The organism is Cupriavidus sp. GW822-FHT02D05, assembly GCF_058802485.1.
The window spans coordinates 404,856-460,480 of sequence record NZ_JBXAOE010000001.1 but is presented as its reverse complement, the minus strand read 5'-3'; the positions used below and the strand labels follow the sequence as shown (position 1 = coordinate 460,480).

Here is a 55,625-nt window from a genome sequence, read left to right as displayed (position 1 = left end):
GTGCGCATCGGCAATGAGATCCTGGTCGGCCATGATGTAGGCGCGCTGCACAAAGTTGCGCAGCTCGCGCACATTGCCGGGCCATGCATGCAGCAGCAAGCTATCGAGCAGCGCCGGGGCAAAGCGGCGTTGCGTGCCATGCTCGCCGTTCATCTGCTCCAGCAGCGTGTTGGCGATCTGCACCACGTCGTCGGCGCGCGCGCGCAGCGGCGGCAGCTCGATCGGGAACACGTTGAGCCGGTGATAGAGGTCGGCACGCAGCTTGCCCTCGGCTACCGCCTCTTCCGGATTGCGGTTGGTGGCGGCCACCACACGCACATCGGCATGCAGCTCGCGGTTGGTGCCAACGCGCATGAAGGCGCCGGACTCCAGCACGCGCAGCAGCTTGACCTGCAGCTCGACCGGCATCTCGGTGATTTCGTCGAGAAAGAGCGTGCCGCCATCAGCGCGCTCGAAGTAGCCTTTGTGCTGGCGCTCCGCACCCGTAAAGCTGCCGCGCTCGTGGCCGAACATCTCGGACTCGATCAGCGTGGAGGAAATCGCGCCGCAGTTCACGGCCAGGAAGGGCTGGCGCCGGCGCGCCGAGAGTTCGTGCAAGGTCTGCGCGGCCAGCTCCTTGCCGGTCCCGCTCTCGCCCACCAGCAGCACCGTGGCCTCGGTGGGCGCGACCTTGCCGAGCTGGTCGTAGACCACCTGCATCGCTTCGGAGCTGCCAAGCAGGCGGCCAAAGCGGCCATAGCGGCGCAGTTCGTCGCGCAGGGAATGGATTTCCGCCTTGAGGTCGCCGGTGGTGGCAATGCGCTTCAGGACGGTGCGCAGGCGTGTCACGTTGATCGGCTTGACCAGGTAATCGGTGGCGCCCCGGCGCAGGGCGTCCACGGCGGATTCCACGCTGGCGTAGCCGGTCATCAGGATCACTTCGACGCCGGCGGTGCCGACCTCGTTGAACAGGTCCATGCCGCTGCCGTCGGGCAGCTTCAGGTCGGCCAGCACAACGTCCGGCACCTGCCAGCCGATCTGCAGGCAGGCTTCGCGCAAGTCGCCTGCGGTGGCGGACGTGAAGCCCTCGGCCGCCACGATCTCGGACAGTGCGGCACAAGTATTTTCATCGTCGTCGACGATCAGGATGTGGGGCATCGTTCTCCGTATCGGCACCGTATCACCCGGCTGCCACGGCAAGCACGGTCCTGGCCTTATGTCAGAACATAGGGCGGTAGTGCGTCCTGGCGCCAAGGTTAATCCGGGGATACAACCAATTTTATGCGGGCGCCAGCCGCAGCGGTACCAGTGTCTGTCTGACAACGCCACGCGCCGGCACGCATTGGCGCAGGAACCGTTCAAAACAGTGGCCTCAAGCCAAAGCACGCGCTAGGATTAGCTCAACTGCCCCCAGATTGCCCCACCGCCGACGCACCTCCCGCCGACCCGGCCATAGGCGATCACGCCCCCATGCCGCACTCGATGACAAGCCTCAACCCGCCCGCCGCCTCCCTTCCCGCCACGCCGGCATGCGGCGCGCCGCGGCGCGCCGTACAGGGTCCCTCGGCCTTGCTATGGCAAAGCGCTTCGCCCGTCATGCAGCAGTTGCTCGCGCAGATCGACCGCGTGGCCGCCACGGAAGTCACGATGCTGGCGGTGGGCGAAAGCGGCACCGGCAAGGAGCTGGTAGCCCGCGCCGTGCACGACCGCGGCGCGCGCCGGGCCGGCCCGTTCGTCGCGGTCAATTGCGGGGCGATATCCCCCACGCTGATCGAGTCGGAGTTGTTCGGCCACGAGAAAGGCGGTTTCACGGGCGCCGTGCAGCAGAAGGCCGGGTATTTCGAGCAAGCCCGGGGCGGCACGCTGTTTCTGGATGAAGTCACGGAAATGGCGCCCGACATGCAGATCAAGCTGCTGCGCGTGCTGGAGACGCGCACCTTCCACCGCGTGGGCGGCGACACGCAGATCGTGTGCGACGTGCGCATCCTCGCCGCGACCAACCGCGACCCTGTCGACGCGGTGCGCACTGGCCAGTTGCGCGAGGACCTGCTTTACCGCCTTGCGGTCTTCCCGTTGCACATTCCGCCGCTGCGCGAGCGTGGCGAGGATATCGCGCAGCTGGCCAGGCACTTCCTGGCGGAATTCAACGCCATGGAGGGCGCCGACAAGGTGTTCTCCGGCACGGCGCTGGAACGGCTGCGGCACTACGGCTGGCCCGGCAATGTGCGCGAACTGAAGAACACCATCTATCGCGCCTTTATCTTGGCCGACCGCGTCATCGACATCGTCAACCCCAATATCGCCACCCAACCGCCACGGCCGGCCACGCTGGACGGCTTCGTCAACGTGCGCATCGGCACCTCGCTGGCCGACGCCCAGCGCGAGATCATCCTGGCCACGCTGGCGCGCTTTGGCGGCGACAAGCGGCAGGCTGCGCACTCGCTTGGCATCAGCCTGAAGACGCTCTACAACCGGCTGGATGCCTATCGCACGAGCTGAGCCGCGCCATTCGCCCACTGGAGGCGCGCTCACCGCGTCCCAGTGCGCCCCTCGGACAATCGATCCCCTCTAAAGAGGGGCAGCACCACGATCGCGAACTGCGCAGACTTGTATGCAAAGTCTGTCAGCACGTTGACCGCCTGGCGTCGTGGCTGGCCATGTTTCAATTTGACTTTGCGTTGCTACCAGCGAGGCAGCATGGTGCCTGGACCGATTTTCCCGCCCCAGCCCCCTCCCCTTTAAGACCATTGACGGCGATGAAGGAAAAACAAGAATACTGCCCGCTTTGCGGCACCCAGGCCGCAGCCCGTGCCCGTCGAGGCAGCTACGGGCAATGGGTGCGGTACGACTGCGACAACCCTCAGTGCGGCCCGGTGGAGATCAGCACCAAGGCCCGCCGCAGCCTGCGCGAGCCCGCCCGGCAGGCCGAGCTCCGCGCCCTGGCCCGCTCCAGCCGCGAACACGGCAAGGTGCCACGCGTCGGCTTTGACGGGCCGCGCGGCGAATTCTACGTCGAGTTCGACTAGGCCCGCCTCCCCGGGCCGGGCGCTGCCGGCGCGCATCCAATCCCCGCTGCGCACCGTACATGTAGGCATCAGGACCCCAGCGCGCGGCTTGCCCGCGCCCGCCTACAAGTGACTACGCATCCCTTCAAAGCTGACCTTGAGCATGTGCTCGACGATCGCGTCGGTGCCCAGCTTGCTGTACAGCTGCAGGTACTCTACGGCCGGATCGCAAGTGCGCGCGTAATAGCTGAACAGGATCACCTCGTCGGGCAGCGACGGGTCGAGCTCGCCCGCCGCCTTGGCCTCGGCCACGAGCTGTTCCAGTTGCCGGTTGAGCTTGAGCACGCGCGTGACGTAGCGCAGGTTGCGCGTGAGCATTTCGCGCACATGCGGGCTGGTGGATGGCAGGAACGGCAGCCCGCCGGTCAGGCGTACCCGCAGCGCCCACTCGAGCAAGGCGCGCAGGCGCGCCAGCCCCGTGAGATCGCCCGGGAGCTGCTCCAGGTACTCGAGCGCGCCGTCGATCAGCCGGATCAGCGCTTCGCCGACCAGGTCCTCCTTGGATTTGAAGTGCTTGTAGAGGCTGGGCTTGGAGATGCCAACCTCCAGCGCCACGTCGTCCATGGTCATCAGGTCGAAGCCCTTGCCAGCCAGGATGCGGGTCGCCGCATCGAGGATCGCGTCCTCACGCAGCTTGAAAGCCTGGTCCTTGAAACTCAGCCTGCCGAAAATACTCATTAGTAAATCTCGCTACTATGTAGTAATCTTTTTTCCAACACGGTACGAAACCATCTTAGCACCCATCCAGGCAAAGCGATGTCGAATTCAGGAAATCCCCAGCACTGCCGCCCTGCAACCGCTGCCAGTCAAGCTGCCACAAGGGCTGGCGCTATTGGCGAGCGCGCGCTCGCCAGCCAGGAACCGGCATGAGCGGCGCGCCCGGAACCTATCCGCGCGGCCAGCGCATCGCCGTGGTCGGCGCAGGCATCTCCGGCCTGGCGAGCGCCTATCTGCTGTCGCGTCGGCACAACATCACATTGTTTGAAGCCGGTGACTACCTGGGGGGGCATACCAACACGGTCGAGGTCGAGCTGGAGGGCGCGCGCCATCCCGTGGACACCGGCTTCCTTGTGTTCAACGACCGCACCTATCCCAACCTGATCGCGCTGTTCGCCGAGCTTGGGGTCACGGCCTACCCCACCGATATGTCGTTCTCGGTATCGCTGGACCAGGGCCGGCTGGAATGGGCCGGCAGCAACCTCAACACCGTGTTCGCGCAGCGCCGCAACCTCTTTTCGCCCAGCTTCCTGTCGATGCTGCGCGATATCGTGCGCTTCAACGGTGCCGCCGAGCGCAACCTGGCGCTGGCCATCCGGAGCGGCTGCTCGGTGGACCAATTGCTGCTCGACGGCGGCTATGGCCAGCCGTTTCGCCACAACTACCTGCTGCCGATGGCGGCGGCGATCTGGTCCAGCGCGACCGCCGATATCCTGCGTTTCCCTGCCGCCACCTTCCTGCGCTTCTGCCTCAACCACGCCTTGCTGCAGGTCAACAACCGGCCGCAGTGGAAAACGGTGCAGGGCGGCGGGCGCGATTATGTACAGCGGATCGCCGCGCAACTGGCGCAGCGCGATGCCGCCATCCGGATATCGACGCCCGTGCGCAGCATCCGCAGGCATGAGCGCGGCGTTGACCTGCTGACCGAAGATGGCCCCGAGCACTTCGACGCGGTGGTGCTGGCCACCCATGCGCCCACCACGCTGCGCATGCTGGCGGACGCGGATCCCGGCGAGCGCCATACGCTTGGCGCGGTGCAGTACCAGCCGAACCTGGCGATCCTGCATACCGATCCGGCCCTGCTGCCGCGCCGGCGCAAGGTGTGGTCAGCCTGGAACTACCTGGGCGGTGCCGTTGGCACCCACGATGCGGGCCCGGGCACGCACGATCATGCCGGCCACACCCGCCCGGTCTGCGTGAGCTACCTGTGCAACCAGCTCCAGCCATTGCCCTTCAAGACCCCGGTGGTGGTGACGCTCAACCCCGTCACCGCGCCAGCGCCCGGCACGGAACTGGGCCGCTATCACTACCAGCATCCGGTCTTTGACCTGGCCGCCGTGGCGGCGCAGTCCGCGCTGCCCGCGTTGCAGGGCCGGCGCCGCACCTGGTTTGCCGGGGCCTGGACGGGCTACGGCTTCCATGAGGACGGGCTCAAGTCCGCGCTGCGCGTGGCCGCCGATTTCGATGTGCTCCCAGACTGGGCCAGGCTATGAGCGGCATGGAAGACCACCTCGCCAGCAGCCCCGCCGACGCGCCGCCCGCGTGGTTGCTACTTGGCCGCGTGATGCATGAGCGCCTGCGTCCCGCACGCCACCGCTTTGTGTATCCGGTGTTCTACCTGCGCTGCAATCTCGACCGCCTGCCTGCCTTGCGCCACTGGTGGTTCGGCATCGACCGCTGGGCGCCGCTGTCGCTTGCCACGCGCGACTACGGCCCGCGCGATGGCAGCGACCTGGCCGCGTGGATGCGCAAGCTGCTGGCCGAGGCCAACCTGCCGGCCGACGGCGAGATCTGGCTGCAGACGTTCCCGCGCGTGTTCGGCTATGCCTTCAACCCGGTGAGCTTCTGGCATTGCCATGACCGCGCCGGCCAGTTGCGCACGGTGCTGGCCGAGGTCAACAACACCTTCGGCGCCAGCCACCGTTACTTGCTGTGCGCGCCCGACCGCTGCGCAATCGGCCCCGACACCGTGCTGAGCTGCCACAAGGCGCTGCATGTGTCGCCGTTCTGCGTGGTCGAGGGCAGCTATGCGTTCCGCCTGCGCGATACCGGCGGCACCAGCTTTGCCGGCATTGACTACTACGACGCCACGGGCCTCGTGATCCGTACCGCGATCGGCGGGCGCCGCCTGCCGTTTTCGCGCGCCAATGTGCTGGGTGCGCTGGCGAGGCAGCCCTGGCTCACGGTGTCGGTGATGGCGCGCATCCACTGGCAGGCACTGCGCCTGTGGCTGAAGAAAGTGCCGTTCCGCGGCAAAGACCCAGGCCCCGGTGCGGATCCCCCCGGCCCGACCAGTTTCCCCAACCCCTCCGCCAACCTGTCGCAGTTCGAGGAAAACAAGCCATGACGCCCTCTCGCGCGCTAACCCTGCCGCCCGACGGTGCCCCTGCGTCAGCCCGTCTTTTCTTAACCCTGCTCGCGCGCATCCGCGTTGGCCACCTGTTGCTGGTCGCGCCCTCGGGTGAGCAGTGCCTGTTTGGCGATCCGCATGCCGGACCCGGCGCGCGCCTGGAACTGCGCGACTGGCGTGCCTGTGCCGAGATCCTGCGCGCCGGGGACATCGGCTTTGCCGAAGCCTACCGCGCAGGCTGGCTGGATACGCCGGACCTCACCGCGCTGCTGCGCCTGGCCATCCGCAATGAGTCCGCGCTGCCGCAGACCGTGGTCGGCAGCTGGCTTGCGCGGCTGTGGTATGGCCTGCGCCACCGGCTGCGCCCCAACAGCCGTACCGGCAGCCGCCGCAATATCCACGCGCACTACGACCTGGGCAACGCCTTCTACCAGCGCTGGCTGGACCCGACCTGGACTTATTCGGCCGCGCTGTTCCAGGGCGAGCGGGCCCGGCCGCTGGAAGCGGCGCAGGACGCCAAGTACCAGCATATCGTCGACACGCTCGGCCTCAAGCCCGGCATGCGCGTGCTGGAGGTGGGCTGCGGCTGGGGCGGCTTTGCCATGCATGCGGCAAGGCAAGGGATCCACGTGCACGGCATCACCATCTCCTCCGCACAGCTTGAGGTAGCGCAGCAACGCGTGACCCAGGCCGGTCTGGAAGGGCTCGCCCGGCTGGAGCTGCGCGACTACCGGGATCTCGATGGCGAGTACGACGCCATTGTCTCCATCGAGATGTTCGAGGCCGTGGGCGAGCGCTATTGGCCCGGCTACTTCCAGATGCTGCACCAGCGCCTGCGGCCCGGCGCGCGCGCGCTGGTGCAGTCGATCACCATCGAAGAGCCGCGCTTCAAGGCCTATCGCGCGAGCAGCGACTTTATCCGCGAGTACGTGTTCCCGGGCGGCATGCTGCCCAGCCCCGAGCGATTCCTGAGGGCTGGGTTGCGGGCCGGGCTGGAAAGCCGCGTCACGCTGGCGTTTGGCCCGGATTACGCCGAGACGCTGCGGCGCTGGCGCGCGGCCTTCGAGCAGGGGCTTGATGATGTCGCCGCGCAGGGCTTCGATGCGGTCTTCATCCGTACCTGGCGCCTGTACTTGTGCTACTGCGAAGCCGGATTCGACGAAGGCCGCACCGACGTCATGCAGTTCGTGCTTCAGCGGAATGCCTGAGATGCGCCGCGCTGCCGCCGCCCTCGCCATGGCCATCCTCTGTATCCCAGCGCTTGCCGCGACGGGCTGGCACGCAGACGTGCAGCCCGCCCGGCTATCGGGCGAAGGCGAATTTCGCGTGTTTGGATTTCGCCTCTATACCGCCCAGCTCTGGAGCGCACAGCTGCCGATCGCGCCGGATGCGCCCTTTGCGCTGCAACTCACCTACGACCGCAGCATCAAGCGCGAGCGCCTGGTCGAAACCAGCCTGGACGAGATGAAGCGCATCGGCAGCGCCGGCAACACGCCGCCCAGCCCGCAGATGCTCGATAGCTGGCGCGCCAGCATGGCACAGGCGTTTGTCGACGTGCGCCCGGGTGACACGCTCACTGGCGTGTTCATGCCAGGCAAGGGCGTGCGCTTCTACGCAGGTGATCGGCTGACCACCGAGATCGACGACCCCGCCTTCGCGCAGGCGTTTTTCTCGATCTGGCTCGACCCCGCCACGCGCGCGCCGGCGTTGCGCCAGCGCCTGCTTGGGCTCGCACGATGACCGCGCCGCACCTCGGCAGCGCGACTGCCGCGACGCCCACCGCGCCCAATCCCGATCCGGCCCTCCCAGCGCCCGCCCCGGCATCCGCCATGGCTGCCTATGGCCTGCTCGGCATGCCGCTGGCCATGGCCGCCCTGCCGGTCTACGTGCAGGTGCCCGCCTACTACGCGAGCGAGCTCGGGCTGGCCTTGTCCGCGACCGGCACGGTGTTGTTCGCCGCGCGGCTGCTCGACACCGTGCAGGACCCATTCCTCGGCCGCTGGATCGACCACCTGGCGCAGCGCGGCAAGCTGGCGCCGGCGTTGTGGCTGGCGTGCCTGGTGCTCTCGGCCTCCTTTGCCATGCTGTGGCTGCCGCCCGTGCGCGGCGGGGCGCTGGCCGCCTGGCTGGCGCTCTCGCTGGTACTGGTCTACAGCGCGCACAGCGTGGTCAACATTGCTTACCTGGCCTGGGGCGCGCGCCTGTCTGGCGAGCCGGCCACGCTGACCCGCGCCGCGGCCTGGCGAGAGGCAGCGGGCCTGGCCGGGGTGATGCTGGCCAGCGTCCTGCCTACCTGGCTTCCGGGCGTATCGGGCTGGCCCGCCGCGCCGGCCATGGCGTGCTATGCCTTGGTGTTCGCCGCCTTGCTGCTGGGCGCGCTGGCGTTGCTGCTGCGGCACGCGCCGGCCTGGCGCCACCACAGCGCTGGCGTGCACGGTTGGCGCGCCACGCTCGCCAACCGTGCATTCCGGCGCCTGCTGCTGCCGTATTTCCTCAATGCGGTGTCGGTCTCGATACCGGCTACGCTGGCTCTGTTCTTCATCCAGGATCGGCTGGGCGCGCCACAGTGGTCCGGCGCGTTCCTCGCCACCTATTTCGCGGCGGGCGCTGCCGGCCTGCCGCTCTGGACCCGGCTTTCCGCGCGCATCGGCCTCGCGCGGGCGTGGCGGCTTGGCATGGCGCTGGCGGTGGCCGCCTTTGTCTGGGCGGCCGGCCTGGGCACAGGCGACACCGGCGCCTACCTGGCCGTGTGCGTGCTGGCGGGGCTTGCGCTTGGCGCCGACCTGGCGCTGCCGCCGGTGCTGCTGGCCTGCCTGATTCCCCCCGGCGAGCAACCCGCCGGCTACTACGGCATCTGGAGCCTGCTGGGCAAGCTGGCGCTCGCGTTGTCGGGCCTGGCGCTGCCATTGCTGGCCTGGTGCGGCTACCAGCCTGGCGCGGGCGGCACGGCGGCCGGCAGCCATGCCCTGGCGCTGGTCTACAGCGGCCTGCCCTGCCTGTTCAAGCTCGGCGCCATGCTGTGCCTGCGCACGGCCCAGGCACCACAGATGGAGGACCCGACATGATTCGCCTTGCCCCGTCGCGCTGCGGCAAACACCTGCTGCTGTACGCCGCGCTATGGCTGGCTGCCTGCGCTGGCCCGGACGTTTCGCAGTACGCGCAGCAGCAGCCCGCGCTCGATGTGCCGGCTTTCTTTGGCGGCAAGACAGAGGCCTGGGGCATGTTCCAGAAACGCAGCGGCGAGGTGGTCAAGCGCTTCACGGTAGCCATCGAGGGCCGCCGGCAAGGCAGCGATTTCGTACTGGACGAGCACTTCACCTACAGCGACGGCAGCACCGAGCAGCGCACCTGGACGCTGACGCGCCAGCCCGACGGCACCTGGCGCGGCCGCGCCGGCGACGTGGTGGGCGACGCGATCGGGCACAGCGCTGGCAACACGCTGAACTGGCGCTACACGCTGCGGCTGCCAGTGGGAGACGCTACGTATGACGTGCAGTTCGACGACTGGATGTACCTGGTCGACGCGCACACCATGATCAATCGCGCCAGCGTCTCGAAATTCGGTTTCGAGGTTGGCCAGGTCACGGTGTTCTTCCGGCGCCCGCAATCGCTGCAATAGCCGCAATGACCGCAATGACCGCAATGACCGAATCGCGGCTGCGGCGCAAATCAGAGAGGCAACCATGGCCTGGACGGCACTCAACCCCCGCTGGACGGATTGGCGCGAAAAGCGGGTCTGGCTGGTCGGCGCATCGAGCGGTATCGGCGCGGCGCTGGCGCGCGCCCTGCTTGCGCGCGGCGCCTGGGTAGCCCTGTCGGCGCGCCGGGCTGAAGCCCTCAAGGCGGTTGCCGGCGAGCATGCGACGGCGCTGCTGCTGCCGATGGATGCCACCGACCCCAACGCCTGGCGCCAGGCGCATGACGCGTTGCGCGAGGCCTGGGAAGGCGTGGACCTGGTGGTGTTTTGCGCGGCCGATTATCGTGCGTTGCGCCCCTGGGAGCTGGAAGCCGAGAGCGTGCGCCACACCATCGAGACCAACCTGAACAGCGTCTACTACGGGCTGCAGGCCACGCTCACCGACATGCTCGCGCGCGGTAGCGGCAGCCTGGCGCTGGTCGCCAGCGTGGCCGGCTACATGGGCCTGCCCAACGCCACCGTCTACGGGCCGACCAAGGCCGCGCTGATCAACCTGGCCGAACTGCTCTACGCCGAGCTGCATCCGCGCGGGCTTGGCGTCTACCTGGTCAACCCGGGATTCGTCAAGACACGCCTGACGGCCAACAACGCGTTCCCGATGCCTGCCCTGCTCACCCCCGAGGCCGCCGCCGAGGCCATCCTGCAGGGGCTGGCGCGCGGCCGCTTCGAGATCGATTTCCCGCGCCGCTTCACCCGCCTGCTCAAGCTCGCCAGCCTGTTACCCTACCGGCTGCGCCTTGCGGCTCTGCAAAAAGTGATGGACGCGCCGTGATGCCCCTGACCCGCCCGAACGCATTGACGGAGTTGACCGAATTGGCCGAGTTGACCGAATTGACAGAATTGACAGAGTTGACAGAGTTGACCGCCCTGCTGCGATGGTACGAAACGCTCTCGCCCGCCTCGCTGGGCGACATCGCGCGCTTCTATGCCGACGATGCCCGCTTCAAGGATCCCTTCAACGATGTGCGCGGACGCGAGGCGATCCGCCGGATCTTTGCGCACATGTTCGTCGCCACGGACAACCCGCGCTTTGTGATCGGTGAGCAATTCCGGCAGCCGGGCCAGGCGTTTGTGCTGTGGGACTTCCACTTCACCCTGAAGGGCAAGCCCTACCAGGTGCACGGTAGTTCGCATTTTCGCTTTGACGACGATGGACGCGTGACACTCCATCGCGACTACTGGGACGCCGCGCAGGAGCTCTGGCAGCAACTGCCCTGGCTCGGGCCGCTGGTAGGCTGGCTGCGCCGCCGCTTCGCCACGCCGCTTCCCTAGCCGCGCCAGTGCGCTTCGGGCTGGCATTGCGCGTGATCCCCCGTTACATTCCAAGCAGTTTGTGACCGTGTGCGGCCATGCGCCGGGGAACATCCCGGCGGCAAGGGCGGTCATTACCCGCGTGCCGCGCCCAACCGAGGCGATCCCGGCCCGACAAGGAATGCCCAATGAACCTCACCGTCCACGACCTCCTGGCCTTGGCCTGCGCCAGTATCCTCACCGTGACCGTGGTCGCCATCCACTACGAAGCCCTGCGCCTGCTGTCCGGCATGAATCCGCGCCGCTGGACCGGCCGCGTCAACGTTGGCGTGCTGATCGTCTGCATCATCCTGGCCCATAGCCTTGAAGCCATGGTGTTTGCCGTCGGCTACTGGGTGGCGGGCCATGTGCTGGGCCTGGGCGGCCTTGCCAGCGCCCATCCCATCACGCCCATCGTCTACCTCTACTTCTCGCTTGAAACGTTCACCACGCAAAGCCTGGGCGACATCGCGCCGGTCGGCGCCACGCGCCTGCTCGCCAGCATCGAGCCGCTGGTGGGCCTGATCCTGATCGGCTGGTCGACATCCTTCACCTACATCATCATGCGCCGCGACTGGCCAACCGGCACCTCGAGGCAATCGGCGCAAGCGGATCTGTAGGCACGGCGCACGGCGCGCAGGGCCTGGCGCACGGCACATGGCTATAGGATCGGCGCAAATAGCGTGGCCACGTGCATCGCCACGCGGCGCAGCGTCGGCGCGGCGGTGTATTCGCTGCGCTCGATCTGGCAGGCCTGCGCGAAGTCCGCCTCCAGCATGTGCGTCACGCTGGCGGCAAAATCGCGGTCCGCGGTCATCACCATCAGCTCGAAATTGAGCCGGAACGAACGGTTATCGAGATTCGCGCTGCCAACCGCCGCGGCCTCATCGTCGATCAGGATGACCTTCTGGTGCAGGAAGCCCGGCTGGTAGCGATAGAGCTTCACGCCCGCGCAGACCGCCTGGTAGGCATACAGCGTGGAGGCGGCGAACACCACGAGATGGTCGGGGCGCGCCGGCAGCAGGATGCGTACGTCGACCCCGCGCAGCACCGCCAGCCGAAGTACGGCGAACACGGCCTCGTCCGGCACGAAGTACGGGCTGGTGATCCACACCCGCCAGCGCGCCGCCTGGATCGCCTCGACGAAGAACAGCGAGCAGGTCTCCTGCGCGTCGGCGGGGCCGGACGGCACCACCTGGCAGGTCATGCCCCCGGCAGGTGCTGCCGGCGGGGGCAGCAGCATCGGCACCTCCCGCGCGGCCCAGAACCAGTCTTCGGCAAACACCATCTGCAAGTCCAGCACGGCGCTGCCGCGGATCTCGATATGCGTGTCGCGCCAGGGTGCCAGCGGCGGCTTTTGCCCGAGGTACTCGTTGCCGACGTTGTGACCGCCCGTAAACGCGCATTCCCCATCCACCACCACCAGCTTGCGATGGTTGCGGAAATTGAGCTGAAAGCGGTTGACAAAGCCGCGCCGCGTGGCGAAGGCGCGCGCCTCCACCCCGGCAGCCAGCAGCACCTTGACGTATTGGCCGGGCAACGCATGCGAGCCGATGCTGTCGTAGAGGAAATACACCTTCACGCCCGCGGCGGCGCGTTCGCACAGCAGGCTCTGCAGGCGCCGCCCGAGCGCGTCGTCGTGGACGATGAAGAACTGCACGATCACCACCTGCCGCGCGGCGGCGATCGCCGCAAAGATGGCTTCGAACGTCGCCTCGCCGTTGACCAGCAGCCGCACCGCGTTATTGGCCAGGCAGGGCATGCCGGTCAGCCGGGGCAAGGCGCGCAGGTAAGGCTGGGCGGGCGAGTGCACCACGCTGGCGTCGCGCGCCTCGCGCTCGTGCGGCTCCATCTCATGCGTGACCTCGCGCAGCCGGTCGTTGTTGAAGCGCCGGGCATTCACGTAGCCGGCAAAACTGCTGCTGCCGAGGATCAGGTACGGGATCAGCGTGAAATACGGCATCATCACCAGCGAGCCGGCCCACGCAATGGCGCCGGGCGCGGTGCGCACCGTCATGACCGCATGCAAGGCCGCGACGACGCCAAGCAGATGGAACACCAGCACGATCGCCGCGACGAGGGAGGGGCTGAGCATGATCGTTAGATTTCGCCTTGGCGGAGCCGGACCACAATGGCTAGCATTCTGGCATAGCCGCGCCCCGGGGCAGGCAGAATTTCCTCGCAGGCGTTAAGCTTTCACGCCTTACCGCGTTACTGCCTGACCGCCAGCCACATCAAGGAAGACCGCAATGTCAGAGTTCAAGATGGAATACCGGCGCCTGGGCGCCAGCAACCTCAAGGTATCGGCCCTGTGCCTCGGCACCATGATGTTCGCCGACCAGACCGACGAAGCCGAGGCCGGCCGCATCGTCGACAGCGCTCGCGCGCACGGCGTCAACTTCATCGACACCGCGGACGTGTATAGCAAGGGCGGCTCCGAGCGCATGGTGGGCAAGCTGCTCGCCGCCGACCGCCATGACTGGATCCTGGCCAGCAAGCTCGGCAATCCGATGCAGGCTGCGCCCAACCATTCGCACTACTCGCGCGCCTGGATCCTGCGCGAAGTCGAGCAAAGCCTGGGCCGCCTTGGCACCGACTACCTCGACATCCTCTACCTGCACCGCGACTACCCCGGCGAAAACCTGGAAGAACCCGTGCGTGCCATGGGCGACCTGGTCCGTGCCGGCAAGATCCGCTACTGGGCCTTGTCCAATTTCCGCGGCTGGCGCATCGCCGAGGTCGCACGCTTGTGCGACCAGCTGGGTGTGCCGCGCCCGGTGGTTTGCCAGCCTTACTACAACCTGCTCAACCGCATGCCCGAGGTGGAAATCCTGCCGGCCTGCCAGCACTTCGGCCTTGGGGTGGTGCCCTACAGCCCGATCGCGCGCGGCGTGCTCACCGGCAAGTACCTGCCCGGCCAGCAGCCCCCGCAAGACTCACGCGCAGGCCGCGCCGACCGCCGCATGATGGAAACGGAATTCCGCGAGGAATCGCTGGTGATTGCCCAGACGCTGAAGGCGCATGCCGATGCGCGCGGCCTCAAGCTGGGCCAGTTCGCTACCGCCTGGGTATTGGCCAACCCGATCGTCAGCTCGGTGATTGCCGGGCCGCGCACGCTGGCACAGTTCGAGGATTACTTTGGCGCCGTCGGCGTGCCCATCTCCGCCGAAGAGGAGGCCCTGGTCGACCAGCTGGTGCGCCCCGGACATGCCTCCACGCATGGCTACAACGATCCGAACTATCCGCTGACCGGGCGTCCGGTTCCGGCAGCCTGATCGCGTTGCCCGCCAGGGTGGCCCGCCCGCAGGCGACCCTGCCCACAACCGGTTCGCCTGGCAACCTGCACGCACGGTTGCCGGGCCGCCGGCCCTGGCCAACGGCTCGCGCTCGGGCCGGTCCGCGTTTCGCGGACAGATCGCGGGTTTTGCCTCGCGATTATCATCATGTTGGCTTACAAACCATGATCTGCATCCCGGGCTTCCCGGAATGTTCTTCAATGGGTTGCCTGGAGAGATAGTCATGCCGCAAGCCCCTGCGCTGATCGATACGCCCGCTAAAACCCGTTCCGGCCTCGCCGTCATGGGGCTGTCCGCACTGGGCGTGGTATTTGGCGACATCGGCACCAGCCCGCTCTACACCCTGAAAACCGTGCTCGCGCTCTCGGGGGGCAAACCGTCGGCACCGGTTATCCTGGGCCTCTTGAGCCTGCTGATCTGGACATTGATCATCATCACGACGGTAAAGTACGTGTCCTTCGCCATGCGCATCGATAACAACGGCGAAGGCGGCATTCTCGCCTTGATGTCGCTGTTGGGAATCAAGCAGAAGAAACGCCCGCTGGTGGTGGCCGCCGGGCTGTTCGGGGCGGCATTGATCTATGGCGACGGCGCGATCACACCCGCCATCTCCGTGCTCTCCGCGCTGGAGGGGCTGGAGATTGTCTTTCCCGAGGCCAAATCCATTATCCTGCCGGCCACGGTGGCCATACTGGTGGCGCTCTTTGCCATCCAGCCGATGGGAACGTCCCGCATCGGCAGGGCCTTCGGGCCGGTGATGGCATTATGGTTCTTTTGCATAGCCGTGCTCGGCATTCGCGGCATCCTGTTGCACCCGTCGATCCTGATTGCGCTCAATCCGATCTATGGCCTGGAATTCCTGTTCTCCAATGGCTATACCAGTTTCCTGGTGCTGGGCGGCATTTTCCTCTGCGTGACCGGCGCCGAGGCGCTGTATGCCGACATGGGCCATTTCGGCCCGCGCCCGATCCGCCTGGCATGGTCCGCCATCGTGTTCCCCAGCCTGCTGCTTAACTATGCCGGACAGGCCGCGCTGGTGTTGTCCGGGGCCGATTCAACGCACAACATCTTTTACCTGCTCTGCCCGCCGCCGCTGCTGGTGCCCTTGGTTATCCTGGCCGCCGTGGCGACGGTGATCGCCAGCCAGTCCATTATTACTGGCGCGTTTTCCATGACGCGCCAGGCGATCCTGCTGGGATGGCTGCCGCATCTGCAGATCAGGCAGACCTCCGAGGAGGGCTACGGGCAGATCTACGTTGGCACGGTCAACTGGCTGCTGATGGTGGTGACGGTCAGCCTTGCACTGTTCTTCAAGTCATCGGATCAACTGGCCTCCGCGTATGGCATCGCCGTTTCCCTCACCATGCTGATGACGTCCGTGCTGCTGTTTATCGCCATGCGCGATATCTGGGGCTGGAGCCTGTGGGCCAGCGCGGCCGTGTCCGGCGTCTTCCTGATCATCGACGGCGGGTTCTTCGTGGCCAATCTCGCCAAGGTACTGGATGGCGGGTATATCCCGTTGATGCTGGCGGTGGTTGTCTACAGCGTCATGTTGATCTGGCATCGGGGCACGGCCGCGATTTCGGCAGCCATCAACGAAGACATCCTGCCGATCGACGCGTTCCTGGGCGAGGTGCAGGCAAAGCACATTCCGCGCGTGCCCGGGACCGGGGTGTTCCTGACGCGAACGCTGGATGGCACGCCGCCGGTGATGCTGTGGCATGTCAAGCGCAACCACGCCTTGCAGCAGAAGATCCTTGCCGTGAGCATCGTGACGGAGACGGTGCCATGGATCAAGGATGCCGAGCGCCTGACGCTAACGCAACCGATGCCGGGTTTCTGGCGCGCCAACGCCCGCTACGGCTTTATGGAGCGGCCCGATATTCCCAAGCTGCTGCTACAGCCCCAGATGCTGCCCTGCGGGCTGGACCTGGGCACCATCACCTACTACATGGGCCTGGAGACCATCGTGCTGCGCGAGGGCGACAGCCGGATGCCGCGCTGGCAAGGCAAACTGTTCGCCTTGATGGTCAGGAACGGCATGCACGTTACCGATCTTTTCCGGCTGCCCAGCGATCAGGTGGTGGAGATTGGCCGCCGCGTCTCGATCTGACGATCAAGCGATCGTCAGATCAAGCTCCCCTGCCGGCCAACTCATTACAATACGCACCTTCCTTCGTGACCAACCTCTCTGCTTCTCAAGGATCGATTCGCTCCCGCCGCTCTGTTCACCCCGGCGGGAGACCCAACCAACGACATGCTGCCATTAAGAATCCTGGCCACAGGCAAAGCACTACCTGCCCGGCGGGTCACCTCCGCCGAGCTTGACAAGGTGCTCGGCAAAGCGGCCGGCTACGTCAGGAAAACCGCCGGCATCGACCACCGCTACCATGCTGACCCTGGCGAGACGCAATCCGCTCTGGCCGCCGCCGCGCTGCGCGATGCCATGGCGCGCGGCGGCATCGCCCCGGGTTCGGTCGGCCTGGTCATTTCTGCCGCCGGCGTGCAGGAGCAAGCCCTGCCCTGCACTGGCGCGCGGCTGCTAGAAGCCGCCGGCATCCCAGCCGGCACGCCGGCCTTCGACGTCAACGCCAGTTGCCTGAGCTTCCTGGCCGCCTTGCAGGTGGCGGCCAGCCTGTTGCACAGCGGCACCTACCGCCGCATCGCGGTGGTCGCATCCGACCTCGCCTCTCGCGGGCTGGACTGGAGCCAGCCAGAGGCCTCGCTCATCTTTGGCGACGGCGCGGCGGCGGCGGTGGTGGAGCGTGGCGATGGCAGCACCGGCATCGAGGCCTATCGCATGGAGACCTATCCCGCGGGCAAGGCCTTCTGCGAGATCCGCGCAGGCGGTACCCGCACCAGCCCGCGCATGGGCGCGCGCGAGTCCGACTTCCTGTTCCATATGGAAGGCAAGCGCGTATTCAAGCTGGCCTCCACGGTGATGGACGCCTTCCTGGCCGGCTTGCTCGACGCGGGCAAGCTGCGGCTCGATGAGATCGACGTGGTAGTGCCGCACCAGGCCAGCCACCTTGCCATGAAGCACATCGGGCGCCGCCTCGGCGTGCCGGCGGCGTCGGTGGTGGATATCTACCGTACGCACGGCAATCAGGTGGCCGCGTCCCTGCCCACGGCCTTGCACGAAGCGATGCACAGCGGCAGGGCCAGCGCCGGCTCGCGCGCGCTGCTGCTGGGCACGGCTGCCGGCCTTACCGTGGGTGCCATGGTGCTGCGATTGTGATCACGCTGGTAACCGGTGCAACCGGCGGCCTCGGCCGCAATGCCGTCGAGTACTTGTTGCAGCGTGGCCTGCCCGTGCGCGCCACCGGCCGCAACCCCGCGCAGGGCGAGGCGCTGCGCGCGCTTGGCGTGGACTTCGTGCCGGCGGACCTGGCCACGCTCGATGCTGCACAGGCACGCGCATTGCTGCGCGGCGTGAGCACCGTCTGGCACTGCGCCGCGCTGTCATCGCCGTGGGGCGCATCCGCCGATTTCCAAGCGGCCAACGTGGCCGCTACCGAGCGGCTCGCCGACGCGGCGATCGCAGCCGGCGTTGAGCGCTTCGTGCACGTCTCCACGCCGTCGCTGTACTTCGACTATCGGCACCATCTCGACATTCCCGAGAGCTACCGGCCAGCGCGCTACGCCAACCACTATGCCCGCACCAAGGCGCTGGCTGAGGCGGCGATACGGCTGCGCGCAGGCAACCAGGCCGCCACCGCCTTCGTCATGCTGCGCCCACGCGCCTTGTTCGGCCCGCACGACCGCGTGCTGATGCCGCGCGTGCTGGCGCTGATGGCGCAACGACGCGGCAAGCTGCCGTTGCCGCGCGCCGGCAAGGTGCTGATGGACCTGACCTTTACCCCCAACGTGGTTCACGCCATGCAGCTCGCCAGCACGAGCGCGCAGGTGGCGTCCGGCCATGCCTACAACATCACCAACCACGAACCGCGCCGCTTGTGCCAGGTGCTCGGCCAACTGCTCGGCGACGAACTGGGCCAGCCGCCGCGCCTGCGCCGCCTGCCCTATGCGCTGGCCGACGCCGTGGCGCGTGGCATGGAGGCCTGGTCGGCCCTGAGCCGGCGCGAGCCGGCCTTCACGCGCTACGGCATGGGCGTGCTGCACTACGATATGACGCTCGACAACACGCAGGCCATCGCGGCGCTGGGCTATCGGCCCGCCTATACGATGGATGAGGGAATTCGCCTGACGGCGCAATGGATGCGAGACCATGGCCAGCATCACCACCTTTGAGGCGGGCTTCTGCACGCACCGCGCCTGCATGGCGCTCAAGGGCGCGGGCCTGTCGGTCTGCCGCTTCCCGGCGCGGGCGTACCTGATCGAGGCAGGCGGCAGGCACTGGCTGTGGGATACGGGCTATGCCACGCACTTCCTCGATCACACACGCAGCGGGCTGTTCGCGCTGTACCGCATGGTCACGCCGGTGCATTTCGACAGCAGCGAGGCGGCGGCAAGCCAGCTGCGCGCGGCGGGCATCGGCGCGCGCGACCTCGCCGGCGTGATCCTGTCGCACTTCCACGGGGACCATATCGCGGGACTGCGGGATTTTCCCGGCATGCGCTTCTACTGCTCGGGCGCCGGGTGGCAAGCCACGCGGCTGCTGCGCGGCGTCGGCGCGCTGCGCCGGGGCTTCGTGCCAGGGCTGATGCCCGAGGATTTCGAGCAGCGCGTGGGCTTTATCGAAGCCTTTGCGCGCCAGCCGCTGCCCGTCGCGCTCACGCCGTTCCAGGAGGGCTATGCCTTGCCGGACAGTGACGGGGAAGTCTTCCTGGTAGCGCTGCCGGGCCACGCCGCCGGCCACCTGGGCGCCTTCGTGCAAACGAACGGCGGGTGGGTGCTGCTGGCGTCCGACGCGGCATGGTCGCCCACCAGCTACCGTGAGCTGATCGGCCCGTCGTCCATCGCCAACCTGATCATGGAAGACCCGCGCACCTACCAGGCCACGCTCAGGCAGTTGCACGCCTTGCATCGCAATGGCCAGGTGCAGATCCGCCTGACCCACGAAGGAGCCCTCTGATGCAGTTGCCGCGCATGCTCGGGGCCTACTGGCGCGCGCGCAGGCTGCGCTTTGCCAGCCGCGCCGAACTGGAGGCGCACCAGGCCCGTCAGATAGCCCGCTTCCGCCAGCGCGTGCTGGCGCGCAGCCCGTACTTCGCCCCCTTGCTGTCGCAGCCGATGCAAGACTGGCCGCGCATGGACAAGGCGGTGATGATGGCCAATTTCGACCGCATCAACACGGCCGGGCTCCGCCTTGATGACGTCCTTGCCTGTGCCCGGCAGGCCGAGGCCTCGCGCGATTTCAGCCCGACGCTGCAAGGATTTAGCGTGGGGCTGTCCTCGGGCACCTCGGGCGGGCGTGGCGCGTTTGTGGTGAGCCGGCAGGAGCAGGCGCAATGGGCCGGCACGCTGCTGGCCAGGTTGCTGCCGCGCGGGCTGCTGGCGGGCGAGCGCGTGGCGCTGTTCCTCCGTGCCAACAGCAACCTGTACACGGCGGTGCGCAAGCCCTGGCTCTCGTTCGCGTTCTTCGACCTGTTCACCCCGTTCGAGGATCATCTTGCGCGGCTGGAGCACTATGCGCCCACCATTGTCGTGGCGCCCGCGCAGGTGCTGCGCAGCCTTGCGCTGGCGCGCCAGGCCGGGCGCACGGCACTGCGCCCGGCGCGGGTCGTCTCGGTTGCCGAAGTACTGGAAGCACAGGACCGCGCCTTGCTGGCCAACGTGTTCGGCGAGCCCGGCGAGGTCTACCAGGCCACCGAAGGCTTTCTCGGCGTCACCTGCGCGCATGGCACGCTGCACCTGAACGAGGAATTCGTCCACATCGAGCCGGAATGGCTGGACGAGAGCCAGGAGCGCTTCGTGCCCATCGTGACCGACTTCACCCGCACCACCCAGCCCATCGTGCGCTACCGGCTGGACGACGTGCTGGTGCGGCGCGCGGATGCGTGCCCGTGTGGCAGCCCTGCGCTGGCGCTGTCCCGCATCGAAGGCCGCTGCGACGACATGCTGGTGCTGCCGGGCCGCCTCGGCCAGCCGGTGCAGGTCTTTGCCGACGTGCTATCGCGCGCCTTGGCGCAGGCCCTGCCGCTCGCCGCCGACTACCGCCTGCGCCAGACCGGCGGGCGCACGCTCAGCCTGTATGCCGAAGGCGGCGACGCGGTGCACACGGCTTGCCGCGCGCGGCTGGAAACGGTGCTGGACGGGCTGGGCGTGGCTGTTGCGGATATCGCGTGGCACAACGATGCCGCGCCCCCGGCGGATTTCACCACCAAGCGCCGCCGCATTGTCCGGCTGCGCGAAGCCACGCAAGGCCCGTGACGCACCGCATGCAAAGCGCCGGGGCATGGTGGCGGTGCCGGCAGATGTTGCTGGGCTGGGGCAGCGTCGGCCTGGTCTACGGTAGCACCAGCCTGCTGCGAGGCGCACCGGCGCAGTTGCCCGAAAGCGCGCTGGACCGCCTGATCCCCTTCGATCCTGCCGGCATCTGGCTCTACCTGTCGTTCTTCGCCTTGATACCGGTCAGCTTTGCGCTGGCCCCGCCGCAACGGTTGCGCTGGCTGCGCACGGCGATGCAGTGCGCAGCGCTTGCCTGTGGCGCCGTCTTCCTGGCATGGCCTACCACGCTGGCCTATCCGAGCCTGCCGGGCGACGGGCTGAGCAGCACGGTGCTGGGCTGGCTGATCGCCGGCGACTCGCGGCAGAACTGCCTGCCCTCTTTGCATGGCGCGCTGACGCTGCTAAGCGTCTGGGCGTTGCTCGACCCGCGCCGCAAGCTGCGCAGCGCCTGCGCGATCGGCTGGGGGCTGGCGATCTGCTACTCGGTGGTGCAGACACGCCAGCATGTCTTGCTGGACCTGGCCGCCGGCCTGCTGGTGGGCCTGGCCGCGGGCACGGTGGCCACCTGGCTGGCGCGCCCCAAGGTGTCCGCGGTGACCGTTATCCAAGGACATTCGCAATGAACGCATTCGCGCTCCCCCTGATCGCCATGCTGCTATGCGTGGTGGCTGAGTTGCTGATCCGCAAGCATCGCCGGGGAGAGCCCATTCCCTGGCGTGAGGTGGTGTTCAACCTGGGGTCCGGGCACATCCTGATGTGGTTTTTCCGCGGTCTGGAGATCGCGGCCTTCGGGCTGGTGCTGCGGGTCGCCAACCTGCATTGGATAGACGCATGGCCGCTCGCCTGGCAATGGGTGTTCGGCTTTGTCGCGTGGGACTTCTGCTTCTACTGGATGCACCGGCTGCATCACAAGATACCCCTGCTGTGGGCGGTGCATGTGGTCCATCACCAGGGCGAGCACTTCAACCTGTCGCTAGGCATCCGCAACTCCTGGTACTCGTCGCTCACCAACCTGCCGTTCGTGATCGGACTGGCTGTGGCGGGCTTGCCGCTGGAGATCTTTGTGGTGGTCTCGTCGATCCACTACGCGGTGCAGTTCTACAATCACAACGGCCTGGTGGGCAGCTCCGGCATCCTGGATCGCTTCCTGGTCACGCCGGCGCATCACCGCGTGCACCATGGCACCGCGCCGTGCTACCTCGACCGGAATTTCGGCGGCACCTTCCTCTGGTGGGACAAGCTGTTCGGCACCTTCCAGCCAAGGCTGGCCGACGTGCCGCTGGATTATGGCGTGCCCGGGACACCGCGCTGCGACAACCCCTTGCTGGCAAGCAACCTGCCGTTGCTGCGCCTCATCGGCGGCACCAGCAAGCATCGTGCGCCGCGCGCTGGGTTCCATGTGCCGGACCTGCTCATCGGCCTCGGCGGGCTGCTGCTGTTCGGCATCGTGATCCACTACATTCACCACGATGGCCAGTGGCAAGGGCAGCGGCAAGCGCTGCTGTTCGGCCTGATCTTTGCCGCCACCATCGCCCTGGGCGCCATGAGCGACGGCCGGCGCCGGGGGGCGGCCGCCTGGGTCTTGCTGACGGGCTCGCTGGCGCTGGCCGGGCCGCTGCTGCAGCCCGCTCCCGACTGGCCGGGCGCGTGCCTGTACCTCGGGCTGCTGCTGCACGGTGCCGCCACCCTGCCGCGCTTGCTGCCGCGCACGCTGTCGCGCTGAATTTGTCTGCGTCCACCTTCGCTGGCGAGGCGTCACCCGCCATCCTGTTCAAAATTTAGGCAGTCCGATACATAACCGCCACCATTGGCCAAGCGCGGCACGTCAAGCTCGGTTATCCACACAAGCTGTGGATAACACGATCCGGCAATCGTGGACAAATTGTGTACGGGCGCCGCAACAATCGACTGTGGCCTGGTGCGATACCGGTCGCCTTGTGGATTGGCTCCCCGCCTGCTTTGGGAATCTTCTGCCCGTCCTTGCAGATTGTTCCGAATGATATCTCTCGCTCCGCGGACTATCCTGCCTGGGTCGCCTCGCGGGCAGGCCGGTGGCCGCCCGGCCCTGGCACATTGACAGCCTGACTGGCCCGGCAGCCGATGCGCGCGCCGGCCCGCGAACCGTACTAAATCCAGTTTGTTTGACAATGCCTATGAAGATCGCACTGCTAGCGGATCTGTCGCTTCAGGCCAAAGCCATTGCAGACGCCCTCGCTCGCGCCGGCGTGCATTGCCACACCTATCCCGCAAGCGGGGAGCTCTTCCGTGGCATGGACCAAGCCGGCTACGACGTCCTGCTGATCGACCACGAACTTGCCGACATGCCTGCCATGGAAGCCGTGCGCGCGGTGCGCGGCGCCTGGCGCAGCGAGGTACCGGTGATGGTGGTTTCCCACCAGCGCGACGAAGACTCGGTCGTCAATACCCTGCAGGCGGGCGCCGACGACTACATGATCCGCCCGCTGCGCGCGCGCGAGCTGGTGGCCCGGCTGCACGCGCTGCAGCGCCGCGCCGCCTCGCGCCGGCAAACGCCAAGCCCGGACCTGACCGTCGGGCCCTATTCACTGGACTGCCTGGCGCACGAGGCCGTGTTCCAGGGGCGCAGGCTCGCGCTGCCCCCCAAGGAGTTCGAGCTCGCAGCGTTGCTGTTTGGCAGCGTCGGCCGCGTCTTGTCCCATGCCCATATCGAACGCGCAATCTGGGGCTATTCGCTGCCACCGTTGTCCCGCGCCCTGGCGAGCCTGGTATCGCGCCTGCGCAGGGCGCTGGAACTCCACCCTCGCAATGGGCTGGTAATCACGGTGGTCTATGGCAAAGGGTATCGCCTGGATGAGACCGGCGCGCGGCCGCCTCGGCCCGGCCCGTTCAGCACTGGCTGAGCACCGGGTGCGGCGCCGGCCTGCCGAGGTAGTAGCCCTGCCCGAAGGGCACGCCGAGATCGCGCAGCACCGCCAGCTCATCGGCGTCCTCGATCCCTTCGGCGATCACCTCGCCGTCCAGCGCCTTGACCAGGGCCAGCACCGTGCGCACGACTTCAAGCCGGCGCGAGCACGTGCCGATGCCACGCACCAGCGACTTGTCCAGCTTGGTGTAGTGTGGCGCGAGGTGGACCAGCCGGTCGAGATTGGCGTGGCCGGTGCCGAAATCGTCCAGCGCATACTGCATGCCCAGTTCGCGGAGCACAGCCATGGCCTGCCCGAAGCGCTCCGCGTCCTCGATGGGGGTCTGCTCGGTCACCTCGATCACGACCCGATCCGGCGCGATGCTGTTCGCCACCAGGGCCCGCATGGCACTCCCGCCGTCGGCTAGCAGGTAGCGCAGCGCCATCGCGCTGAAGTTGAGGAACAGCTTGCCGTGCAAGCCATTCGCCAGGCAAGTGGACAGCCCGGTGCGCGCCGCCCGCAGCTCCAGCTCGATGGTCTCGGCCTCGTCACGCGCCAGGCGGAACAAGGCATCCGGCATGGCCAGCGGCGAGCTGGCAGGCCCCCGGACCAGCGCCTCGTGGCCCAGCACCTCGCCGGTGCCAAACACCACGATCGGCTGGAAGACGGCGTGGAGCTGCGGCAAGCGTAGCCGCGGCACGGGTGCGCCAGCCAGGGGGGAGGCAATCTGCATGGACGGAGTGAACGTGACGTGGGAAGGCGCGGCGCCAGGCGCAAGAGGCTGGTGAGCCAATGTGACTCGCCCTCTATTTCATGTCAGCAATGTGTCACCCGGATGACAAAGCCGATTACCCCTGCGCAATGGCGGGATGTCATTCATGCGTCACAGGTTGCGGCGAGCATGCATGCCATAACAAAGTCATGCCGTCACCCGCGGCAAGCTGGCGCTGCGAGCCGGCGCGCGAGATGGCGGTACCCCAGGGTCAGCATATGGGCCGCGTGGCCCATCGGAGTCTCAACCGTGTTGCAAGCCATCAACCTTCGCCTTCCACGCCGCGCCGGCCGGCGCATGCCCGCCTGGCTGGGCCGGCTTCCCCTCAGCGCGCGCATGTGCGTGGCATTTGCGCTGGTCTATGTGTTCGGCGCCGTGGTGGGGCTGACGGGCATTTTCAGCCTCGTCTCGGTCAAGCAGATGACAGATACGCTCTATCAACGCGATATGCAGGGCGCCATCGCGGCGGAGCGCGCGCAATCGGCGCTGGCCCGGCTGGGCCGCGCCCAGCTTGCCCTGACCATGGCGACCAGCAGCACCGAGCGCGATGGTGCAACCGCCGACATCGATAGCGCCCTCGCCCGCCTCGACCAGGCACTTGGCACCGTGCGCACTGCCGCACCCGCGCAGGCCACCGCGCTGCAAGCGGAACGCGACAGCGCCGCAGCCATGCTGCGTGACTATGTCACGTTGCTGCGCAAGCAGCCGCTCGATGCCCTGCAGTTCGACAGCGCCGTTTCGGTCGACGGCCATTTTCTTGGCGAGCAATTACAGAAGCTGGCCGATCTGGTAGAGGTCACGCGCAAGCAGCAGGAGCGGCAGGCCGCCGATACGGTCGCCACCGTGACGGCCAGCCAGTTGCGCGCCCAGGCCGTGATGATCGGCATGCTGGTGGCGAGCCTTGCAGCGGCGGCCGCGCTGGCCTGGTTTGCCTCGCGCCTGCTGCACTCGGAGCTGGGCGGCGAGCCGGCGGACGCGGCCAAGGTGGCCAGCCGCATCGCCTCGGGCGACCTGCAACAACCCGTGCGCGTGCGCCCTGGCGACGACCACAGCCTGATGAGCCTGTTGGCGCGCATGCGCGACCAGCTCGCCGGCGTGCTGGAAGGGATCCAGCTCTCTGCCGCCGAGATCGCCGCGGCCAGCGAAGGCATCGCCAGCGGCAACCACGATCTGTCGCGCCGCACCGCGCTGCAGGCGGCAGCGCTGGCCGCAGCCGCCGACAGCGTCGCCCGCCTCACCGCGCTGGTCGGCCAAGCCCACGCCCAGGCCACCGAATCCAGCGCCATGGCGCGCCAGGCACGCGAAGCCACCGACGCCGGCATGGCGGTGGTGAACGAGATGAGCGGCGCCATGGACACGGTGAACCAGCACTCGCGCAATATCGCGGAAATGGTCGAAGTGATCGAAAGTATTGCCTTCCAGACCAATATCCTCGCGCTCAACGCCGCCGTGGAAGCGGCCCGCGCCGGCGAGGCCGGGCGCGGCTTCGCCGTAGTGGCGCAGGAGGTGCGCGGGCTGGCGCAGCGCAGCGCCAACTCCGCGCGCGAGATTCGCACCACCATTGGCCAGGCCAGCTCTGAGATCGCCCGTGGGGCACGGCTTAGCGGGCAAGTGGTCAGCGCCATGAGCGGCATCGAGCAGGCGGTAGGCCAGAGCCACCAGTTGGCCGAGCGGCTGTGCGGGGTGGCCGATGAACAGGCGCGCGGCATCCGCTCGGTGGGCGAGGCGGTGGCCCAGCTCGACCAGACCAGCCGGCAGAACGCCGAGCTGGTCGAAGCCGTTACGGCGCAGGCGGCTAGCCTGGATGAGCAAGCGGCAGGGCTGTCGGCTGGGGTCGCGCGCTTCCGGTTCTGATGCTGAATGACCCATGTTCTGCAATGCAGAACATGGGTTCCACGGTGCAGTTGACGTGTAAGGCGATCGGTGGGAGTATTCCGCCATCGAAAAATCCGGCGGCCCACGCCGGACGCCTTATCTGGAGACTGTGATGAGTAGCACCCCCACGCCCGCCGCGCACGCGCCGGCTGCCGCCCCGTCCGCTTCGCCTGCCACTGCATTTTCCCGCCTGCACCAGACCATCGGCCCCTGGGTCCAGAGCCACCCCGAGCGCGTGGCCCTGATGGACGCCGAGCGGTCCCTGCGCTACGGCGAGCTGGACGGCGCCATTGCCGAAACCGCCCGCGCACTGGCTGGCGCCGGCGTGCGCGGCGGCGATCGCGTGGTGCTGGTGACCGAGAACAGCGTGGGCTGCGCGGTGCTGATCCTGGCGCTTAGCGCGCTGGACGCATGGGCCGTGCCGGTCAATGCCCGCCTGTCCGCCCGCGAGATCGACAACATCATCGAACACTCGGGCGCGCGCATCGCGCTCTACCTCGACAACGCCCATCCCGAAGCACGCGAGCACGGCCTGGCGCGCGGCGCGCAACCGGCCGAATGGCCGCATGCGGGCAAGCTGCTGCTGGGCGCGCTCAATGCAGCCGCCGTGGCTGAGCCGGTGGACGCAGCGGCGCGCGACCAGGTAGCCGCGCTGATCTACACCACTGGCACCACCGGCGCCGCCAAGGCCGTGATGCTGACGCACGCCAACCTGATGTTCATTGGCCGCTCCAACCGCCTGCAGGCGCGCGTGCAGCCGGGCGACCGGGTCTACGGTGTGCTGCCGATCTCGCACGTCTACGGTCTCTCCGTGCTGTTGGTGGGTCCGCTCTCCAACGGCGCCACGGTGTTCTACGAACCGCGATTCCGCCCCGAGAAGCTGGCGCACGCGCTGGTCGCGGAGCGGCTCACCGTGCTGCATGGCGTGCCCGCCATGTATGCCAAGCTGATCGAATGGAGCCGCGCCCAGGCAACGCCGCTGCAAGCGCCCGCGCTGCGCATGGCGCAATCTGGCGGCGCGCCGCTCACCGCCACGCTCAAGGCGGCGTTTGAAGCGAGCTTCGGCATCATCCTGCACAACGGCTATGGCATGACCGAGACCTCGCCCACGGTCTGCCAGACCCGGGTGGAATCGCCGCGCACGGATTGCTCGGTGGGCCCGGTGGTGCCTGACGTGGAGATCCGCCTGGGCGAGCCCCTGCCCGATGGCAGCGGCGAGCTGCTGGTACGCGGCCCCAACGTGATGAAGGGCTACTACCGCCGAGCCGACCTGACCGCGCAGGTGATCGACGCCGACGGCTGGCTGCACACCGGCGACCTGGCGCGCATCGATGCCGACGGCGCCGTCTCCATCGTGGGGCGCTCCAAGGAAATCATCATCCACTCCGGTTTCAACGTGTACCCGGAGGAGGTCGAGCAATCGATCAACGCCTACCCGGCCGTGCTGCAGTCGGCGGTGGTGGGACGCGCGGTGGAAGGCAACGAGGAAGTGATCGCCTTTGTGGAAGTGCGCGAGGGCATGACGCTGGACCAGGCCGCGCTGCGCACCTTCCTGCGTGAGCAGCTGTCGCCCTACAAGATGCCGGCGGAGGTCAGGATCGTGGCCCACCTGCCGGCCGCACCGTCCGGCAAGATACTCAAGGCCAAGCTGCGTGAGCTGCTGGCCAGTGCAGGCTGAGACGCAAGCTCAGCCCCAAGCCAGCCGAGGCCACCCATGTCCGGACCGCAGACCGAAGATCCGCCGCACGAAACGCAAGTGCCGCAGCACATGCAGCAGCACAAGGAAGACCGGCATTTCGTGACCGCGCTGGCGCGGGGCCTCGATGTGCTGGCGAGTTTCCGCAGCTTTGAGACGCGGCTGGGCAATGCCGAGCTGGCGCAGCGCTGCGGCCTGCCCAAATCCACAGTGTCGCGCCTCACGCATACCTTGACCGAGCTGGGCTACCTGCGCCTGGACCCGGAGCTGGCCAAGTACCAGCTCGGCAGCTCGGCGCTGGCCCTCGCGCCGGCGGCACAACATGGCGTGGATGTGCTGGCGGTGGTGCGGCCGTTCATGCAGGAGCTGGCCGACCTGTCCCAGGGCGTGACGTCGCTGATCGTGCGCGATCGGGCGCAGATGCTGATCTTTGAGAACTGCCAGTCGGAGTCATACCTGACGTTGCGGGTGGCGGTCGGCACGCGCATTTCCGGGCTGACCTCGGCCGCGGGGCGTGCCTACCTGCAAGCGTTGCCGGCCGTGGAACAACGGCAAGCACTGGCTGCCTTCCGGCAACAGGAAGGGGTGGACGCCCCCAATGCGCAGGCCATTGTGGAGCGCAGCCGCGCGGAGGTGGAGCGCCAGGGCTGCACCACGTCGTTTGGCGAATGGCTTCCGGACATCAACTCGATCGCCGCCGCGTTCCGGCCCGGCCCGGCGCTGCCGCCGATGACATTGTCGTGCAGCGGGCCTACCGCCATCGTGCCGGCCGCGCTACTGCTTGAGACGGTGCGCCCGCGCCTGCTCGAGAGCATTCGCGGCATCGAAGCGGCGCTGCGCGCGCAGGATCGCTAGGAGCGATTGGCCGGGATTTGTAAAAAAAGAGTTGGGAAAGCAATCGGATATTAAAAAAGACCGCCTGCCCCAAGGTCGAGAGAGCACGGAGGTAACATGGGCAGGCGGGTGCAAAAGTTTGCCGCTGCTTACGCAGCGCCCAACATCGGAAGCAACGTGTTCAGGTCAACCTGTTACTTGGCGACTCGCTGTCGGTCGATGGCATGTCGAAGCCAGTACCGAACGTGTCGAGCACCTTGAACTTCGCGGTGTCCACACGTGGATCGGGCGTGCCAGTTCGCGTGCCGTCGCTGAACGGATCGAAGGGTCCCCACTTCGCCGCATTGCCTTTGGCGTCGAACTTGACGTGGAGCGCAGCGTCCACCCAAGAGCGTCTCTTTTCGCCCTTGCTTCGCGCGGGCGCAACCGTTGTGAAGCTCGAGGCCACCAGCACCGCGACGGCGAACCCACCAAAAATTACCGACTTGGTAATCATTTTTCGCTCCTTGAGGAAAATACCATCTGAATATTCTTGTAAGGCATCTCATAACGCCGCTCAAAACGTGTGGCGAAGTCCTAGCCCTACCCCAAGCATGGACGTCTCGCCTGCACCGAGGGCGTAGCTATTCCCTGTCCCCAGACTGTTGGCATAATTTACGGCGCTATTATCAAGATTGAGTCCCGCGTTCTTTGCGAAAGAAGTTACGACGTAGGCACTTGTACGCTTGGAGAATGAATAATTGGCGATTGCCGTTACTTGCCATGGATTTCCCATTTGCGATTCACCTACTCTTCGGTGAATCTTGTCGTACGCGTACTCCAAAGTGAAATCCACACTCGGTGTCAACTTGTAGTTTGCGCCGATCCAATAGAAATCGTCTCGCAGGATTTCACTTCCGGCCCCATCTTTATTCTTTCCCCAGCGGTACCCGGCCATTATCTTTGCGGGCCCCGCGGCATAGCTTCCGGCAATCGCGAGTTTTTTGAATCCTCCCGTCCCGTTCACCATGCTCGGATTGAATTCGTCAAAGGCTAGCACTGCTCCAAAACTTCCGCCAAAATAATTCACTCCAACGCCATACGCGGAGTCTCTGCGAAATTGCCCCGGAACCTCGCCGGTTCCTGTGAGCGGGATTGTGCTTGGCGCGGTGGCGGGTAACGCGAGACCTGTTCCAAAGGACCAATGGGCACCGATAGTGAAGGGACCGAAAGCACCGCTATATTTCGCCGTGTTGTCTTCTCGATAGGCAGGCCCAAGAAGAAGTACGGTTGGCGAGTACTGCGTTGCGTAGATTGTTGGTGAGAAATTCGCAATGGAATCAAACAGCGATGTGTATTGACGCCCGAATGTGAATTTTCCAAGGGAGCTACTTTGCAATCCAACGAACGCCTGTCGACCAAAAAGTCGACCCTGCATCTGAGTACCGTTATCGAGACTCACGCCGCTTTCCAGGACAAAAATGGACTGCAGGCCTCCACCAATATCCTCTGTGCCGCGAATCCCCCAGCGCGATCCAGACAGACCACCAGAATCCATTCGATAGACGTTTTTTCCGGCCCCACTATTGAACCCATTGCTTACCAATGGCACCGTACCGACGTGATTTGCGTATTCCATGCTCATATCTGCAACGCCATACAGAATAACGTTAGACTGAGCCCAGGTCATGCCAGAAAATAGGCTCAAGGAGCCCAGAAGAATTGGATTTACCTTCATATTTTGTCTCCTCACCACGATTTCTATGACCTCTCGCACAGCAGCACACCTTGGGTGGAGGTCATGCACCCAATGTCTCGTCTAGAAGACGCTTTAATGCAAGTGGATTGGAATCAAGGGAAATGTGGCAGGAACATACCCTTGCAATTCAATATGACTCGGGCACTAGTTTTCCGGCGGGCTGCGCGGTGGTCTCGTGCCGATCGCGCTGTGCATCGGCCGCGTTGCCTGGCCGAATCCTGAACCAGATCGAGTACATGGCCGGCAGGAACACCAGGGTCAAAATCGTCCCAGCAAATGTCCCGCCGATGAGCGTGTAAGCGAGTGCGCCCCAGAACACTGAATGGGTCAGCGGAATGAAGGCCAGGATGGCGGCCAACGCGGTGAGAATCACTGGCCGCGCACGCTGGACGGTGGCTTCTACAACGGCCCTGAACGGGTCCAACCCTTCGGCTTTGTTGTGCTGAATCTGCCCGATCAGGATCAGCGTGTTGCGCATCAAGATGCCCGACAACGCGATCAGGCCGACCAGGGCGTTGATGCCGAACGGCTGCCCGAACAGAATCAGCGTTGGCACCACACCAATCAAGCCGAGGGGGCTGGTCAGGAACACCATGACCATCGCCGGAATGGACCGCACCTGGAAGATGAGGATCAACAGTGTGACGGCCAGCATGATCGGGAACAGCGGCAGCATGGCCTTCGTCGCCTTGCCCGATTCTTCGATGGAGCCCGCTTGTTCAATGCGGTATCCGCTGGGCAGCTTCTCGATGATCGGCTGAAGCTGCTTGCTGATGGCTGTCGACACGTCGGGCGGCTGCAGGCCATCGGCAATGTCGCCGCGCACCGTGATGGTCGGCACGCGGTCGCGCCGGCGGATGATGGGTTCCTCCATGCGCACATCGATCTTGCCCACTTGCGAGAGCGGAATGCGTTGCCCGTTGGCGCCGGCTAGCGTGAAGTCGCCAATCTTGGCCGGATCCAGTCGGATGTCGCCGGCCGAGCGCGCGGTCACCTGCACGGTGCGGATGTCCTCGCGCACCGCCGTCACCGGAATGCCATTGAGCAGGAACTGCAATTGTTGCGCGACGGCGCTGGAGGTCAGCCCAACGGCCTGCAAGCGGTCCTGCTGCAAGGTGAAGTGCAGGGTGGGTACGCGCATCCCCCAGTCAGTGTTGACCGTGCGCATCATCGGGCTGGCGTCCATCACTTGCCGAACATCGGCCGCGATGCGGCGCAACGTCTGCGCATCCGGGCCGGTCACGCGGTAAGCGACCGGAAACGGCGAATACGGACCGAACACGAGCTGCGTGACACGCACGCGCGCCTCGGGGGCGAGGCCGTCGGCAATGGCCTGGCGCAGGCGCTGCTTCAACGCGTCACGCTCTTCCTGGCTGTCGGTGCGGATCACGATCTTGGCGAACGACGGATCCGGTAGTTCCGGCCCCATCGCCAGATAAAAGCGCGGCGCACCCTGGCCAACGTAAGCCGTCACAATCTTGGCTTCCTTCTGTTTGGCGAGCCAAGCTTCCAGCTTTGCGGTGGCCGCGCTGGTCTGGTTGATCGATGTTCCATAGGGCATCTGCACCTCGACCAGCACTTCAGGCCGATCCGAAATTGGGAAGAACTGCTTCTTGACCACCGCCATACCGAGAATGGCCAAGGCAAAGAGCCCGACGACCGAACCCGCGACCAGCCATTTGCGCGCAATCACACGCCCGAGCAGCGCACGGAAGCGGTTGTAACGCAGGGTGTCGTAAATCGCATCGTGGCCGCCTTCGACCTTCTTGAAGTCGGGCAGCATCTTTACGCCTAGGTAAGGCGTGAACACCACTGCGACCACCCAGGACGTGATCAGCGCAATGCCGACGATCCAGAACATGTTGCTGGTGTATTCGCCCGCGGTGGATCGCGCAAAGCCATTGGGCATGAAGCCGACGGCGGTCACCAGCGTGCCCGACAGCATGGGCGCCGCAGTGTGGCTCCAAGCATATGCCGAAGCGGCGACGCGGCTGTAGCCTTCTTCCATCTTCACCACCATCATTTCGATGGCGATGATGGCGTCGTCCACCAGCAAGCCGAGCGCCAGAATCAAAGATCCAAGTGTGATGCGGTCGAAGTTCTTGCCTGTCGCAGCCATCACCACAAAGACGACCGCCAGTGTCAACGGCACGGCCGCGGCCACCACCAGGCCCGCGCGCCAGCCCATGCTGACGAAGCTCACCAGCATGACCACCAGCAGCGCGGCGAAGAACTTGAGCATGAACTCATCGACGGCAGCGGCGATGTTGACTGCCTGGTCGGTCACCTTGGTCAAGCTCATGCCGAGCGGCATGTCAGCGTTGATGGCGCCCACCTCCTTGTCGAGCGCCTTGCCCAGGTCCAGCCCGTTCCAGCCTTCGCGCATGACGATGCCCAGCAGCAAGGCAGGCTGGCCACCATTGCGCACCATGAACGTGGCAGGATCCTCGTAGCCGCGCTTGACCGTGGCAATGTCCGACAGCTTCAACGTTCGGCCCTGCGATACAACCGGCGTATCCCGAATCTTCTGCAGCTCGTCGAACGCGCCGTCCAGACGGATGAATACCTGCGGCCCTTTCGTCTCTACCGAGCCGGCTGCCGTCAGGGCATTCTGGCTGTTGAGCGCGGCAAACACTTCTTGCGGACTCACGCCCAGCGTCGCCAGCCGGTCATGGGAGAACTCGACATAGATGCGCTCCGACTGCTCGCCGATGATGTTGACCTTCTTCACGCCGGGCACGTGCAGCAAGCGCTGACGCAGCGTCTCCGCATCTCGCGCGAGCACACGTTGCGGTTCGCCCTGCGCCTTGAGCGCAAACAACGCAAAGGTCACGTCCGCATACTCGTCGTTGACCATCGGCCCGATCACGCCGGGCGGGAGGTTGGCCACCTCGTCGCTGACCTTCTTGCGCGCTTGGTAAAACTCCTCCTGCACTTCCGACGGTGGCGTGCTGTCGAGCAGGGTCAACGTAGTGAACGCCAGGCCCGGCCGCGTGTACGTTTCCGTGCGGTCATACCAGCGCAGCTCCTGCATGCGCTTTTCGAGCTTCTCGGCCACCTGATCCTGCATTTCCTGCGCGGTGGCGCCGGGCCACGCGGTGATGATGGTCATCACCTTGACCGTAAACGCCGGGTCTTCCGCGCGGCCCAGCTTGAAGAAGGAAATGAGACCCGCCAGAGAGATCAGGCAGATAAGGAACAACGTGATGGCGCGCTCGCGCACGGCGAGCGCCGATAGATTGAAACGACCTTGGCTCACAGGCGCACCCCCGCGATGGCAGTGCTGGCACCTTGCCCTGCCACACGGACTTGCTGTCCTTCACGCAGCAGTTGTACACCAAGCGCGACGATCCGGTCCCCTTGCTTGACTTGGCCAGCAACCCGAGCGCTTTCGTCACCGAGGCGCACGATGGTGACGGATCGCCACGATACCTTCGCCGGATCACCCTGGATGACCCACACGCCCGGGCCCTTGCCGGCATCGAACACGGCACCAAGCGGCACCTGCAGATCGCCTTGCACGGTGGTAAGCCGATCGGGAATCTGGATCGTCACGGTAGCGCCCAGCGGCGCATTGGCCAGTTCCCCATCCAGCACATAGCGCGCTTCGAACGTGCGGGTAAGCCGATCGGCAGCATCCGACAGTTGCCGCAGCTTGGCAGGTACACCGGCGCTTTCCTTACCGAAAAGCGTGGCTTGTGCGACAGAGTCGATCGCCGGCCGCAACGTTTCCGGCAACTGGACCACCGCTTCACGGCGGCCAGCGTGGGCCAGCCGTACGACGGCTTGCCCTGCGTTGACGACCTGGCCGGGCTCGGCCAGCGTCTCCATGACCACGCCTTCACCATCGGCAACAAGCTCTGCGTAACGGCTGGCGTTACGCGCAACATCGGCCTGCGCTTGCGCTGCGCTCAGCTGGGCTTTGGCTGCGTCCGCCGCAGCCTTGGCTTGGTCATAGGCTGAGGCGGAAATGGCGCCAGTTCCTCGCAGATCGCGGTAGCGGGCTTCGTCTTCCGCCGTCTGGTGCGCGCGCGCTCGCGCGGCGCCCACGGCTTCTTGCTGTGCGTGCGCGGCGAGCTTCAGATCGACAGGGTCGATGCGCATGAGCGGTTGCCCGCGCTTGACGGTCTGCCCGGCATCCACAAGCCGCTCCAACACCTTGCCGGGCACGCGGAACCCGAGATCACTCTGCACCCGGGCAGCGACGACCCCCGTGAATGAACGCGACGCGGAAGCGACGGGCTGAACGAACGCGGCACGCACCAACGGTGCCTCGGTGCGCGGATCGGCAGGGGCCTTTTCGCCGCAAGCGCTCAAAGCGAGCGGCAACGCACCAATAACGATAGAGGTAACAAAGCAACGAGAAAGCATGAAAGCCCCATCGACAAGATGATCTGGGCTTTCATTCTGGTTCTTGTGACTATTTTAGTCAATGGTCACAATCAAAAAAATCTGCACGTCAGGGGGAAAGACTCCGAAGCACGAGGCTGGAGAGCAGCCCGGGCGCACTATCCGTGTAGTCAAAGCTGTACTGCAAAAGCAACGGATTCATGTACGGGCGCATGACCAGGTAGATGGCCGTCGTGGCCTCGTCCAACGGCGTCTTGCGCTCGAAGTCTCCGGTCTCCCGGCCCTCCTGCAGCACATCGCGCAACAACCTCTGGATGCGGTCCTCATAGGCGATTACCGCTTGCCAGCGTTCAGTCGCTGCCGAGGCCGCGATCTCGTACAGCTTGCGGTCGTGGGAAAACAACCGAAGGCTGGCCTCAGTCAAGGCTTTGAACATGCTCCGGAGCTTCTCCGGCGGGGAGTCGGCGTCGGCCAGGGCGGCATTCACGTCGGCCTCGATGTCGCGCAGGCAGTTGGCGCAGATCATCTCGCCAATGGCCTGCTTGGACTCGAAGAACTTGTAGATGTAGGCCTTGGAAAAACCGATGGCCTTGGCCAGATCGGAAACGGCGGTTTTCTCGTAGCCGTAGCGGCTGAAATGCTCGGTGGCGGCGGCAACGATCTGGTCTCGCACGTCATGGTCCGCCGGGCCACGGGCGGAAACGGGGTACGGGGTGGTCTTCATAGGCTCCAGCTTACGCGAGTCGCGATAGTTGAACAACTTGTGACCATTTTGTACTATAGTCACAAAAACACGATGGAAGACATCCATGCTGCCAAAACACTCCTTTATGGCCCTCTTCGCTGCCAGCCTGGCGACCGGTTGTGCCGTCGGCCCCGATTATGTGAAGCCAGATGTGCCGGTTCCCAGACAATTCCAGGGCCAGACAGCAGTGGAGCAGCGGACAGCCAACGCCGAAGCCGATCTGCCTGCGTGGTGGGCTGGCTTTGGCGATCCGCAACTTACGCGGTACGTGCAGCTCGCGCTGGAACAAAACCTGGACCTTGCACAGGCCTTCGCCCGCGTCACGCAAGCCCGTGCGGGGCTTGGCGCTGCCAATGCTGCGTTGCTGCCCTCCGGCAATGTCACGGGCCAGGCCGCGCGTGCGTACCAGTCCGTCGAAACCCCTTTGGGCCGCGTCTTGAATTCGCGGCCCGGCTTCGATCGCTACGGCAACGCTTTTGAGGCCGATGTCAGCGCAAGCTGGGAGTTGGACGTATTCGGCGGCCTGCGCCGTGGCCGCGAAGGGGCTCTTGCCGACTACCAGGCCTCCCAGGCGGGCGCAGTCGCCACACGGCTGGCCGTGGCCGCACAGACTGCCGATATCTACATCACCATCCGCGGCTTACAGACGCGCTTGAAAGTGGCCCGCCACCAGGTACAGACGCAAGAAGAATTGCTCTCCACCATCAACCTGCTGTACGGCAAGGGACTGGCGGCCGAGCTTCAAGTCCGGCAGGCCGAAGGCGCACTCGCTCAGGTTCGCGCTTCCATCCCACAGCTTGAGGCTGGCCTCGATGCGGCGATGAACGCGCTGGATGTGATGCTCGGCTCGCTGCCGGGCACGCACCGGGCGGAGCTTGCGCAAGGCGGCGACATCCCGGCCGCTCCGCAAATTGCGATCAGCGGATCGCCGGGCGAATTACTGAGGCGCCGCCCTGACCTCATCGTTGCCGAGCGCCGCCTGGCGGCTTCCAACGCGCGCATCGGTGTCGCCATTGCGGAGTACTACCCGAAGTTCTCGCTCAGCGGCCTGCTGGGCAGCGCCACATCGGTGGGCGCCGGCAGTCTGTTCGGCAGCGGTGCCAGTCAATTCGCCGGCGTGCTTGGCCTGCGCTGGCGCCTGTTCGACTTCGGCCGTATCAATGCGCAGATCGATCAGGCCAAGGGGCAAGAGGCGGAGATGCTGGCCGCGTACCGGCTCGCCGTGCTGCGCGCCACGCAGGATGTGGAAGACGCCTTCTCTGCCCTCGTCAAGCGCGAAGAGCAAGCGGCTGTGCTCACACAAGGCGTGGATTCGCTTGGCCGCGCGCGAAATGCATCGTTTGCTGCGTATCAAAAAGGCGTCGTCAGCCTGATTGAAGTCCTGCAAGCCGACGAAAGCCTGTTACGTACATCAGACGCGCGCGCGCAGGCGCAAACCGAATCAGCGCGCGCTGCCGTCGCGGCTTTCAAGGCCCTGGGCGGTGGGTGGCAGCCCAACGAATCGATCGCCGTTGCTAGCAAATAGTCACTGTGCGGATGAGGCTGCGCATTCAGCACGGCTCATCGCTCGAACCTTTACCGCAGCACCGAACCACACATACCGAAAGAAACTGCCATGTCTAGTTCCAAAGTTGTCGTCATTACAGGCGTGTCCTCGGGCATCGGCCGTGCCACCGCCGCGAAGTTTGCGCTGCGGGGCTGCCGGGTATTCGGCACCGTGCGCAACGTCGCAAAAGCGCAGCCGCTACCGGGCGTTGAGCTGGTCGAGATGGATATCCGCGATGAAGCCTCTGTTCAACGGGGTATCCAGGCCATCATCGCGCAGGCCGAGCGCATCGACGTGCTGGTCAACAGTGCCGGCGTGACGCTGCTCGGAGCGACCGAAGAAACCTCGATCGCCGAAGGGCAGGCGCTGTTTGACACCAACGTATTTGGCATCTTGCGCACCACACGAGCCGTATTGCCACACATGCGCGAGCAAGGTTCGGGAAGAATTGTCAACATCAGCTCGGTGCTCGGGTTCCTGCCAGCGCCGTACATGGGTCTCTATTCGGCGTCCAAACACGCCGTGGAGGGGATGTCCGAGACGTTGGACCACGAGGTGCGCAAGTTCGGCATCCGTGTGGTGCTTGTCGAGCCCTCATTTACCAAGACCAGCCTGGATATCAACGCTCCGCACGCGGCTTCCAAGGTATCTGCCTACGACAACGAGCGCAGCGTCGTTTCGCAGGCGATTCAAGAAAGTGTACAAAAAGCACCGGATCCCGATGGCGTCGCGAGCACGGTCGTCGATGCCGCCTTTGGTACGTGGAAAATGCGCCGCACACCCAAAGGCGAGGCCTCCCTCCTGAGCAAGCTGCGCCGTTTCATGCCGGCAGGCCCGGTCGATGCAAATCTGCGGAAAACGTTCGGGCTTTCCTGAGGCGCTTTATCCCAATCAGATCCGACGCACACATCATCTGAAGAGCCTCATGACAAATCCAGATAGCTCAGCAACCGCCGCCTTCAGTGCCTTACGTGCAGGGCTTCCTCAAGCCACTGCGGCAAATCTCTCCTGGGTGCTCAATGCCTACACCGTTGCCTACGCTGCAACGCTCATTCCGTCTGGCGGGTTGGCAGATAAGCATGGGCACAAGAAGGTGTTTCTGGCCGGCGTAGGGCTATTTCTGGCGGCGTCGGTTGCGTGTGGTTTGGCTGTCAACGTAGGGTGGCTCGTTGCAGCACGCGTGCTTCAAGCCATCGGCGCTGCGTTGCTGACGCCCGCATCGCTCTCGATCGATTTCCTATTTAAATCCGCCGCTTTGCGGAGGTTCTGCGGATTCTTTGCGAATCCCGGCCGACCGTCGCTAGGCACCCGCGTCTTGCCGCCATGATGGCGGCGGCCGTGGTCAGGCCCTGCGGCTTGCATGTCATGATTCGCACCAGACCACCACGCCGTCGCGCCGCCACGCGCTTCACGAACCCACCGGGACCAGACCATGACCACATTGATTGCCGCCGACACTACCGCTGCTGCCACGGGGCTGAGCCAACAGGACCTGCGCCTGCTGCGCGAGGCCATCCGCCTGTCGGAGGCGTCCCGCGCCCGCGGGCGCCATCCCTTTGCGGCGCTGGTGGCGGACGCCGACGGCAATATCATCGCCAGCGCCGGCAACAACTCGATGCCGCCCGAGGGCGACCCCACCCAGCATGCCGAACTGGTCGCCGCGGCCGAAGCCGCCCGCAAGCTGTCGCCGCAGGCACTCGCCAGCGCCACGCTCTACACCAGCGCGGAGCCCTGCTGCATGTGTGCCGGCGCGATCTACTGGTGCAACATCGGGCGGGTCGTGTACGCGCTGTCCGAGCACCGGTTGCTGACGCTGACGGGCGCGCACCCCGAGAACCCCACCTTCTCGCTGCCCTGCCGGGAGGTGTTCGCGCGCGGGCAGCACAGCGTCGCCGTGCTGGGCCCCGCGCTGGAGGACGAGGCGGCGCAGGCGCACGCGGGCTTCTGGCAGGACTGATCGCGCTTCGGCGCCGGGGTGCGCCTCAAGCCAGCGGCGCCGGCGCCGCCATGCCGAACTTGTCCAGCCAGGGCTGGATCTGCGGCAGGATGGCGGGATTCAGCGCCACGCCATCGCGCAGCTGGCGCGCCTTGCGTTCCAGCGCACCCTGCCCCGGCAGGCGCACGCGATCCACGCCCGGGCGCGGCGGATTTTCCATGCAGGCCCGCGCGATCCAGCCCATTTGCCCGGCAAAGGCTTCTTCACCGGCAAAGGCAGACGGGTCCAGTATCTGCAGGAACACGGTATTGCCCCAGCGCTTGCCCGGATCGTCGCGGCCATGGCCGGACAGGCCGGCGGTCAGCGCTTCCACCATCAGCGACAGCGCATAGCCCTTATGGCCGGCATCGAGCCCGCCCAGCGGCAGGATCGAGCCCGCGTGCGGCGCAAACATGACGGCGGGGTCGTCGCTGGCGTTGCCGTTCTCATCGATCAGCCACTGGTGCGGCAGGCGCTTGCCTTCCTTGTACAGCCGCGTGGTCAGGCCGACCGTGGTGACCGAGGTGGAGACATCGATCAGCACCGGGCCGTCGGGCGTGGGAAAGCCCGCCGCCACAGGACTGGGCGAGAACACGGGGCGGGTGCCGCCGAACGGCGCCACGGTCATGGCGGCCGGCGCCGAGGAGTACAGCAGCATGACGAAGCCTTCCCGCGTGGCGCGCTCCAGGTAGGCGGCCAGGCACGCAATATGGTGCGCGCGGCGGATGGTGACCGTGCCGGTGCCGTAGTCGCGCGCCCGCGCCATCGCGCTTTGCATGGCGCGCAGCGTCAGCCACGGCCCCGGCAGGCGCTTGCCGTCCCAGGTGGCCACGGCGGCGCGGTTGGCCAGCACCTCGTAGTCCTCCTTGACCGCCATGCTGCCGCTTTCGATCTCAGCCAGGTAGGTGGGCAGCAATTGCAGGCCGTGCGTATCGTGGCCCATCAGGTCGCCTTCGACCAGGATGTCCGCCACGTCGGCGGCCCGGTCGGCGGGCATGCCCGCGCGCTCGAACATGGCCTGCGCCATGCTGCGCAGCGCGGCGGCGTCATGGCGCACGGTGGCTGGGGGTTGGCTTTGCATAGGGGCTCCGTCAGGTCGGGCGCGACCGGCGCGCCCAGGGTTTTACTCGTTGACCGATACGCCGGCCGCCTTGACCACCTTTTCCCAGCGCGCCTTCTCGGCCAGCGCGAAGACCTGGAATTCTGCGGCGGGCTTGGGGTCCGGCTCGGCGCCGGCATGGACCAGCTGCTCGCGGAACTCGGGCCTGCGCATGGCCGCCATCACCGCATCGCTCACCTTCGACACGATCTCGCGCGGCGTGCCAGCCGGGGCAAACAGGCCGAACCACGAGCCGGTCACAAAGCCTGGCAGGCCGGCTTCTTCCATCGTCGGCACATCAGGCAGCGCGCTCATGCGCTGGGTGCCGGTCACGGCAAGCGCTTTGAGCTTGCCGGACTTGACGAAGGGCAGCGAGGTCGGCGCGTTGTCGAACATGATCTGCACCTGCCCGCCCATCAGGTCGGTCACCGCCAGCGCGCTGCCCTTGTATGGCACATGCACCATCTGGGTTCCGGTCATGACCTTGTACAGCTCGCCCGACAGGTGGATCGAGCTGCCCGCACCCGACGAGGCAAAGGTGGCCTTGCCGTTTTCGCTCTTCACGAACTGCGTGAGTTCCTTGACGTTCTTTGCCGGCACGGCGGGATTGACCACCAGGATATTCGGCACCGAGGCGACCATGGCCACGGCAGTGAAATCCTTGGCCGTATCGTAGGGCATCTTGCGATAGAAGCTGGCATTGATCGCATTGGTGCCAACCGTGCCCATCAGGAAGGTGTAGCCGTCCGGCGCCGACTTGGCAACGATGTCGGCGCCGATGTTGCCCGAGGCGCCGGGGCGGTTTTCCACCACCACCGGCTGGCCCAGCGCCTTTTGCATGTCGCGCCCGATCAGCCGGGCCACGATATCCGTATTGCCGCCAGCGGCAAACGGCACCACCACGCGGATCGGCCTGGACGGATAGGTGTCCGCCTGCACGGGCAACGCCACGCACGCGGCGGTGGCGGCCAGGGCGGCCAGCAGCGTGCGGCGCAACGGCTTGTAGCTTTGATGCATGGGTGTCTCCTCTCAGGATCTTGTTGTGATGCTTGGCGCGTGGCGTGCAGTGCGCTCAGTGCGATGCGCCCGGCAGCAGCCGGCCCGGGTTCATCAGCCCGTGCGGGTCCAGCGCGTGCTTGATCTTTTGCATCAGCATCATTTCCACGGCGGATTTGTAGTGCGCGTTCTTGTCGACCTTGAGCTGGCCGATGCCATGTTCGGCCGAGATCGAGCCACGCACACGGTGCACGGCCTCGTACACCAGCGCGCTGATGGCCGCGCCGTTGGCCCGCACAAAGTCCGCTTGCGACACGCCGTACGGCGCGCTGACGTTGTAATGCAGGTTGCCGTCGCCCAGATGGCCAAAAGCCAGTACGCGAGCGCCGGGATTGGCGGCCACGATGGCGGCGCTGGTGTGCGCAATGAACGCGCCGATCGCGGAGATCGGCACCGAGATGTCGTGCTTGAGGTTGTCGCCCTCCAGCGACTGGGCCTGCGGCAGGTGATGGCGGATCCGCCACAGCCCATCGGACTGCGCCAGCGAGGCCGCGATGGCAGCGTCCGCCACGATGCCAGCCTCGAAGGCCTCTTCCATCAGCTCCCCGAAGGCCTGCGTGGCGTGCGCCTCGCTATGCGGGTCGCTGCTCTCCAGCAGCACATACCAGGGATGCTCCTGCCCGAAGGGCGCGCGGCAGTCCGGGAAATGTCGCGCCACCAGTGCCACGCACACGCCGCTCATCAACTCGAACGCCGTCAGCGTGGCGGCTAGCCGGCGCTGGGCCAGTTCCAGCAGGCGCAGTGCCGCATGCGGATCGCTCACCGCGGCCAGCGCCGTCATGCGCGCCGCCGGACGCGGGAACAACTTGAGGGTGGCGGCAGTGATCACGCCCAACGTGCCCTCCGCGCCGATAAAGAGCTGCTTGAGGTCGTAGCCGGTGTTGTCCTTGCGCAGGCCGCGCAGGCCGTCCCAGATCTCGCCGTCGGGCGTTACCACTTCCAGCCCCAGGCACAGCTCGCGTGTATTGCCGTAGCGCAGCACCTGCACCCCGCCCGCGTTGCTGGCGAGATTGCCGCCGATGGTGCAACTGCCCTCCGCGCCGAGCGACAGCGGGTACAAGCGCCCCGCTTCCTGCGCCGCCTGCTGCACGGCGGCCAGGATGCAGCCCGCCTCCGCGGTGAGCGTGTTGTTGATCGGATCGATCTCGCGGATGCGGTTCAACCGCGCCGTGGACAGCACCAGCGCGCGGCCGCGGTCGTCCGGGATGGCGCCACCCACCATGCCCGTATTGCCACCCTGCGGCACCAGCGGCACTTGGCGCGCCGCGCACCAGCGCACGATGGCCGCCACGTCGGCCGTGCTATCGGGCTGCGCCACGGCCAGGGCGCGGCCGGTCCAGCTGCGGCGCCAGTCGGTGAGAAACGGCGCAGTGTCATCGGCGGCGCTCAGCAAGCGGCCGGCAAACTGGCTGCGCAAGTCGGCCAGCGTGGCATCGGTCATGGGATGTCTCCTGTCTTGTATTTTGTTTTTTGCTTTCTTCTTCTTTCAGTCCGCGATCCGCATCGCCGGGGTGATCTGGCGCGGGTCCGTGACCAGCTCCAGCACGGCGGGCTTGCCCGCGGCCTGCGCGCGCGCAAAGGCCGCGGCGAAATCTTCCGTCTGCGTCACGCGCTCCGCCCAGGCCCCGCACGACTGCGCCATCGCCACAAAATCCGGGCTCGGGATGTCCGTGCCGCTGACGCGCCCGGGATAGCGCTTCTCCTGGTGCATGCGGATGGTGCCGTACATGCCGTTGTTGACCACCACCACGATCAGGTTGGCGCCGTACTGCGCGGCCGTGGCCACTTCCTGCGGGTACATCAGGAAGCAGCCGTCGCCGGCGAAGCACACCACGGTGCGCTGCGGGTCGCGCAGCTTGGCGGCGATCGCCGCGGGCAGGCCGTAGCCCATGGCACCGCAGGTGGGGGCCAGTTCGGTGCGCGGCTGGCGATAGGCGTAGTAGCGATGCAGCCAGACCGTGTAGTTGCCGGCGCCGTTGGTCAGCACAGCGTCGTCGGGCAAGACCCGGTCCAGGTGCGCGACCACCGCGCCCATGTCCACGCCGGTGAGCTGCGGGTGCGGCTTGGCCGGGGCCACGAAGACGCCATGCGCGGCGCGCGCGGCGCTGGTCCAGTCGCCCCAGCGCACCGCCGCCGGCGGCGTGAGCGCGGCCAGCATGGCGGCGCCGGGCTCGATGCCCGCATGGATGGCCAGCTCGGGCTGGTAGACGCGGCCCAGCTCGGCACTGTCGGCGTGCAGGTGGAACAGGCGCTGGCGCGGCTGCGGGGCCTCCAGCAAGGTGTAGCCGTCGGTCGCGATATCGCCCAGCCGCGTGCCGAAGGCCAGGATCACGTCGGCCGTGCGCACGCGCTCGGCCAACGCCGGGTTGACGCCCAGACTGAGGTGCCCAACGTAGTGCGGATCGCGATTATCGAATACGTCCTGGCGGCGGAACGCACAGGCCACCGGCAGGTTCCAGCGCTGCACGAAGGCCGCAAAATCGGCCGCCGCCTGCGCGCTCCAGTTGGCGCCGCCGGCAATCACCAGCGGGCGCTCGGCCCCCGCCAGCGCGGCAGCGAGCGCATCGGCATCGACCGCGCGCGGTGCCGCCGCCACCGGGCGATAGCGGCCAGTATCGGCCACCTCGCACAGGCCGTCCAGCACGTCTTCGGGCAGGGAAATCACCACCGGGCCGGGCCGGCCCGAGGTGGCGCAGTGGAACGCGCGTGCCACCAGCTCAGGGATACGAGCCGGATCCTCGATCTCCACCACCCACTTGGCGATGGAGCCGAACATGGCGCCGTAGTCGACCTCCTGGAAGGCCTCCCGGCCCTTGTGGCCGCGAGCGATCTGCCCAACGAAGAGCAGCATCGGCGTGGAATCCTGCGCTGCGATATGCACGCCGATGCTGGCGTGCGTGGCGCCCGGGCCGCGCGTGACGAAGCAGATGCCCGGGCGGCCCGTGAGCTTGCCGTCGGCCTCTGCCATGTTGGCCGCGGCGCCTTCGTGCTTGCAGACGATCAGGTCAATGGCGGGCTGGTTGTGCAGCGCGTCGAGGACATCCAGGAAGCTCTCACCCGGCACGCAGAAGATACGCTCCGCGCCGTGGATGCGCAGCGCGTCCACTAGGATCCGGCCGCCGGAGCGCGCCGCCGGATTGGCGGAGGAGGAAGTGGAAGGCACGGTAGCTGCAACGGATTGGCTGGTCATGGCAGAAAGGAAATGGTGCAGTGCAATCGGGCCGGAGCCGGGATGAGAGCAATCCGGAACCTCCGGGAATGTAGCGATTGTTACGTCGCGAACGCTTCGGGCGCCTGGCTTCAGGCGCATTTCTGTTATGCGTAAAACGCAAGGCTACTACCACGGCACGCGTGTAGCCTGTTGCCAGGCGATCCCACCCTGCCACATGCGCCGCTTGCCAGAGCATAGCGGCCACGTCACGCAGCGCAAAGGACGATGGCCCAGACAAAAATACAATGGAGACCAAGACATGCTTCTGCAGCTTCTGCACCTGCGGCCCCTTCGGGCCAGCCAGCCGGCCCATCAGTCCCATCCCGTTTTGCAGCCCATTTTGCAGCCCATTTTCCGCGCCGTTTCCCCATCTCGCCGCGCCTTTGGCCTGCTCGCCTGCGCCCTGGCCGCCGTTGGCGCGCTGCCGGCCCATGCGCAGGACACCTGGCCGGCCAAGCCGGTCAACTACGTGGTGCCCTTTGCCGCGGGCGGCACCACCGACGTGCTCGGCCGCCTGATTGGCCAGCGCCTGTCGCAGATGATCGGCCAGCCGGTGGTGGTGGAGAACCGCGCCGGCGCGGGCGGCAATATCGGCTCCGACTATGTGGCCAAGGCCGCGCCGGACGGTTACACCCTGGTCGGCGGCACCATCAGCTCGCACTCGATCAATGTGAGCCTGTATCCGAAGATGCCTTACGACCCGATCAAGAACTTCCAGCCCGTGGCCCTGATCGGCACCCTGCCCAACCTGCTGGTGGTCAACGCCAACAGCCCGTGGAAGACCGTGCAGGACGTGATCGCCGCCGCCAAGGCCAAGCCCGGCGCCGTCTCCTTCGGCTCGGCCGGCAACGGCACCTCGCAGCACCTGGCCGGCGAACTGTTCTCCAGCATGGCGGGCGTCAAGCTGCTCCACGTGCCGTTCAAGGGCAGCAGCCCCGCCGTGCAAGCCCTGCTGGGCAACCAGGTTGATGTCTTGTTCGAGAACAGCGTGGCCGCCATGCCGATGATTCAGTCCGGCAAGTTCCGCGCGCTGGCCACCACGGCCGCCAAGCGCGCTCGCGAACTGCCGGACGTGCCGACCGTGGCCGAAGCCGGCGGCGCGAAACTGCAAGGCTACGAGATCGTTTCCTGGCAAGCCGTGTTTGCCCCCGCTGGCACGCCTGCACCCATCGTCAACCGCCTTGCCGCGGACATCGGCAAGATCATCCAGGAGCCCGACATGCGCGCCCGGCTGGCCTCGCTCGGGATCGAGCCGTCCGGCGCCGGCCCGGCCGAACTGGGCGCGTTCCAGAAGAGCGAAGTGGCCAAGTGGGCGCAGCTGATCAAGAGCGCCAACATCCGGCCGGAATGACGCCAGTGCATGGCTCGCATGGCTTGCCGGGTACCCAAGCCGGGCCCGGCGGCTTATCATGGGGGCCGCCATGTTCGACCGATTTCCCCACCGATCTCCCCTTCTCTTTCGAACCCCAAGCTCATGAGTGAACACCGCATCCCGACTCCCGCCCTCCATCAATGGGTGGTCGATCTCTGGCTCGCCGCCGGCTCCGATGCCCGCGAGGCCCGCCTGACCGCCGACCACCTCGTCGGCGCCAACCTGTCTGGCCACGACTCGCACGGGGTCGGCATGATCCCGAAGTACGTGATGTCCTGGCAAGGCGAGCAGCTTCAACTGAACCAGCGCGTGAGCGTGGTGCACGAGGCTGGCGGCATCCTCAGCCTGGATGGCAATCGCGGCATGGGCCAGGCGGTGACCGAGGAAGCCATGGGCCTGGCCATCGAGCGCGCGCGCGAGCACGGCGTATGCGTGCTGGGGCTGCGCGCCTCGCACCACCTGGGCCGGGTTGGGCACTGGGCCGAGCAGGCTACCGCTGCCGGCATGATCTCCATCCACTTCGTCAATGTCCTATCCAAGCCGATCGTGGCCCCGCATGGCGGCTATGAGGCGCGCTATGGCACCAACCCGTTCACCATCGGCGTGCCGGTGGCCGGCGGCGAACCGCTGGTGATGGATTTCGCCACCAGCGCGATCGCGCTGGGCAAGGTGCGCGTGGCCAACAACAAGGGTGTGACGGTGCCCCCGGGCTGCCTGCTCGACACCGAAGGCCACCCTACCGACGACCCGGCCGTGATGTTCCCGCCCCCTGGCCAGGCGCAGGGCGCGCTGCGCCCCTTCGGCGAGCACAAGGGCTACGTGCTGGCGGTGATGTGCGAACTTCTGGGCGCGGCGGTCACCGGTGGCCACACCATCCGCCCGGAGACCCTGACCCACGAGCACGCGGTCTGGAACAACATGCTGGCCATCGTGTTCGACCCCGAGCGCCTGGGCAGCAGCACCACCTTTGGCCATGAAGTGCAGGCCTTCGTCGACTGGCTGCGCTCGTCGCACCTGCAGCCCGGCACCGATGCCATCCTGCTGCCCGGCGAGCCGGAACGTGCCTGGCGCCGCGCCCGCGCCGAATTCATGCCGGTGGACAGCGGCACGCTGGCCCAGCTTGACGACGCCGCGGCGCGCGTGCAGGCAGCGCGCGGCAAGTCGCCCGGCCCGCTGTCGCGGCTGGCGGTGGACTGATCCCCCGCCCCGGCGACTCACCGAAACCTTCAGGCCTAGCGACCATGCCCCACCTCATCATTGAAATTACCGAAAACACCCGCCTCACCTGCTCGCAGGAAGAACTGCTGGACGAGGCCAATGCCGCGCTGCTGGCCTCCGGCCAGTTCGGCGAGCCGGACATCAAGTCGCGCTGCATCACGCTGACCTCCTACCGCCAGGGCACCGAGGCGCGCGAGCGCGCTTTCGTCCATGCGCGCCTGCACATCCTGGACGGCCGCGACCTGGCCGTGCGCCAGGCACTGAGCCAGGCGATCTGCGAGGTCATTGCCGACGCGGTGCGCCCGGCCAACGCGGAAGACAGCGTGCAGGTCAGCGTGGAGGTGGTGGAGATGGAACGCGCCAGTTTCACCAAGCAGATCGTCAGCGGTTCGCACTGACCCGCCAGCCCAGCAAGCCATCTGGCATCAGCGCTGGCCCCGCAGCCGGTCAAAGGCTGAATGCGGGGCCACACCGCCCTGGCAGACCGGGGTCACCGGCTGACCCATTCGCCTTCCAGACTGAAAACAGGAACACCATCGTCATGTCCTCCCTCCCGAATTCAACCTTGCCCTCGCCCCTGCCCAACCGCTTTCGTGCCGACGTGCTGGCGCACAAGCGCGTGATCGGGTGCTGGTGCTCGCTGGGCAACGCCACCACCACCGAGATCCTCGGCCTGGCCGGCTTCGACTGGCTGCTGCTCGACGCAGAGCATTCGCCCAACGACGTGCTGACCTTCATCCCGCAACTGATGGCGCTGCAAGGCAGCCTGAGCGCGCCGGTAGTGCGCCCGCCCGCCAACGATCCGGTGTTGATCAAGCGCCTGCTGGACATCGGCTTCTACAATTTCCTGATTCCCTTTGTGGAGAGCGCGGAGCAGGCCGGGCGCGCGGTGAGCGCCACCCGCTACCCGCCAGCGGGCATGCGTGGCGTGTCGTCGGTCCAGCGCAGCAACCGCTATGGCACGGTGCCGGAGTACTTCAGCCAGATCAATGACAATATCTGCGTGCTGGTGCAGATCGAAAGCCGCAAAGGCGTGGACGCGGCCGACGAGATCTGCGCGGTCGATGGGGTCGACGGCATCTTTATCGGCCCGAACGACCTCGCGGCCGCCTACGGCCACCTCGGCAACCCCAACCATCCCGAAGTGCAGGCGCAGGTGGCGCGCATCTTCGCGGCCGCCAGGCGCGCCGGCAAGGCCGTGGGCACGCTGACACCGGTAGAAGCCGACGCGCGCCGCTACCTGGACATGGGCGCGAGCTTCGTGGCGGTGGGCGTGGACCAGAGTCTCTTCCGTACCGCGACGCAGGCGCTGCGCGATCGTTTCGCCAGCTAAGCGCTGCGATGAACTCCGAGGATCTGGCCTGCTTCGTCTGCGTCGCCAACACGCAGAGCATCTCGCGCGCCGCGCTCGAAATGGGCGCGGACCAGTCCACCGTAAGCCGGCAGATCGCCCGGCTGGAAGCCGCGCTGGACACCCGCCTGTTTCACCGCAGCGGGCGCGGCGTGGTGCTGACCGAAGCCGGCCAGACGTTGATTGTCTATGCGCGGCAGGTAGCGGCCACGCTCGCCGAAGCCCGCGAAGCCATCCGCGCTTCGTCGGCGCAAGGCCCTGCGCAACTGGTGATCGCGGCGCAGCCCACCATCGCCAACACCGCATTCGCCAGCATCGGCACCGCGCTCAAGCAACGCTTCCCGGCGACCAAAGTGCGCTTCGTCGAAGGACTGGCCAGCCCCGTGCTCGCCTGGCTGGCGGCTGGCGAGATCGACGTAGCCCTGCTCTACCTGCCCGAGCAGCAAGGGGCGCTGAAGGTCGACATCCTGCTGGAAGAAGACCTGACCCTGGTCACGCCGACATCCTGGAGCCACCTCGGCCCGACCTTTCCCGTGCGCCGCCTTGGCGAAGTGCCGCTGATCCTGCCCAGCACCGGACACGGCCTGCGCGTGCTGGCCGAATCGCTCGCTGCTCGCGCGGGCACCACCCTGCAACTGGCGCTGGAATGCGACGCGTCCAATACCGTATCGATGCGCCTGGTGGAAGACGGCTGCGGCGCCACCCTGCTGCCGTTTGCCGCGGTCGCGGATCGCGTAGCGCAAGGCCGGCTGCATTCCGCCCGGCTGGTGGATCCGGTCGTGACGCGGCAGGTGGCGCTTGCCACCGCGCGTAATCGCACACCGGTGCCGGAATTGTGGGACATCATGCAAACGGTGCGGCAGTCTGTGCGCAATATCGTGATGTCGGGGGCGTGGCCGGGGGCGCGGTTGATTTGACACCTCAGATGCTGGCTGCCTGTTGCCGCCTTGAAGGTTTTGCAACCGCCGCCTAGGCTCGATGCCTGAAGCCAACGCTTGGGAGAACGCCCGTGCACGCCGACCAACTCCGCACCCTCCAGGCCCCGCTCAAGGAAAAGTACCGAGAACACCCCGAGGCTGCCTTGATCACCTTGCGTGCATCGAGCCGCCTGGGCGAGGGGGTTACCTGCCACGTCGAAACCGGCAAGGCCATGGTCCAAGCCGGCCTGCATCCTGCCACCGGCGGCACCGGCCTGAGCGCCTGCTCCGGCGACATGCTGCTGGAGGCCTTGGCCGCCTGCGCTGGCGTCACGCTGAATGCGGTGGCTACCGCGCTGGGCATCGTGCTGCGCGATGCGCGCGTGCTGGTGGAAGGCGACCTCGATGTTCGCGGCACGCTTGGCGTGAGCAAGGACGCCGCCGTGGGCTTGCGCGCGATCCGGATGCGGTTTGAACTGGATACCGATGCGCAGGCCGAGCAGCTCGAATCGCTGCTGCGGCTGACCGAGCGCTATTGCGTGGTGTATCAGACACTCGCCCGCGGTACGAAGATCGACGTAACCCATGCCGCCGGCACGGGGCCGGCGGCATAGCCTGCCGGGAAGCGCTCAGGGCTTGATGTTCTGGTTGTGGCGGAACAGGTTGTTGGGGTCGTACCGACGCTTGACCTCGACCAGCCGGGCATGGTTCGGCCCGTACGCGGCACCGACGCGATCGCCCTCTTCCTGCGTCAGGAAATTCACGTATACGGAGCCAAGCGCGTACGGTGCGGCGGCCTGGAACACCTCGCGCGACCAGGCGATGCAGGCGGCGTCGTCAGCCGGCTCGGTCCAGCGTCCGTGCACGTTCATCACGTAGTTGGCATCGCGATTGGGGTAAGCCATGGCGTCTGCCGCGACCCGGTTGGTCTGGCCGCCCATGGCGCCGATGAAGATCTCGGTGTGCGGCGAGGGCAGCTTGTTGACGTAATCCACCAGCAACGTGAGCAGGCCATCATCCAGCCCGGCGAAGTTGTGCGATTTCCAGTAGTTGCGCGCCCCCGGCGTGAGCAGAGGATCGAACGCCTGCTGCCACGCAGCAAACGGCATGGGTCCGACATGCTCGCCATAGGGCGTGCCGAGATGGCGCAATGGCTCAACCAGTTGCGGCCCGTTGGCTGGCGGCCCGATGTAGCAGATAGCCAGCGCCACGATGGGCTTGCCATGGGTCTGCGGCGGCAGGAACGGCAGCGGCGGCGCGAGCCGCATCACGGCCCACACGGTCAGCTCGTCGGGCATGCCGTCTAGGCGGTCGCGCAGGGCTTGCAACACGGCCACGCCCTGCTCCAGTGGATAGACGATCAGGCCACCATAGATCTCCGGGCCGACTGGCCGCAGGGCGAACTCGAACATGGTGACCACGCCGAAATTGCCGCCGCCGCCGCGAATGGCCCAGAACAGGTCGGGATGCTCAGTGGCGCTGGCGTGCACCAGCTTGCCATCGGCTGTCACCACCTGGGCGCTGACCAGGTTGTCCACGGTGGTGCCGTACTTGCGGCTGATCCAGCCAAAGCCGCCGCCCAGGGTGAGTCCGGCTACGCCGGTGGTGGAGTTGATGCCAAGCGGCGTGGCAAGGCCGAAGGCCTGCGCCTCGTGGTCGAAATCGCCCAGCGTGGCCCCGGGCTCGACATAGGCGCGCAGCGCGGTGGGGTCGATCCGCACCGATTTCATGCCCGACAGGTCCAGCGTGATGCCGTCATCGCAAAGCGCCAGGCCGCCGATGTTGTGGCCGCCGGCGCGTACTGACAGCGGCACGCCGTTGTCCCGCGCGAACGCGACCGTATCGATGACATCGGCCGCGCCGGCGCTTTTGACGATCAGCGCGGGACGGCGGTCGATCATGGCGTTCCAGACTTGCCTCGCCTGCTCATAGCCCGGCTCGCCAGGTTGCAGCACCTGGCCTCTCAGTTTCGACTTCAACCCATTGACCAGCTCACTCGACAAATCGGCCATGATGCACCTCGCGACGGAATCCCGGATAGGGGTTCGGCCGCGGCACTGGCCGCGCGCCACGAAGCAAGGCTTGATCCGTGCTTCATCCGTCTCCGGCGTCATGTCGGGGAGAGGATGGCATGGCGAACTGAAGGGGGGAAGGCAGCAGGCGTGGTAGCCAGGAGAAGGGCCGAATCCTTCCTCATTTAAGGTTGGCCCCCGGCGAATGTAAAGCGGCCGGGACACTGGTCCCGGCCGCGTATCGCCGCATCGATTTTCTTGGCCGCGCTGGCCGGGCTAACGGGTCAGGTTACCGGCGCCGGGTTGAACAGCACCAGCGAGTTGTGCAGCTTGTGGTGCTCGGCCCAGGTCTTCTTGCGCCCGCTCGCCACATCCAGCATCAACCGGAACAACTCCCAGCCCACATCCTCGATGGTGGCTTCGCCGGTGGCGATGCGGCCAGCGTTCACGTCCATCAGGTCGTGCCAGCGGCGTGCCAGATCGCTACGCGTTGCCACCTTGATCACCGGCACTTCGGCCAGGCCATACGGCGTGCCGCGGCCGGTGGTGAATACGTGCAGGTTCATGCCGGCGGCCAGTTGCAGGGTGCCGCAAATAAAGTCGCTGGCGGGCGTGGCCGCGTAGATCAGGCCCTTTTGCTTGAGCTTCTCGCCGGGGGAGAGCACGCCGGTGATGGCCGTGCTGCCCGACTTGACGATCGAGCCCATGGCCTTCTCGACGATATTGGACAGGCCGCCTTTCTTGTTGCCGGGCGTGGTGTTGGCGCTGCGGTCGACACGGCCCTTTTCCAGGTAGCGGTCGTACCAGTCCATCTCGCGGATCATGGCCTGCGCCACTTCCGGCGTGGCGGCACGCGCGGTGAGCTGGTCGATGCCATCGCGCACTTCAGTGACCTCCGAGAACATCACGGTGGCGCCCGCGCGCACCAGCAAGTCGGTGGCAAACCCCACGGCGGGATTGGCGGTCACACCCGAAAATGCATCGCTGCCGCCGCACTGCACACCCACCACCAGCTCCGAGGCCGGGCAGGTTTCGCGGCGGCGCTGGTCCAGCTTGGCCAGGTGCGTATGCGCCATTGCCATGATGGAATCGATCATGCTCTCGAAGCCGACGTGCTCGTCGTCCTGCAGGCACACCACGCCAACATCCAGGCCGCCGGGCAAGCTGCCGGCCGGCAGCAGGCGCTCCGGCTGCAGCTTCTCGCAACCCAGGCTCACCATCATGGCGGTGCCGCCGAAATTCGGGTTCAGCGCGATATTGCGCAGCGTTCGGATCGGCACGATCGCGTCCGGCGCATCGATGGCCACGCCGCAGCCGTAGGTGTGCTCCAGCCCCACCACGTCGTCCACATTGGGATACTGCGGCAGCAGCTCGGCCCGGATGCGCCGCACCGCGTGCTCCACCACGCCCGACACGCACTGCACGGTGGTAGTGATGGCGAGGATGTTGCGGGTGCCGACCGAGCCGTCCGGATTGCGAAAGCCCTCGAAGCTATAGCCTTCCAGCGGTGGCAGCGGTTCCGCCACGCGCGTGCCGACAGGCAGGTTGTCCAGCCCGGGCGCCACCGGCATCTCGATCACGCGCTCGTTGACCCAGCTGCCCTTGGGCAGGTCGCGCAGCGCGTAGCCGATCACCACGTTGTAGCGCACCACGGCATCGCCAGCCGCCAGGTCCACCAGCGCCACCTTGTGGCCCTGCGGCACCCGCTCGCGCAGCGTCAGCCCGCAGGGAAATACCGTGCCCTCGGGCAGGCCGCCATCGTTGGCGACGATTGCCACGTTATCCAGCGCGTGGATGCGGATGTACAGCGCAGTGCCCTGCACTTGCGCAGCCGGCCGCGAACCGCCTGGCTGTTCTACTTTGATATCGATCACCGACATGTCTTTTTTCCTTGCGAAACACTTGGCCGCTGCGCCGGGGCGGCACCTGCGCAGCAGGCACCACTCAATTCAGGGATTTCAGGGATGCTTGAGCTCGACGCGCTTGATTTCCTTGACGATCACCAGGTAGCTGATCACCGTCACCAGCGCGTTGGCGCCGACAAAGACCAGCGCGCCATTGAAAGAACCGGTGGTGCCAAGGATATATCCGATCACGATCGGCGTGACGATGCCCGCGATATTTCCGAACATGTTAAAGATGCTGCCGGCCAGGCCAATCACTTCCTTTGGTGCCGTATCCGCCACCACGGCCCAGCCCAGCGCGCCGATGCCCTTGCCGAAAAAGGCCAGTGCCATGAAGCCCACCACCAGCCACTCGCTATCCACGTAGTTGCAGGCAATCATGCTGACCGACAGCAGCATGCCGGCGACGATCGGCACCTTGCGGGCCACCGTCAGCGAATAGCCGCGGCGCAGGAACCCATCGGAAATCACGCCGCCCAGCACACCGCCCAGGAACCCGCAGATCGCCGGCAGCGATGCGACAAACCCCGCCTTCAGGATCGACATGCCACGGGCCTGCACCAGGTACACGGGAAACCACGTCAGGAAGAAGTACGTCAGCACGTTGATGCAGTACTGGCCCAGGTACACGCCCAGCAGCATCCGGTTGGAGAGCAGCTGGCGCACATAGAACCAGCGCGTGCCGGAGGCTTCCTTGTCCTTCTTGCCAGCGTCGCCGCTCATCTCGATCAGGCCGCCGCCCTGCTTGATGTAGTCGAGCTCGGCGCGATTCACGCCCGGATGGCTCGCCGGGCTGCGCACCACCTTGAGCCAGAGACCAGCCAGCACCATGCCCAGCGCGCCCATCCACAGATAGACGTGGTGCCAGCCCAGCGCGTGGGTCAGCCAGGCCATCAGGGGCGTAAACAGCACCGCGGCAAAATACTGCGCGGAATTGAAGATGGCCGAGGCCGTGCCGCGCTCGGCCGTGGGAAACCAGCTGGCCACAACCTTGGCATTGGCCGGGAACGCCGGCGACTCGGCCAGGCCCACGGCAAAACGCAGCACGAACAGCGTGGTCACGGCCGCGCCGACCGTGGCGAATCCGCCGATAAAGCCCTGCAGCAGGGTAAAGAGCGACCACAGGAAAATGCTGCAGGCATAGATGCGGCGCGCGCCAAAGCGGTCCAGCAACCAGCCACCCGGGATCTGCGCCATCACATAGGCCCAGCTGAAGGCCGAGAAGATAAACCCCATCTGCACGGCATCGAAGCCGAACTCCGAGCGCATCGCCGGGCCGGTGATGGAAAGCGTGGCGCGGTCGGCATAGTTCACCGTCGTCACCACGAAGATCATCAGCAGGATCCAGTAACGGACGTGGCTGCGACGGGCGGCCTCGCCGGCCACGCTGAGGGTATTGCTGAGATTCATGGTGTCTCCTGCACGAACCGGATTGGAGATGGGAGGCCGTCTTACGTCATACGGCTCTCGGCCATCTCGCCTATTTGGCCGGTTACGTGATATGTCATCGTATAACTTGAATTATAAGCACCGGGTTTCATCGGCAACATTGAGTGTTTACCCTAGCTCCAAGACAACTGCTCTGGGTAGGGTGCGTTAGCCGTTGCAGCGGCGCGGTTGGTCCGGGTGCTCCGACTGGAAGATGCCACGCCCCAAGCTTTCAGCCAGCCTTCAAGGCGAATTCATGAGATTCTGCCATACGCGTTCCATTCCGCGCCTGGACTGCTCCCCCTGCCCTGTCTCTTCATATTGACGGTCGCTGGCAAAGCCGAAGGCCGAAACCCTTTGCCAAAACAAAAGTACTTGCGTATTCAAATCTCTAGTTGTACGATGACGTATCTCGAAATTGCGCTGACGAAAGTCATGCACAAGAACCACTGAACCAACACCGCCCTTGCGGGTATCAGGACCAGCCATCATGACCACACCACAAGAACTCAAGCAGATCGTCTCGGAAGGCCTGCTTTCCTTCCCCGTGACCGACTTCGACGCGCAAGGCAACTTCCGCCCCGAGACCTATGTCGAGCGCCTGGAATGGCTGGCCCCCTACGGCGCCACCGCCCTGTTCGCCGCCGGTGGCACCGGTGAGTTCTTCTCGCTGACGCCGGACGACTACGCCAATGTCATCCGCACCGCAGTGGAAACCTGCGCAGGCAAGGTGCCCATCCTGGCCGGCGCCGGCGGCCCGACCCGCATGGCCATCGCCTACGCCAAGGAAGCCCAGCGCCTGGGCGCCAAGGGCATCCTGCTGCTGCCGCACTACCTGACCGAAGCCTGCCAGGACGGCATTGCCAACCATATCGAAGAAGTCTGCAAGTCGGTCCACA

At 66.3% G+C, this 55,625-nt stretch carries 50 protein-coding genes and 1 pseudogene (2 of these 51 cut by a window edge); 34 read left to right on the top strand and 17 right to left on the bottom strand.

Going from position 1 to position 55,625, the window contains the following annotated elements:
- A protein-coding gene (locus tag AC1RQK_RS02105) for a sigma-54-dependent transcriptional regulator (RefSeq protein WP_492807397.1) crosses the window boundary here: on the bottom strand, positions 1-1,137 show its 5' portion. It extends 273 nt beyond the left edge of the window; only the first 1,137 of its 1,410 coding nucleotides appear in the window; its start codon is at positions 1,135-1,137; its stop codon lies beyond the left edge, outside the window.
- Between the two features lie 324 nt (positions 1,138-1,461).
- On the opposite strand from AC1RQK_RS02105, the gene AC1RQK_RS02100 reads away from it, so the two are divergent.
- Positions 1,462-2,478, top strand: a complete 1,017-nt coding sequence (locus AC1RQK_RS02100; RefSeq protein WP_492387128.1) for a sigma-54 interaction domain-containing protein — start codon at positions 1,462-1,464, stop codon at positions 2,476-2,478.
- Between the two features lie 257 nt (positions 2,479-2,735).
- A complete protein-coding gene (locus AC1RQK_RS02095; protein ID WP_150984521.1) occupies positions 2,736-3,005 on the top strand; it encodes a hypothetical protein in 270 nt (89 codons plus the stop codon).
- Positions 3,006-3,107: 102 nt separating this feature from the next.
- Here AC1RQK_RS02095 and AC1RQK_RS02090 read toward each other — a convergent pair whose 3' ends face one another.
- Positions 3,108-3,722, bottom strand: coding sequence for a TetR/AcrR family transcriptional regulator (locus AC1RQK_RS02090; RefSeq protein ID WP_492374221.1), 615 nt, complete (start codon positions 3,720-3,722; stop codon positions 3,108-3,110).
- A gap of 188 nt (positions 3,723-3,910) precedes the next feature.
- Here AC1RQK_RS02090 and AC1RQK_RS02085 point away from each other — a divergent pair, with 188 nt between their 5' ends.
- The 9 genes from AC1RQK_RS02085 (at position 3,911) to AC1RQK_RS02045 (ending at position 11,718) form a co-directional block, all read left to right on the top strand.
- Positions 3,911-5,254 (top strand): NAD(P)/FAD-dependent oxidoreductase, encoded by a 1,344-nt coding sequence (locus tag AC1RQK_RS02085; RefSeq protein WP_492807395.1) that lies wholly within the window; start codon positions 3,911-3,913, stop codon positions 5,252-5,254.
- A 5-nt stretch (positions 5,255-5,259) separates the two neighbouring features.
- Positions 5,260-6,108, top strand: coding sequence for a DUF1365 domain-containing protein (locus AC1RQK_RS02080; RefSeq protein ID WP_492807394.1), 849 nt, complete (start codon positions 5,260-5,262; stop codon positions 6,106-6,108).
- Complete coding sequence (locus AC1RQK_RS02075) at positions 6,105-7,319, top strand: class I SAM-dependent methyltransferase (RefSeq protein WP_492807392.1); 1,215 nt, start codon at positions 6,105-6,107, stop codon at positions 7,317-7,319. The genes AC1RQK_RS02080 and AC1RQK_RS02075 overlap by 4 nt, the downstream gene beginning before the upstream one ends.
- Before the next feature lies 1 nt (position 7,320).
- The gene (locus AC1RQK_RS02070) at positions 7,321-7,851 is read left to right on the top strand and encodes a chalcone isomerase family protein (protein WP_492807390.1); all 531 of its coding nucleotides are present in this window, start codon (positions 7,321-7,323) and stop codon (positions 7,849-7,851) included.
- A complete protein-coding gene (locus tag AC1RQK_RS02065; RefSeq protein WP_492807388.1) occupies positions 7,848-9,176 on the top strand; it encodes an MFS transporter in 1,329 nt (442 codons plus the stop codon). The genes AC1RQK_RS02070 and AC1RQK_RS02065 overlap by 4 nt, the downstream gene beginning before the upstream one ends.
- Positions 9,173-9,730 (top strand): DUF3833 domain-containing protein, encoded by a 558-nt coding sequence (locus AC1RQK_RS02060; RefSeq protein ID WP_492807386.1) that lies wholly within the window; start codon positions 9,173-9,175, stop codon positions 9,728-9,730. The genes AC1RQK_RS02065 and AC1RQK_RS02060 overlap by 4 nt, the downstream gene beginning before the upstream one ends.
- A gap of 64 nt (positions 9,731-9,794) precedes the next feature.
- Positions 9,795-10,580, top strand: coding sequence for an SDR family NAD(P)-dependent oxidoreductase (locus AC1RQK_RS02055; RefSeq protein ID WP_492807384.1), 786 nt, complete (start codon positions 9,795-9,797; stop codon positions 10,578-10,580).
- The gene (locus AC1RQK_RS02050) at positions 10,580-11,080 is read left to right on the top strand and encodes a nuclear transport factor 2 family protein (protein WP_492807383.1); all 501 of its coding nucleotides are present in this window, start codon (positions 10,580-10,582) and stop codon (positions 11,078-11,080) included. Before AC1RQK_RS02055 ends, AC1RQK_RS02050 begins: the two co-directional genes overlap by 1 nt.
- A gap of 167 nt (positions 11,081-11,247) precedes the next feature.
- Positions 11,248-11,718: an ion channel gene (locus AC1RQK_RS02045; protein WP_492374229.1), complete on the top strand. Its 471-nt coding sequence runs from the start codon at positions 11,248-11,250 to the stop codon at positions 11,716-11,718.
- Positions 11,719-11,759: 41 nt separating this feature from the next.
- Here AC1RQK_RS02045 and cls read toward each other — a convergent pair whose 3' ends face one another.
- Positions 11,760-13,193, bottom strand: a complete 1,434-nt coding sequence (gene cls / locus AC1RQK_RS02040; protein ID WP_492374230.1) for a cardiolipin synthase — start codon at positions 13,191-13,193, stop codon at positions 11,760-11,762.
- A gap of 154 nt (positions 13,194-13,347) precedes the next feature.
- On the opposite strand from cls, the gene AC1RQK_RS02035 reads away from it, so the two are divergent.
- From AC1RQK_RS02035 to AC1RQK_RS01995, 9 genes are all read left to right on the top strand, one after another.
- Positions 13,348-14,373, top strand: coding sequence for an aldo/keto reductase (locus AC1RQK_RS02035; RefSeq protein WP_492374231.1), 1,026 nt, complete (start codon positions 13,348-13,350; stop codon positions 14,371-14,373).
- Positions 14,374-14,617: 244 nt separating this feature from the next.
- Entirely contained in the window at positions 14,618-16,507 is a 1,890-nt protein-coding gene (locus tag AC1RQK_RS02030) for a potassium transporter Kup (RefSeq protein WP_492807381.1), read from the top strand.
- Between the two features lie 144 nt (positions 16,508-16,651).
- A complete protein-coding gene (locus tag AC1RQK_RS02025; RefSeq protein WP_492807379.1) occupies positions 16,652-17,632 on the top strand; it encodes a 3-oxoacyl-[acyl-carrier-protein] synthase III C-terminal domain-containing protein in 981 nt (326 codons plus the stop codon).
- On the top strand, positions 17,629-18,645 hold the full coding sequence (locus AC1RQK_RS02020; protein WP_492807377.1) for an NAD-dependent epimerase/dehydratase family protein: 1,017 nt from the start codon (positions 17,629-17,631) through the stop codon (positions 18,643-18,645). Before AC1RQK_RS02025 ends, AC1RQK_RS02020 begins: the two co-directional genes overlap by 4 nt.
- On the top strand, positions 18,623-19,429 hold the full coding sequence (locus AC1RQK_RS02015) for an MBL fold metallo-hydrolase (protein WP_492374235.1): 807 nt from the start codon (positions 18,623-18,625) through the stop codon (positions 19,427-19,429). The genes AC1RQK_RS02020 and AC1RQK_RS02015 overlap by 23 nt, the downstream gene beginning before the upstream one ends.
- Positions 19,429-20,727: a F390 synthetase-related protein gene (locus tag AC1RQK_RS02010; RefSeq protein WP_492807375.1), complete on the top strand. Its 1,299-nt coding sequence runs from the start codon at positions 19,429-19,431 to the stop codon at positions 20,725-20,727. The genes AC1RQK_RS02015 and AC1RQK_RS02010 overlap by 1 nt, the downstream gene beginning before the upstream one ends.
- Entirely contained in the window at positions 20,724-21,368 is a 645-nt protein-coding gene (locus AC1RQK_RS02005; protein ID WP_492807373.1) for a phosphatase PAP2 family protein, read from the top strand. Before AC1RQK_RS02010 ends, AC1RQK_RS02005 begins: the two co-directional genes overlap by 4 nt.
- Complete coding sequence (locus tag AC1RQK_RS02000; protein ID WP_492807372.1) at positions 21,365-22,468, top strand: sterol desaturase family protein; 1,104 nt, start codon at positions 21,365-21,367, stop codon at positions 22,466-22,468. Before AC1RQK_RS02005 ends, AC1RQK_RS02000 begins: the two co-directional genes overlap by 4 nt.
- A 430-nt stretch (positions 22,469-22,898) precedes the next feature.
- Positions 22,899-23,624 carry a response regulator transcription factor gene (locus AC1RQK_RS01995; RefSeq protein WP_492374239.1) on the top strand — a complete coding sequence of 242 codons (726 nt, stop codon included), beginning with the start codon at positions 22,899-22,901 and terminating at the stop codon, positions 23,622-23,624.
- Here AC1RQK_RS01995 and AC1RQK_RS01990 read toward each other — a convergent pair.
- Positions 23,611-24,360, bottom strand: coding sequence for an EAL domain-containing protein (locus AC1RQK_RS01990; protein WP_492374240.1), 750 nt, complete (start codon positions 24,358-24,360; stop codon positions 23,611-23,613). The genes AC1RQK_RS01995 and AC1RQK_RS01990 overlap by 14 nt on opposite strands.
- Before the next feature lie 288 nt (positions 24,361-24,648).
- Between AC1RQK_RS01990 and AC1RQK_RS01985 the strand changes: the two genes are divergently transcribed.
- The 3 genes from AC1RQK_RS01985 to AC1RQK_RS01975 all read left to right on the top strand — a co-directional run bounded on the left by AC1RQK_RS01985 (position 24,649) and on the right by AC1RQK_RS01975 (position 28,825).
- The gene (locus AC1RQK_RS01985) at positions 24,649-26,253 is read left to right on the top strand and encodes a methyl-accepting chemotaxis protein (RefSeq protein WP_492374241.1); all 1,605 of its coding nucleotides are present in this window, start codon (positions 24,649-24,651) and stop codon (positions 26,251-26,253) included.
- A gap of 133 nt (positions 26,254-26,386) precedes the next feature.
- On the top strand, positions 26,387-27,952 hold the full coding sequence (locus tag AC1RQK_RS01980) for a class I adenylate-forming enzyme family protein (RefSeq protein ID WP_492807368.1): 1,566 nt from the start codon (positions 26,387-26,389) through the stop codon (positions 27,950-27,952).
- Between the two features lie 36 nt (positions 27,953-27,988).
- The gene (locus tag AC1RQK_RS01975) at positions 27,989-28,825 is read left to right on the top strand and encodes an IclR family transcriptional regulator (protein WP_492807367.1); all 837 of its coding nucleotides are present in this window, start codon (positions 27,989-27,991) and stop codon (positions 28,823-28,825) included.
- A 160-nt stretch (positions 28,826-28,985) separates the two neighbouring features.
- Here the strand turns inward: AC1RQK_RS01975 and AC1RQK_RS01970 are convergent, their stop codons facing one another.
- The 5 genes from AC1RQK_RS01970 to AC1RQK_RS01950 all read right to left on the bottom strand — a co-directional run bounded on the left by AC1RQK_RS01970 (position 28,986) and on the right by AC1RQK_RS01950 (position 35,616).
- A complete protein-coding gene (locus AC1RQK_RS01970; protein ID WP_492807365.1) occupies positions 28,986-29,300 on the bottom strand; it encodes a hypothetical protein in 315 nt (104 codons plus the stop codon).
- 60 nt (positions 29,301-29,360) lie between these two features.
- Positions 29,361-30,521 carry a porin gene (locus AC1RQK_RS01965; RefSeq protein ID WP_492807363.1) on the bottom strand — a complete coding sequence of 387 codons (1,161 nt, stop codon included), beginning with the start codon at positions 30,519-30,521 and terminating at the stop codon, positions 29,361-29,363.
- Positions 30,522-30,669: 148 nt separating this feature from the next.
- Positions 30,670-33,801: an efflux RND transporter permease subunit gene (locus AC1RQK_RS01960; protein WP_492807361.1), complete on the bottom strand. Its 3,132-nt coding sequence runs from the start codon at positions 33,799-33,801 to the stop codon at positions 30,670-30,672.
- The gene (locus AC1RQK_RS01955; RefSeq protein ID WP_492374247.1) at positions 33,798-34,913 is read right to left on the bottom strand and encodes an efflux RND transporter periplasmic adaptor subunit; all 1,116 of its coding nucleotides are present in this window, start codon (positions 34,911-34,913) and stop codon (positions 33,798-33,800) included. The genes AC1RQK_RS01960 and AC1RQK_RS01955 overlap by 4 nt, the downstream gene beginning before the upstream one ends.
- A gap of 88 nt (positions 34,914-35,001) precedes the next feature.
- A complete protein-coding gene (locus tag AC1RQK_RS01950; RefSeq protein ID WP_492807492.1) occupies positions 35,002-35,616 on the bottom strand; it encodes a TetR/AcrR family transcriptional regulator in 615 nt (204 codons plus the stop codon).
- An 85-nt stretch (positions 35,617-35,701) separates the two neighbouring features.
- Between AC1RQK_RS01950 and AC1RQK_RS01945 the strand changes: the two genes are divergently transcribed.
- The 4 genes and pseudogenes from AC1RQK_RS01945 to AC1RQK_RS01930 all read left to right on the top strand — a co-directional run bounded on the left by AC1RQK_RS01945 (position 35,702) and on the right by AC1RQK_RS01930 (position 39,140).
- A complete protein-coding gene (locus tag AC1RQK_RS01945; protein ID WP_492807359.1) occupies positions 35,702-37,162 on the top strand; it encodes an efflux transporter outer membrane subunit in 1,461 nt (486 codons plus the stop codon).
- A 90-nt stretch (positions 37,163-37,252) separates the two neighbouring features.
- Positions 37,253-38,059: an oxidoreductase gene (locus AC1RQK_RS01940; protein WP_492807357.1), complete on the top strand. Its 807-nt coding sequence runs from the start codon at positions 37,253-37,255 to the stop codon at positions 38,057-38,059.
- Positions 38,025-38,414, top strand: a pseudogene (locus AC1RQK_RS01935) (MFS transporter); the annotation flags it as partial. The gene AC1RQK_RS01940 and the pseudogene AC1RQK_RS01935, both read left to right, overlap by 35 nt.
- A gap of 201 nt (positions 38,415-38,615) precedes the next feature.
- Positions 38,616-39,140 (top strand): nucleoside deaminase, encoded by a 525-nt coding sequence (locus AC1RQK_RS01930; RefSeq protein ID WP_492807355.1) that lies wholly within the window; start codon positions 38,616-38,618, stop codon positions 39,138-39,140.
- 25 nt (positions 39,141-39,165) lie between these two features.
- Here AC1RQK_RS01930 and AC1RQK_RS01925 read toward each other — a convergent pair whose 3' ends face one another.
- From AC1RQK_RS01925 to AC1RQK_RS01910, 4 genes are read right to left on the bottom strand one after another with little or no spacing between them, the layout of a single operon-like run.
- Positions 39,166-40,239, bottom strand: coding sequence for an Ldh family oxidoreductase (locus tag AC1RQK_RS01925; RefSeq protein WP_492807353.1), 1,074 nt, complete (start codon positions 40,237-40,239; stop codon positions 39,166-39,168).
- Between the two features lie 42 nt (positions 40,240-40,281).
- Entirely contained in the window at positions 40,282-41,274 is a 993-nt protein-coding gene (locus AC1RQK_RS01920; RefSeq protein WP_492807351.1) for a Bug family tripartite tricarboxylate transporter substrate binding protein, read from the bottom strand.
- 55 nt (positions 41,275-41,329) lie between these two features.
- Positions 41,330-42,754, bottom strand: a complete 1,425-nt coding sequence (locus tag AC1RQK_RS01915; RefSeq protein ID WP_492807349.1) for an FAD-binding oxidoreductase — start codon at positions 42,752-42,754, stop codon at positions 41,330-41,332.
- A 45-nt stretch (positions 42,755-42,799) separates the two neighbouring features.
- Positions 42,800-44,503: a thiamine pyrophosphate-binding protein gene (locus AC1RQK_RS01910; RefSeq protein ID WP_492807348.1), complete on the bottom strand. Its 1,704-nt coding sequence runs from the start codon at positions 44,501-44,503 to the stop codon at positions 42,800-42,802.
- Positions 44,504-44,783: 280 nt separating this feature from the next.
- Here AC1RQK_RS01910 and AC1RQK_RS01905 point away from each other — a divergent pair, with 280 nt between their 5' ends.
- The 6 genes from AC1RQK_RS01905 to AC1RQK_RS01880 all read left to right on the top strand — a co-directional run bounded on the left by AC1RQK_RS01905 (position 44,784) and on the right by AC1RQK_RS01880 (position 49,996).
- Positions 44,784-45,875 (top strand): Bug family tripartite tricarboxylate transporter substrate binding protein, encoded by a 1,092-nt coding sequence (locus AC1RQK_RS01905; protein ID WP_492807347.1) that lies wholly within the window; start codon positions 44,784-44,786, stop codon positions 45,873-45,875.
- Between the two features lie 123 nt (positions 45,876-45,998).
- Positions 45,999-47,093, top strand: a complete 1,095-nt coding sequence (locus AC1RQK_RS01900) for a malate/lactate/ureidoglycolate dehydrogenase (RefSeq protein ID WP_492807345.1) — start codon at positions 45,999-46,001, stop codon at positions 47,091-47,093.
- Positions 47,094-47,137: 44 nt separating this feature from the next.
- Positions 47,138-47,512: a 5-carboxymethyl-2-hydroxymuconate Delta-isomerase gene (locus tag AC1RQK_RS01895; RefSeq protein ID WP_043355096.1), complete on the top strand. Its 375-nt coding sequence runs from the start codon at positions 47,138-47,140 to the stop codon at positions 47,510-47,512.
- 143 nt (positions 47,513-47,655) lie between these two features.
- Positions 47,656-48,447 (top strand): 2-dehydro-3-deoxyglucarate aldolase, encoded by a 792-nt coding sequence (gene garL / locus AC1RQK_RS01890; protein ID WP_492807343.1) that lies wholly within the window; start codon positions 47,656-47,658, stop codon positions 48,445-48,447.
- Between the two features lie 8 nt (positions 48,448-48,455).
- Positions 48,456-49,382 carry a LysR family transcriptional regulator gene (locus tag AC1RQK_RS01885; RefSeq protein ID WP_492374258.1) on the top strand — a complete coding sequence of 309 codons (927 nt, stop codon included), beginning with the start codon at positions 48,456-48,458 and terminating at the stop codon, positions 49,380-49,382.
- Positions 49,383-49,474: 92 nt separating this feature from the next.
- Positions 49,475-49,996, top strand: a complete 522-nt coding sequence (locus AC1RQK_RS01880; RefSeq protein WP_492807341.1) for an OsmC family protein — start codon at positions 49,475-49,477, stop codon at positions 49,994-49,996.
- Positions 49,997-50,011: 15 nt separating this feature from the next.
- On the opposite strand, the gene AC1RQK_RS01875 is transcribed toward AC1RQK_RS01880, so the two are convergent.
- The 4 genes from AC1RQK_RS01875 to AC1RQK_RS01860 form a co-directional block, all read right to left on the bottom strand.
- The gene (locus tag AC1RQK_RS01875) at positions 50,012-51,394 is read right to left on the bottom strand and encodes an FAD-binding oxidoreductase (RefSeq protein ID WP_492374260.1); all 1,383 of its coding nucleotides are present in this window, start codon (positions 51,392-51,394) and stop codon (positions 50,012-50,014) included.
- A gap of 284 nt (positions 51,395-51,678) precedes the next feature.
- The gene (gene garD / locus AC1RQK_RS01870) at positions 51,679-53,274 is read right to left on the bottom strand and encodes a galactarate dehydratase (protein ID WP_492374261.1); all 1,596 of its coding nucleotides are present in this window, start codon (positions 53,272-53,274) and stop codon (positions 51,679-51,681) included.
- Between the two features lie 78 nt (positions 53,275-53,352).
- Entirely contained in the window at positions 53,353-54,708 is a 1,356-nt protein-coding gene (locus AC1RQK_RS01865; RefSeq protein WP_492807338.1) for an MFS transporter, read from the bottom strand.
- Positions 54,709-54,969: 261 nt separating this feature from the next.
- The gene (locus tag AC1RQK_RS01860) at positions 54,970-55,218 is read right to left on the bottom strand and encodes a hypothetical protein (RefSeq protein ID WP_492807336.1); all 249 of its coding nucleotides are present in this window, start codon (positions 55,216-55,218) and stop codon (positions 54,970-54,972) included.
- Between AC1RQK_RS01860 and kdgD the strand changes: the two genes are divergently transcribed.
- Positions 55,217-55,625, top strand: partial view of a 5-dehydro-4-deoxyglucarate dehydratase gene (kdgD, locus tag AC1RQK_RS01855; protein ID WP_006160033.1) — the beginning only. Its footprint extends 506 nt past the window's final position; the window shows 409 of its 915 coding nt (coding positions 1-409); the start codon lies at positions 55,217-55,219; the stop codon falls past the right edge of the window. The two genes, AC1RQK_RS01860 and kdgD, sit on opposite strands and share 2 nt — an antisense overlap.

Excerpts from the sequence above, each read along its gene's own strand:
- AC1RQK_RS02100 (WP_492387128.1), top strand. The coding sequence starts at position 1,462 with ATGACAAGCCTCAACCCGCCCGCCGCCTCCCTTCCCGCCACGCCGGCA.
- AC1RQK_RS02095 (WP_150984521.1), top strand. The coding sequence starts at position 2,736 with ATGAAGGAAAAACAAGAATACTGCCCGCTTTGCGGCACCCAGGCCGCA.
- AC1RQK_RS02090 (WP_492374221.1), bottom strand. The coding sequence starts at position 3,722 with ATGAGTATTTTCGGCAGGCTGAGTTTCAAGGACCAGGCTTTCAAGCTG.
- AC1RQK_RS02085 (WP_492807395.1), top strand. The coding sequence starts at position 3,911 with ATGAGCGGCGCGCCCGGAACCTATCCGCGCGGCCAGCGCATCGCCGTG.
- AC1RQK_RS02080 (WP_492807394.1), top strand. The coding sequence starts at position 5,260 with ATGGAAGACCACCTCGCCAGCAGCCCCGCCGACGCGCCGCCCGCGTGG.
- AC1RQK_RS02075 (WP_492807392.1), top strand. The coding sequence starts at position 6,105 with ATGACGCCCTCTCGCGCGCTAACCCTGCCGCCCGACGGTGCCCCTGCG.
- AC1RQK_RS02070 (WP_492807390.1), top strand. The coding sequence starts at position 7,321 with ATGCGCCGCGCTGCCGCCGCCCTCGCCATGGCCATCCTCTGTATCCCA.
- AC1RQK_RS02065 (WP_492807388.1), top strand. The coding sequence starts at position 7,848 with ATGACCGCGCCGCACCTCGGCAGCGCGACTGCCGCGACGCCCACCGCG.
- AC1RQK_RS02060 (WP_492807386.1), top strand. The coding sequence starts at position 9,173 with ATGATTCGCCTTGCCCCGTCGCGCTGCGGCAAACACCTGCTGCTGTAC.
- AC1RQK_RS02055 (WP_492807384.1), top strand. The coding sequence starts at position 9,795 with ATGGCCTGGACGGCACTCAACCCCCGCTGGACGGATTGGCGCGAAAAG.
- AC1RQK_RS02050 (WP_492807383.1), top strand. The coding sequence starts at position 10,580 with ATGCCCCTGACCCGCCCGAACGCATTGACGGAGTTGACCGAATTGGCC.
- AC1RQK_RS02045 (WP_492374229.1), top strand. The coding sequence starts at position 11,248 with ATGAACCTCACCGTCCACGACCTCCTGGCCTTGGCCTGCGCCAGTATC.
- cls (WP_492374230.1), bottom strand. The coding sequence starts at position 13,193 with ATGCTCAGCCCCTCCCTCGTCGCGGCGATCGTGCTGGTGTTCCATCTG.
- AC1RQK_RS02035 (WP_492374231.1), top strand. The coding sequence starts at position 13,348 with ATGTCAGAGTTCAAGATGGAATACCGGCGCCTGGGCGCCAGCAACCTC.
- AC1RQK_RS02030 (WP_492807381.1), top strand. The coding sequence starts at position 14,618 with ATGCCGCAAGCCCCTGCGCTGATCGATACGCCCGCTAAAACCCGTTCC.
- AC1RQK_RS02025 (WP_492807379.1), top strand. The coding sequence starts at position 16,652 with ATGCTGCCATTAAGAATCCTGGCCACAGGCAAAGCACTACCTGCCCGG.
- AC1RQK_RS02015 (WP_492374235.1), top strand. The coding sequence starts at position 18,623 with ATGGCCAGCATCACCACCTTTGAGGCGGGCTTCTGCACGCACCGCGCC.
- AC1RQK_RS02010 (WP_492807375.1), top strand. The coding sequence starts at position 19,429 with ATGCAGTTGCCGCGCATGCTCGGGGCCTACTGGCGCGCGCGCAGGCTG.
- AC1RQK_RS02000 (WP_492807372.1), top strand. The coding sequence starts at position 21,365 with ATGAACGCATTCGCGCTCCCCCTGATCGCCATGCTGCTATGCGTGGTG.
- AC1RQK_RS01995 (WP_492374239.1), top strand. The coding sequence starts at position 22,899 with ATGAAGATCGCACTGCTAGCGGATCTGTCGCTTCAGGCCAAAGCCATT.
- AC1RQK_RS01990 (WP_492374240.1), bottom strand. The coding sequence starts at position 24,360 with ATGCAGATTGCCTCCCCCCTGGCTGGCGCACCCGTGCCGCGGCTACGC.
- AC1RQK_RS01980 (WP_492807368.1), top strand. The coding sequence starts at position 26,387 with ATGAGTAGCACCCCCACGCCCGCCGCGCACGCGCCGGCTGCCGCCCCG.
- AC1RQK_RS01975 (WP_492807367.1), top strand. The coding sequence starts at position 27,989 with ATGTCCGGACCGCAGACCGAAGATCCGCCGCACGAAACGCAAGTGCCG.
- AC1RQK_RS01970 (WP_492807365.1), bottom strand. The coding sequence starts at position 29,300 with ATGATTACCAAGTCGGTAATTTTTGGTGGGTTCGCCGTCGCGGTGCTG.
- AC1RQK_RS01965 (WP_492807363.1), bottom strand. The coding sequence starts at position 30,521 with ATGAAGGTAAATCCAATTCTTCTGGGCTCCTTGAGCCTATTTTCTGGC.
- AC1RQK_RS01955 (WP_492374247.1), bottom strand. The coding sequence starts at position 34,913 with ATGCTTTCTCGTTGCTTTGTTACCTCTATCGTTATTGGTGCGTTGCCG.
- AC1RQK_RS01950 (WP_492807492.1), bottom strand. The coding sequence starts at position 35,616 with ATGAAGACCACCCCGTACCCCGTTTCCGCCCGTGGCCCGGCGGACCAT.
- AC1RQK_RS01945 (WP_492807359.1), top strand. The coding sequence starts at position 35,702 with ATGCTGCCAAAACACTCCTTTATGGCCCTCTTCGCTGCCAGCCTGGCG.
- AC1RQK_RS01940 (WP_492807357.1), top strand. The coding sequence starts at position 37,253 with ATGTCTAGTTCCAAAGTTGTCGTCATTACAGGCGTGTCCTCGGGCATC.
- AC1RQK_RS01930 (WP_492807355.1), top strand. The coding sequence starts at position 38,616 with ATGACCACATTGATTGCCGCCGACACTACCGCTGCTGCCACGGGGCTG.
- AC1RQK_RS01925 (WP_492807353.1), bottom strand. The coding sequence starts at position 40,239 with ATGCAAAGCCAACCCCCAGCCACCGTGCGCCATGACGCCGCCGCGCTG.
- AC1RQK_RS01920 (WP_492807351.1), bottom strand. The coding sequence starts at position 41,274 with ATGCATCAAAGCTACAAGCCGTTGCGCCGCACGCTGCTGGCCGCCCTG.
- AC1RQK_RS01915 (WP_492807349.1), bottom strand. The coding sequence starts at position 42,754 with ATGACCGATGCCACGCTGGCCGACTTGCGCAGCCAGTTTGCCGGCCGC.
- AC1RQK_RS01910 (WP_492807348.1), bottom strand. The coding sequence starts at position 44,503 with ATGACCAGCCAATCCGTTGCAGCTACCGTGCCTTCCACTTCCTCCTCC.
- AC1RQK_RS01905 (WP_492807347.1), top strand. The coding sequence starts at position 44,784 with ATGCTTCTGCAGCTTCTGCACCTGCGGCCCCTTCGGGCCAGCCAGCCG.
- AC1RQK_RS01900 (WP_492807345.1), top strand. The coding sequence starts at position 45,999 with ATGAGTGAACACCGCATCCCGACTCCCGCCCTCCATCAATGGGTGGTC.
- AC1RQK_RS01895 (WP_043355096.1), top strand. The coding sequence starts at position 47,138 with ATGCCCCACCTCATCATTGAAATTACCGAAAACACCCGCCTCACCTGC.
- garL (WP_492807343.1), top strand. The coding sequence starts at position 47,656 with ATGTCCTCCCTCCCGAATTCAACCTTGCCCTCGCCCCTGCCCAACCGC.
- AC1RQK_RS01885 (WP_492374258.1), top strand. The coding sequence starts at position 48,456 with ATGAACTCCGAGGATCTGGCCTGCTTCGTCTGCGTCGCCAACACGCAG.
- AC1RQK_RS01875 (WP_492374260.1), bottom strand. The coding sequence starts at position 51,394 with ATGGCCGATTTGTCGAGTGAGCTGGTCAATGGGTTGAAGTCGAAACTG.
- garD (WP_492374261.1), bottom strand. The coding sequence starts at position 53,274 with ATGTCGGTGATCGATATCAAAGTAGAACAGCCAGGCGGTTCGCGGCCG.
- AC1RQK_RS01865 (WP_492807338.1), bottom strand. The coding sequence starts at position 54,708 with ATGAATCTCAGCAATACCCTCAGCGTGGCCGGCGAGGCCGCCCGTCGC.
- AC1RQK_RS01860 (WP_492807336.1), bottom strand. The coding sequence starts at position 55,218 with ATGATGGCTGGTCCTGATACCCGCAAGGGCGGTGTTGGTTCAGTGGTT.